General features: G+C 68.6%; 55 protein-coding genes and 1 pseudogene (2 of these 56 cut by a window edge). 31 read left to right on the top strand and 25 right to left on the bottom strand.

The window, feature by feature from the left end; genetic code table 11:
- Both BLV57_RS05225 and BLV57_RS05220 read right to left on the bottom strand, forming a co-directional pair.
- On the bottom strand, positions 1-761 hold the 5' portion of the coding sequence (locus BLV57_RS05225) for an alpha/beta hydrolase (protein WP_091287213.1). It extends 166 nt beyond the left edge of the window; 761 of the gene's 927 nt are visible here — the first part of the coding sequence; its start codon is at positions 759-761; its stop codon lies beyond the left edge, outside the window.
- Entirely contained in the window at positions 758-1,744 is a 987-nt protein-coding gene (locus tag BLV57_RS05220; RefSeq protein ID WP_091287211.1) for a methyltransferase, read from the bottom strand. Before BLV57_RS05220 ends, BLV57_RS05225 begins: the two co-directional genes overlap by 4 nt.
- A gap of 233 nt (positions 1,745-1,977) precedes the next feature.
- Here BLV57_RS05220 and BLV57_RS05215 point away from each other — a divergent pair, with 233 nt between their 5' ends.
- The 5 genes from BLV57_RS05215 to BLV57_RS05195 are packed head-to-tail and all read left to right on the top strand — an operon-like array spanning position 1,978 to position 7,887.
- Positions 1,978-3,738 carry a dipeptide ABC transporter ATP-binding protein gene (locus BLV57_RS05215; RefSeq protein ID WP_091287209.1) on the top strand — a complete coding sequence of 587 codons (1,761 nt, stop codon included), beginning with the start codon at positions 1,978-1,980 and terminating at the stop codon, positions 3,736-3,738.
- Positions 3,735-5,315, top strand: coding sequence for an ABC transporter substrate-binding protein (locus BLV57_RS05210; RefSeq protein ID WP_091287208.1), 1,581 nt, complete (start codon positions 3,735-3,737; stop codon positions 5,313-5,315). The genes BLV57_RS05215 and BLV57_RS05210 overlap by 4 nt, the downstream gene beginning before the upstream one ends.
- A complete protein-coding gene (locus tag BLV57_RS05205) occupies positions 5,312-6,256 on the top strand; it encodes an ABC transporter permease (RefSeq protein ID WP_091287206.1) in 945 nt (314 codons plus the stop codon). Before BLV57_RS05210 ends, BLV57_RS05205 begins: the two co-directional genes overlap by 4 nt.
- Positions 6,253-7,158: an ABC transporter permease gene (locus BLV57_RS05200; protein ID WP_091287203.1), complete on the top strand. Its 906-nt coding sequence runs from the start codon at positions 6,253-6,255 to the stop codon at positions 7,156-7,158. Before BLV57_RS05205 ends, BLV57_RS05200 begins: the two co-directional genes overlap by 4 nt.
- A gap of 48 nt (positions 7,159-7,206) precedes the next feature.
- On the top strand, positions 7,207-7,887 hold the full coding sequence (locus BLV57_RS05195) for an alpha/beta fold hydrolase (RefSeq protein ID WP_091287887.1): 681 nt from the start codon (positions 7,207-7,209) through the stop codon (positions 7,885-7,887).
- 63 nt (positions 7,888-7,950) lie between these two features.
- Here BLV57_RS05195 and BLV57_RS44375 read toward each other — a convergent pair whose 3' ends face one another.
- Together BLV57_RS44375 and BLV57_RS44370 are read right to left on the bottom strand one after the other, a co-directional pair.
- A complete protein-coding gene (locus tag BLV57_RS44375; RefSeq protein ID WP_425425946.1) occupies positions 7,951-8,454 on the bottom strand; it encodes an aldo/keto reductase in 504 nt (167 codons plus the stop codon).
- 79 nt (positions 8,455-8,533) lie between these two features.
- Positions 8,534-8,818, bottom strand: a pseudogene (locus BLV57_RS44370) (aldo/keto reductase); the annotation flags it as partial.
- Between the two features lie 144 nt (positions 8,819-8,962).
- On the opposite strand from BLV57_RS44370, the gene BLV57_RS05185 reads away from it, so the two are divergent.
- The gene (locus BLV57_RS05185) at positions 8,963-9,679 is read left to right on the top strand and encodes an SDR family NAD(P)-dependent oxidoreductase (protein ID WP_091287201.1); all 717 of its coding nucleotides are present in this window, start codon (positions 8,963-8,965) and stop codon (positions 9,677-9,679) included.
- Here BLV57_RS05185 and BLV57_RS05180 read toward each other — a convergent pair.
- Positions 9,596-10,975 (bottom strand): amidohydrolase, encoded by a 1,380-nt coding sequence (locus BLV57_RS05180; RefSeq protein ID WP_176968495.1) that lies wholly within the window; start codon positions 10,973-10,975, stop codon positions 9,596-9,598. The genes BLV57_RS05185 and BLV57_RS05180 overlap by 84 nt on opposite strands.
- Before the next feature lie 49 nt (positions 10,976-11,024).
- Here BLV57_RS05180 and BLV57_RS05175 point away from each other — a divergent pair, with 49 nt between their 5' ends.
- The 3 genes from BLV57_RS05175 to BLV57_RS05165 are packed head-to-tail and all read left to right on the top strand — an operon-like array spanning position 11,025 to position 14,019.
- A complete protein-coding gene (locus BLV57_RS05175; protein WP_091287195.1) occupies positions 11,025-12,128 on the top strand; it encodes a zinc-binding dehydrogenase in 1,104 nt (367 codons plus the stop codon).
- Between the two features lie 8 nt (positions 12,129-12,136).
- Positions 12,137-13,096, top strand: a complete 960-nt coding sequence (locus BLV57_RS05170) for an aldo/keto reductase (RefSeq protein WP_091287193.1) — start codon at positions 12,137-12,139, stop codon at positions 13,094-13,096.
- Positions 13,093-14,019 carry an alpha/beta hydrolase gene (locus BLV57_RS05165; protein WP_091287190.1) on the top strand — a complete coding sequence of 309 codons (927 nt, stop codon included), beginning with the start codon at positions 13,093-13,095 and terminating at the stop codon, positions 14,017-14,019. Before BLV57_RS05170 ends, BLV57_RS05165 begins: the two co-directional genes overlap by 4 nt.
- Here the strand turns inward: BLV57_RS05165 and BLV57_RS05160 are convergent.
- Positions 14,003-15,448 (bottom strand): GMC family oxidoreductase, encoded by a 1,446-nt coding sequence (locus BLV57_RS05160; RefSeq protein WP_091287187.1) that lies wholly within the window; start codon positions 15,446-15,448, stop codon positions 14,003-14,005. The genes BLV57_RS05165 and BLV57_RS05160 overlap by 17 nt on opposite strands.
- 138 nt (positions 15,449-15,586) lie before the next feature.
- On the opposite strand from BLV57_RS05160, the gene BLV57_RS05155 reads away from it, so the two are divergent.
- A complete protein-coding gene (locus BLV57_RS05155) occupies positions 15,587-17,020 on the top strand; it encodes an aldehyde dehydrogenase family protein (RefSeq protein ID WP_091287184.1) in 1,434 nt (477 codons plus the stop codon).
- A 482-nt stretch (positions 17,021-17,502) separates the two neighbouring features.
- Here the strand turns inward: BLV57_RS05155 and BLV57_RS05150 are convergent, their stop codons facing one another.
- The 3 genes from BLV57_RS05150 to BLV57_RS05140 all read right to left on the bottom strand — a co-directional run bounded on the left by BLV57_RS05150 (position 17,503) and on the right by BLV57_RS05140 (position 21,101).
- Positions 17,503-18,885: a choice-of-anchor A family protein gene (locus BLV57_RS05150; RefSeq protein ID WP_245757156.1), complete on the bottom strand. Its 1,383-nt coding sequence runs from the start codon at positions 18,883-18,885 to the stop codon at positions 17,503-17,505.
- 265 nt (positions 18,886-19,150) lie between these two features.
- A complete protein-coding gene (locus tag BLV57_RS05145; protein WP_218134603.1) occupies positions 19,151-20,134 on the bottom strand; it encodes a Gfo/Idh/MocA family protein in 984 nt (327 codons plus the stop codon).
- 19 nt (positions 20,135-20,153) lie between these two features.
- On the bottom strand, positions 20,154-21,101 hold the full coding sequence (locus tag BLV57_RS05140) for a hypothetical protein (RefSeq protein WP_091287173.1): 948 nt from the start codon (positions 21,099-21,101) through the stop codon (positions 20,154-20,156).
- 159 nt (positions 21,102-21,260) lie between these two features.
- On the opposite strand from BLV57_RS05140, the gene BLV57_RS05135 reads away from it, so the two are divergent.
- Together BLV57_RS05135 and BLV57_RS05130 are read left to right on the top strand one after the other, a co-directional pair.
- Entirely contained in the window at positions 21,261-22,562 is a 1,302-nt protein-coding gene (locus tag BLV57_RS05135; protein WP_091287170.1) for an amidohydrolase family protein, read from the top strand.
- A complete protein-coding gene (locus BLV57_RS05130) occupies positions 22,559-23,746 on the top strand; it encodes an MFS transporter (protein ID WP_091287167.1) in 1,188 nt (395 codons plus the stop codon). Before BLV57_RS05135 ends, BLV57_RS05130 begins: the two co-directional genes overlap by 4 nt.
- Here BLV57_RS05130 and BLV57_RS05125 read toward each other — a convergent pair.
- The 3 genes from BLV57_RS05125 to BLV57_RS05115 are packed head-to-tail and all read right to left on the bottom strand — an operon-like array spanning position 23,718 to position 25,842.
- Entirely contained in the window at positions 23,718-24,026 is a 309-nt protein-coding gene (locus BLV57_RS05125) for a protealysin inhibitor emfourin (protein WP_091287164.1), read from the bottom strand. The two genes, BLV57_RS05130 and BLV57_RS05125, sit on opposite strands and share 29 nt — an antisense overlap.
- Positions 24,027-24,053: 27 nt before the next feature.
- Positions 24,054-25,454: a M4 family metallopeptidase gene (locus BLV57_RS05120; protein WP_218134601.1), complete on the bottom strand. Its 1,401-nt coding sequence runs from the start codon at positions 25,452-25,454 to the stop codon at positions 24,054-24,056.
- Positions 25,455-25,512: 58 nt separating this feature from the next.
- Positions 25,513-25,842, bottom strand: a complete 330-nt coding sequence (locus BLV57_RS05115; protein WP_091287158.1) for a hypothetical protein — start codon at positions 25,840-25,842, stop codon at positions 25,513-25,515.
- A 185-nt stretch (positions 25,843-26,027) separates the two neighbouring features.
- Here BLV57_RS05115 and BLV57_RS05110 point away from each other — a divergent pair, with 185 nt between their 5' ends.
- A complete protein-coding gene (locus BLV57_RS05110) occupies positions 26,028-26,429 on the top strand; it encodes a nuclear transport factor 2 family protein (protein ID WP_218134599.1) in 402 nt (133 codons plus the stop codon).
- A 307-nt stretch (positions 26,430-26,736) separates the two neighbouring features.
- Here the strand turns inward: BLV57_RS05110 and BLV57_RS05105 are convergent, their stop codons facing one another.
- The 3 genes from BLV57_RS05105 to BLV57_RS05095 are packed head-to-tail and all read right to left on the bottom strand — an operon-like array spanning position 26,737 to position 28,796.
- Positions 26,737-27,921 (bottom strand): RNA polymerase sigma factor, encoded by a 1,185-nt coding sequence (locus BLV57_RS05105; RefSeq protein ID WP_245757155.1) that lies wholly within the window; start codon positions 27,919-27,921, stop codon positions 26,737-26,739.
- A complete protein-coding gene (locus tag BLV57_RS05100) occupies positions 27,918-28,280 on the bottom strand; it encodes a YciI family protein (protein WP_091287149.1) in 363 nt (120 codons plus the stop codon). Before BLV57_RS05100 ends, BLV57_RS05105 begins: the two co-directional genes overlap by 4 nt.
- Positions 28,281-28,289: 9 nt before the next feature.
- On the bottom strand, positions 28,290-28,796 hold the full coding sequence (locus BLV57_RS05095; RefSeq protein ID WP_091287146.1) for a mycothiol transferase: 507 nt from the start codon (positions 28,794-28,796) through the stop codon (positions 28,290-28,292).
- Positions 28,797-28,901: 105 nt separating this feature from the next.
- Between BLV57_RS05095 and BLV57_RS05090 the strand changes: the two genes are divergently transcribed.
- Positions 28,902-30,284 carry an FAD-dependent monooxygenase gene (locus BLV57_RS05090; protein WP_218134597.1) on the top strand — a complete coding sequence of 461 codons (1,383 nt, stop codon included), beginning with the start codon at positions 28,902-28,904 and terminating at the stop codon, positions 30,282-30,284.
- On the opposite strand, the gene BLV57_RS05085 is transcribed toward BLV57_RS05090, so the two are convergent.
- From BLV57_RS05085 to BLV57_RS05070, 4 genes are all read right to left on the bottom strand, one after another.
- Positions 30,236-31,684: an FAD-binding oxidoreductase gene (locus BLV57_RS05085; RefSeq protein WP_091287143.1), complete on the bottom strand. Its 1,449-nt coding sequence runs from the start codon at positions 31,682-31,684 to the stop codon at positions 30,236-30,238. The genes BLV57_RS05090 and BLV57_RS05085 overlap by 49 nt on opposite strands.
- Positions 31,685-31,773: 89 nt before the next feature.
- Positions 31,774-31,959 (bottom strand): tautomerase family protein, encoded by a 186-nt coding sequence (locus BLV57_RS05080; protein WP_091287885.1) that lies wholly within the window; start codon positions 31,957-31,959, stop codon positions 31,774-31,776.
- The gene (locus BLV57_RS05075) at positions 31,919-33,124 is read right to left on the bottom strand and encodes a Cmx/CmrA family chloramphenicol efflux MFS transporter (RefSeq protein WP_091287140.1); all 1,206 of its coding nucleotides are present in this window, start codon (positions 33,122-33,124) and stop codon (positions 31,919-31,921) included. Before BLV57_RS05075 ends, BLV57_RS05080 begins: the two co-directional genes overlap by 41 nt.
- 18 nt (positions 33,125-33,142) lie before the next feature.
- Positions 33,143-33,565: a GlcG/HbpS family heme-binding protein gene (locus tag BLV57_RS05070; protein ID WP_091287139.1), complete on the bottom strand. Its 423-nt coding sequence runs from the start codon at positions 33,563-33,565 to the stop codon at positions 33,143-33,145.
- Between the two features lie 217 nt (positions 33,566-33,782).
- Here BLV57_RS05070 and BLV57_RS05065 point away from each other — a divergent pair, with 217 nt between their 5' ends.
- The 8 genes from BLV57_RS05065 to BLV57_RS05030 all read left to right on the top strand — a co-directional run bounded on the left by BLV57_RS05065 (position 33,783) and on the right by BLV57_RS05030 (position 41,607).
- Positions 33,783-34,367, top strand: coding sequence for a TetR/AcrR family transcriptional regulator (locus BLV57_RS05065; RefSeq protein ID WP_091287136.1), 585 nt, complete (start codon positions 33,783-33,785; stop codon positions 34,365-34,367).
- Positions 34,368-34,623: 256 nt separating this feature from the next.
- Positions 34,624-35,409 (top strand): cupin domain-containing protein, encoded by a 786-nt coding sequence (locus BLV57_RS05060; protein WP_091287133.1) that lies wholly within the window; start codon positions 34,624-34,626, stop codon positions 35,407-35,409.
- Positions 35,410-35,414: 5 nt separating this feature from the next.
- Complete coding sequence (gene asnB, locus BLV57_RS05055) at positions 35,415-37,193, top strand: asparagine synthase (glutamine-hydrolyzing) (protein WP_091287131.1); 1,779 nt, start codon at positions 35,415-35,417, stop codon at positions 37,191-37,193.
- On the top strand, positions 37,193-38,227 hold the full coding sequence (locus BLV57_RS05050) for a PrpF domain-containing protein (RefSeq protein WP_091287128.1): 1,035 nt from the start codon (positions 37,193-37,195) through the stop codon (positions 38,225-38,227). Before asnB ends, BLV57_RS05050 begins: the two co-directional genes overlap by 1 nt.
- Positions 38,209-39,315, top strand: coding sequence for an acyl-CoA dehydrogenase family protein (locus BLV57_RS05045; protein ID WP_091287125.1), 1,107 nt, complete (start codon positions 38,209-38,211; stop codon positions 39,313-39,315). The genes BLV57_RS05050 and BLV57_RS05045 overlap by 19 nt, the downstream gene beginning before the upstream one ends.
- A complete protein-coding gene (locus BLV57_RS05040) occupies positions 39,303-40,673 on the top strand; it encodes a dihydroorotase (protein WP_091287122.1) in 1,371 nt (456 codons plus the stop codon). Before BLV57_RS05045 ends, BLV57_RS05040 begins: the two co-directional genes overlap by 13 nt.
- Entirely contained in the window at positions 40,673-41,140 is a 468-nt protein-coding gene (locus BLV57_RS05035) for a flavin reductase family protein (RefSeq protein ID WP_176968494.1), read from the top strand. Before BLV57_RS05040 ends, BLV57_RS05035 begins: the two co-directional genes overlap by 1 nt.
- A gap of 11 nt (positions 41,141-41,151) precedes the next feature.
- The gene (locus BLV57_RS05030; RefSeq protein ID WP_091287117.1) at positions 41,152-41,607 is read left to right on the top strand and encodes a luciferase domain-containing protein; all 456 of its coding nucleotides are present in this window, start codon (positions 41,152-41,154) and stop codon (positions 41,605-41,607) included.
- Here the strand turns inward: BLV57_RS05030 and BLV57_RS05025 are convergent.
- From BLV57_RS05025 to BLV57_RS05015, 3 genes are all read right to left on the bottom strand, one after another.
- The gene (locus tag BLV57_RS05025; RefSeq protein WP_143046985.1) at positions 41,598-42,032 is read right to left on the bottom strand and encodes a hypothetical protein; all 435 of its coding nucleotides are present in this window, start codon (positions 42,030-42,032) and stop codon (positions 41,598-41,600) included. The two genes, BLV57_RS05030 and BLV57_RS05025, sit on opposite strands and share 10 nt — an antisense overlap.
- Before the next feature lie 78 nt (positions 42,033-42,110).
- On the bottom strand, positions 42,111-42,347 hold the full coding sequence (locus BLV57_RS05020) for a hypothetical protein (protein WP_091287113.1): 237 nt from the start codon (positions 42,345-42,347) through the stop codon (positions 42,111-42,113).
- A gap of 92 nt (positions 42,348-42,439) precedes the next feature.
- Positions 42,440-43,006: a PadR family transcriptional regulator gene (locus tag BLV57_RS05015; RefSeq protein ID WP_091287111.1), complete on the bottom strand. Its 567-nt coding sequence runs from the start codon at positions 43,004-43,006 to the stop codon at positions 42,440-42,442.
- Between the two features lie 64 nt (positions 43,007-43,070).
- Here BLV57_RS05015 and BLV57_RS05010 point away from each other — a divergent pair, with 64 nt between their 5' ends.
- From BLV57_RS05010 to BLV57_RS05000, 3 genes are all read left to right on the top strand, one after another.
- Positions 43,071-43,475, top strand: a complete 405-nt coding sequence (locus tag BLV57_RS05010; RefSeq protein WP_091287108.1) for a nuclear transport factor 2 family protein — start codon at positions 43,071-43,073, stop codon at positions 43,473-43,475.
- Positions 43,472-44,233, top strand: a complete 762-nt coding sequence (locus BLV57_RS05005) for an SGNH/GDSL hydrolase family protein (protein ID WP_091287107.1) — start codon at positions 43,472-43,474, stop codon at positions 44,231-44,233. The genes BLV57_RS05010 and BLV57_RS05005 overlap by 4 nt, the downstream gene beginning before the upstream one ends.
- A gap of 135 nt (positions 44,234-44,368) precedes the next feature.
- Positions 44,369-44,899, top strand: a complete 531-nt coding sequence (locus BLV57_RS05000) for a snapalysin family zinc-dependent metalloprotease (RefSeq protein WP_091287104.1) — start codon at positions 44,369-44,371, stop codon at positions 44,897-44,899.
- 127 nt (positions 44,900-45,026) lie between these two features.
- Here BLV57_RS05000 and BLV57_RS43850 read toward each other — a convergent pair whose 3' ends face one another.
- Positions 45,027-45,878, bottom strand: coding sequence for an NAD(P)-dependent oxidoreductase (locus BLV57_RS43850; protein WP_091287102.1), 852 nt, complete (start codon positions 45,876-45,878; stop codon positions 45,027-45,029).
- Entirely contained in the window at positions 45,875-46,747 is an 873-nt protein-coding gene (locus BLV57_RS43845) for an NAD(P)-dependent oxidoreductase (protein WP_281244384.1), read from the bottom strand. The genes BLV57_RS43850 and BLV57_RS43845 overlap by 4 nt, the downstream gene beginning before the upstream one ends.
- A 75-nt stretch (positions 46,748-46,822) precedes the next feature.
- Here BLV57_RS43845 and BLV57_RS04985 point away from each other — a divergent pair, with 75 nt between their 5' ends.
- A complete protein-coding gene (locus BLV57_RS04985; protein ID WP_091287099.1) occupies positions 46,823-49,921 on the top strand; it encodes an AfsR/SARP family transcriptional regulator in 3,099 nt (1,032 codons plus the stop codon).
- Here BLV57_RS04985 and BLV57_RS04980 read toward each other — a convergent pair.
- The gene (locus BLV57_RS04980; protein ID WP_091287097.1) at positions 49,914-50,432 is read right to left on the bottom strand and encodes a lytic polysaccharide monooxygenase auxiliary activity family 9 protein; all 519 of its coding nucleotides are present in this window, start codon (positions 50,430-50,432) and stop codon (positions 49,914-49,916) included. The genes BLV57_RS04985 and BLV57_RS04980 overlap by 8 nt on opposite strands.
- Positions 50,433-50,921: 489 nt before the next feature.
- Between BLV57_RS04980 and BLV57_RS04975 the strand changes: the two genes are divergently transcribed.
- The 5 genes from BLV57_RS04975 to BLV57_RS04955 form a co-directional block, all read left to right on the top strand.
- Positions 50,922-52,676, top strand: coding sequence for a non-ribosomal peptide synthetase (locus tag BLV57_RS04975; RefSeq protein ID WP_091287095.1), 1,755 nt, complete (start codon positions 50,922-50,924; stop codon positions 52,674-52,676).
- A complete protein-coding gene (locus BLV57_RS04970; protein ID WP_091287093.1) occupies positions 52,673-53,410 on the top strand; it encodes a thioesterase II family protein in 738 nt (245 codons plus the stop codon). The genes BLV57_RS04975 and BLV57_RS04970 overlap by 4 nt, the downstream gene beginning before the upstream one ends.
- A complete protein-coding gene (locus BLV57_RS04965; RefSeq protein WP_091287092.1) occupies positions 53,398-54,579 on the top strand; it encodes a cytochrome P450 in 1,182 nt (393 codons plus the stop codon). The genes BLV57_RS04970 and BLV57_RS04965 overlap by 13 nt, the downstream gene beginning before the upstream one ends.
- Before the next feature lie 105 nt (positions 54,580-54,684).
- On the top strand, positions 54,685-55,416 hold the full coding sequence (locus BLV57_RS04960; RefSeq protein ID WP_218134596.1) for a heparin lyase I family protein: 732 nt from the start codon (positions 54,685-54,687) through the stop codon (positions 55,414-55,416).
- A gap of 35 nt (positions 55,417-55,451) precedes the next feature.
- A protein-coding gene (locus tag BLV57_RS04955; protein WP_091287089.1) for a hypothetical protein crosses the window boundary here: on the top strand, positions 55,452-55,780 show its 5' end (the start). 559 nt of this gene lie beyond the right edge of the window; only the first 329 of its 888 coding nucleotides appear in the window; the start codon lies at positions 55,452-55,454; its stop codon lies off the right edge, out of view.

Below are 55,780 nucleotides of genomic sequence, written 5' to 3'. Positions count from 1 at the left end.
TCGCGTAGGACGTCGTACTCGGCCGTGAGCACCAGCGCGGGCGGCAGCCGCGTCAGATCGGACGCCCGCAGCGGCAGCAGGTACGGATCGTCCAGCTGCGCCGGATCCGACACGTACTGCTCGAAGAAGAACCGCATCGCACCAGCCGTCATGCCGAACCCCTCGCCGAAGTCCACATAGGACGCGAAGCCGTCGTCCGGATGCCCGTATACCGGGCAGATCAGCACCTGCGCGGCCAGCGGCGGCCCACCACGATCGCGCGACATCATCGAGACCACTGTGGACAGATTCCCGCCCGCGCTCTCGCCGCCGATCGCGATCCGCCCGGCGTCCACCGCGTCCCCGGCGCCACCCGAGGCGAGCCATTCGACGACGGCGTAGCAGTCGTCCGGGGCCGCCGGGAACGGGTGCTCGGGCGCGAGCCGGTAGTCGACCGCGACGACCGCCACCCCGGCCACGTTGCACACCGCACGCGATGCGACCTCGTTCTCGTCGATCGAGCCGATGGTCCAGCCACCGCCGTGGATCCATACGAACGCGGGCACCGGTGCCGGCGAAGAGGGCAGGTACACCCGCACACGAACGCCGGAGGGCAGCACGTGGTCGGTCACCGAAGCGACCTGTTCGACCGTTTCCGGACGTCGCCACGAAGCGGCGAACGCGGCGCGCAACTCGGCCGCACTCGGCGGCGCGGCTGGAGCTTCGAGGCCCGCGCTGCGGGCGAGCAGCTCCTTGACGGCGGGATCGAGCGTCACGGTCACACCGCTTCCGCGACGAGCACGCGCGGGCTGCCCGGCAGCGCGAGCTTGTCGACGACGCGCCAGCCCGCCGCGGTCAGCCACTCGCGGACTTCGGACTCGGGGTAGACGACGGTGCCGTCGATGACCAGGTACTCCCCCGCGTGCAGTGCGTCGATCGGCCGCTGGTCCGCGTCGTCGTCGAGGAAGAAGTCGAGCAGCAGCAGGCGTCCGCCGGGCGCCGCGGCCGCGCGGGCGTTGCGCAGGATCTCCGCGTTCTGCTGCGCGTCGAAGCGGTGGACGACGTGGTTGACCATCACCAGGTCGAACTCGCCGTCCGGGCGCGCCACGGGTGTCTCGGCCCCGATGACGGTCGCGCGGTCCGTCAGACCGGCTTCCGCGACCGCGGTGGTGACCGACTCGGTGAAAGCGGGATCGAAGACGAACGTCGTGTGCAGTTCTTCGTTGACGCCCATGGCTTCGAGCGCGAACGCGCTGGAGAGCCCGCCGAGGTCCAGCAGCTTGCGGTGGGGGCCGTAGTCGAACGCGCCGGCCAGCATTTCGGCGTGCAGGCGGTTGTAGGTCATCACGCCCGCCATGAACGTGCCCCAGCGCGCCTCGTCCATCTCCAGCTTCCCGGGCTCACCCGAGTCCGCGGTGTGCCCGAACTGGGTCCAGTGCGGGTAGCTGATGGTGTCGAGGAAGGTCAGGAACGGCGCTAGATCGAGACCGCCGCCGCCGAGGTACTCCGCCGCGTCGGCTGCCAGCTCGTACCGTCCGTCCACACGCGACAGCAGGCCGAGTGATGACATGGCGTCACCAAGGATGCGGGTGATCTTCTCCGGCTTACCGGTCTTCTCCGAGAGTTCGGCCGCCGTCAGCGGCCCGTCGGCGAGCGCGGTGAACAGGCCGATCCGGCTTGCCGCGAAGAGTTGCTTGGCCGCCATGTACCCGATGGCGATGCCCACGATCCGCTCGGGACCGGCTGCTGTGGTCGACCCGCTCACGGGCGCCTCCTTAGCTCGTTTGCGCCGAGAGTCTACAGGTGTAGAGAAAAGAATCCAGTGCGAGTTTTCGCCTGCTGCCAGGCAAAACCCGTCGGATATCAACTTCCTACATTCGTAGAATATACCCATTGACAGGCCACGCCCCCAGTGTCAACATGCGTAGAACTACCCCCGCCGGAGGCTCGTTCCCCGGCAGTGCGGTCCGCGTCGGGCGGGCTCGGGAAAGGGGATTCATGACCCTGCTCGAATTACGGAAACTGACCGTCGGCGTGCTCGCCGACGACACCGAGCGCGAACTGGTGCGCGAACTTTCGTTCGACCTCGAGGCGGGCCGGACACTCTGCGTGGTCGGCGAATCCGGCAGCGGTAAAACGGTGACGGCCTTGTCGATCATCCGGTTGCTGGAATTCGTCGCGCCGGTGCGCACCAGTGGTGAGATCACCGTCGACGGCGTCGATCTGACGCGGCTTTCCGCCGACGAGATGCGCGCCTACCGCGGCCCGCGGATCGGAATGATCTTCCAGGAGGCACTGGATTCGCTCAACCCCGGCCAGCGGGTCGGCAAGCAACTGATCGAGGCCTACCGGAAACCCGGTTCCCTTCCGCGTCAAGCCGCGCGAAAAGGAACACCGCTGCATCGCGAGGCCGAAGCGAAAGCACGCGGACTGCTCAAAGAAGTCGGCCTCACCGACACCGACCGAGTGCTTTCGCTGTATCCGCATCAGATGTCGGGCGGCATGCAGCAGCGCGTGATGATCGCGCTCGCATTGATGGCGGACCCCAGCCTTTTGATCGCCGACGAGCCGACCACGGCGCTCGACGTGACAACGCAGGCCGAAATCCTCACCCTGTTCGACCGGGTCCGCCGCGACCACGGCACCGCGTGCGTCTTCATCACACACGACATGGGCGTCGCCGCGCAGGTGGCCGACCGGATCGCGGTGATGTACCGCGGCGAGCTGGTCGAACTTGGGTCCAAAGAGGACATCCTGTACACACCTAAGCATCCGTACACCAAGGCACTGCTCGACTGCGTGCCGAAGCTCGGCGTGAGCAGGCGCGACGGGTTCCCCACGATTTCGGAAGCACTGCTCGAAGCGGCGATGAACGGTGAATCGGCGGTCGCGACCGAAACCAGAACGCTCAGCCGGGCCAGCCAGGAGAACAACGGCGAGGGCACCGCGCTCGTCATCGACTCGGTGTCCAAAGTGTACGGACGCCGTGGCCGGTTCTCGCTCAGCCGCACGCCGGAGGTCCACGCCGTCAAGGACGTGACACTGGAGATCGCGCCCGGCGAATTCTTCGGCCTGGTCGGCGAATCCGGCTCGGGTAAGACCACGCTCGGCAGGTTGGTCAGCGCGCTCGAAGCCCCCACCGAGGGCACGATCACTTTCGGCGACCACCGCTGCACGGCGTCCGGCCTCGAGGGCGACGAACGCGCGTTCCGCCGCCGCGCGCAGCTCATCTTCCAGGACCCGCAAAGCTCACTCGATCCCCGGCACACCGCCGCCCGGATCATCGCCGAGCCGCTGCGGGAGCTCACCAGCCTGCGCGGTGCCGAGCTGGACCGCCGGGTCACCGACCTGATCGACGAGGTCGGCCTGCCCTCCGACACCGCCGGGAAACTGCCCTCGCAGCTCTCCGGCGGCCAGCGGCAGCGCGTCTCGATCGCCCGCGCGATCGCCGCCGAGCCGGACCTCATCGTCGCCGACGAACCCACCTCGGCGCTCGACGTCTCCGTGCAGGGCCAGGTGATGAACCTGCTGCTCGACCTGCGGCGGACCCGCGCGCTCAGCTTCCTGTTCATCACGCACAACCTCAGCCTGGTGCTCTCGGTCGCCGACCGGGTCGGCGTGATGTACCAGGGCGAACTCATCGAGGTCGGCGACCCGGACGAGATCCGGCTCCGGCCCCGGCACGACTACACCCGCCGCCTGCTCGCGGCGAACCCCGAACTGCCCGCCCACCCCCACACTGGAGTGCGGAACCCATGAGACGAACCCTGACCTCGGCCGTGTTCGGCGTGGCGACCGTACTACTGCTCAGCTCGTGTATGGGCGGGCAGACCGGTGGCAGCGCCGCCGACGGTCCCCCGAAGACGGGCGGCAACCTGAACGTCGCGGTGCCCACCGACCCGCAGTCGCTCGACATGGTCGCGAACCCCGGCCAGGTGACCGCGCACATCGGCAACATGATGTACGAGAAACTGTTCGAAGTGGACCGTGGGTTCACCGCCAGGCCCATGCTGGTCCAGGACTTCACCACCAGCCCGGACCGGCTCACCTACACCTTCAAGCTGCGTCAGGGCGTCACCTTCCACGACGGCAACCCGCTGACCGCGGAGGACGTGGTCGCGAGCCTGAAGCGGTGGCAGCAGGTGCACCGCACCGGCCAGCTGGTCACGCCGGACATCGAGGCGATCACACCCACCGACCCGGCGACGGTGACCATCAAGCTCAAGCGGCCGCGGTACCCGCTGATCAACGAGCTGGCAGGCGCGGGCACGGAGATCTACGAGGCGAAGAACCTCGCCGGTGTCGCGCCGACCGGGTTCGCCCAGGACAAGGCGATCGGCACCGGCCCGTACAAGCTGAAGAGCTGGGACATCGGCCGCGAGCTGGTGCTGGAGCGGTATTCCGGCTACAAGTCACGGTCCGAAGAGGACTGGGGCGGGCAGGCGGGCGCCAAGCACGCGTACCTGGACACCGTGACCTACAAGGTGGTGTCCGATCAGGACGCGCTCATCAACGGCCTGCAGACCGGGCAGTGGGACCACATCATGCCGACCAACGACCAGTACGAGACCCTGCGCGCCAACCCGGCCGTGGTCGTGCACAACCTGCCCGGCGGCAACGACAATGTGATCATCCCGAACTTCAACACCGGTTCGAAGTTCGCCGATCCCCGCGCTCGTGAAGCGCTGAACCTGCTGCTGGACAAGCCCGCGATCAACGCGGCCACCGGCGGCAGCAAGGACCTCACCGTCGAAACCGGCGCCTTCGCCTCGCCGGACAACAAGCAGTTCTATTCCACCGCGGGCGAAGAGGTCTACAAGAAGCACGATCCCGCGAAGGCCAAGCAGTTGCTCGCCGAGGCCGGGATCAACGCCGGCGCGACCATCCACATCGTCACCACCAACTCCTACCCCGAGTTCGGCAAATGGGCCGTGCTGATCCAGGACGGGCTGTCGAAGATCGGCATCAACACCAAGATCGACACCTTCGACTTCGCCACCATGCTGGGCACGCTCACCAAGGAACCGGCAGGCTGGGACATCACCACGCTGTTCTTCGATTCGGCGCTGACCTCGCCCGCGCAGATGCCCGCGCTCACCCTGGGCACGCTGAACGGGTCGTCCTCGCCCGAACTCGACGGGCTGATGACCGAGTTCAACGCGTCGACCACGCCGGAGCAGGCCAAGGCCGTGGTGGACAAGCTGCAGGCGTTCACCTGGAAGCAGCTCTCGGTGATCACACTCAGCCAGTCCAGGCTGTACGCGGCCTACTCCCCCAAGCTCAAGGGCTACGGCGACTTCTACCGCGTCTTCTGGAACACCTGGCTGGCGTCATGACCGGTCTGCTGCTGCGCAGGCTGCGCGATCTGCTGATCATCCTGGTGATCGTCGGCACGATGATGTTCTTCGTCATCCGGCTGATCCCCGGTGACCCGGCGCAGGCCATCCTCGGCCCGACGGCGCGTCCGTCCGATGTGGACGCGCTGCGGGAGAGCATGGGGCTCAACGGGTCGCTGTGGGAGCAGTACCTCAGCTGGGCCGGGAACGTGCTGCGCGGCGACTTCGGGACGTCGATCACCTACCACGCGCCGGTGCTCGGGGTGGTCGCCGACCATATCCTGCCGACGCTCACGCTGGCCGTGCTGTCCACTGTGATCAGTTTCTTCCTCTCGGTCGCGATCACCTCGTGGCAGGCGGTTTCGCCGCGCAACCCGATCGCGCGCACACTGGACCGGTTGTCCGCGCTCGGCATGGCGATGCCGGACTTCTGGATCTCGCTGATGCTCGTGCTGGTGTTCTCGGTGACGCTGCGCTGGTTCCCGTCCAGCGGCTACGCGAACCTGTTCACCGATCCGGCGGTGGCCGTGCCCGCGCTGGTGCTTCCGCTGACCGTGCTGGTGATCGGGCAGACCGCGTTGTTCGTGCTCACCCTGCGCGAAAGCCTGCTCGGCGAACTCCCGCTGGCCTATCTGCGCACCGCGCGGGTCAAGGGGCTCTCCGAGCGGCAGGTGATGACCAAGCACGTGCTGCCGAACGCGCTGATGCCGCTGATCACGCAGCTGGGCAGCAACTTCGCGATGCTGGTCGGCGGGATCGTGATCATCGAGTCCATCTTCGTCGTGCCCGGGCTCGGCCATCTGCTGATGGGCGCGGTGTCCACTCGGGACTTCCCGCTGATCCAGGGTGTGACGTTGTTCGTCGCGGTGCTGTTCGTGCTGGTCAACCTGCTGGTCGACCTGTCGTACGCCTTGCTCGACCCGAAGGTGCGTGTCTCATGAGCGTGGTACTGGCGGCGACGACGCGGCCGGCGCGGCAAGCACGGCCCGGAGGCAGGCTGTTCCGGCGTAACCGGCTGCTGGTCATCTCGAGCGTGGTGCTGGCCGTGATCGTGCTCGCCGTGCTCGTGTTGCCGTTCTTCCTGCCCAGCGTGAGCGCGACCGATCCGGTGAACCGGCTGCTGCCACCCTCGGCCGCGAATCCGCTCGGCACCGACTCGTTCGGCCGTGATGTGCTCTCCCGGCTCGTCTCCGGCGGCCGGGCCTCGCTCGGCCTGTCCGCGCTGATCACCTTGTGCGCGGCGGTCACCGGGTTGGTGATCGGCCTGATCAGCGGGTTCTTCCGGGCGGCCGACGCGGTCCTGATGCGGGTGATGGACGCCTGGATGTCGTTCCCGGCGATCATTCTCGCGATGGCGCTGGCGATCTCGCTCGGCGCGAGCATCTGGACCGAACTGATCGCGCTGACCGTGATCTTCACGCCGTTCACCGCCCGCGTCATCCGCAGCCGGGTACTCGGTATCGCGGGCCGGGCTTACATCGGCGCGGCGCGGGTTTCGGGGATGAGCAAGGGAAAGATCCTGCTCGTGCACGTGTTCCCGAACGTGCTGCCGCTCGCGCTGGTGCAGGTGGTGATCCTGTCGGCGGCCGCGATGCTGGTGGACGGCGCGATGAGCTTCCTCGGCCTCGGCATCGCTCCCCCGACCCCGACCTGGGGCAACATGATCGCCGAAGGCCGCTCGTATCTGGTGCAGGCGCCCTGGCTGGTGGTCGCGCCCGGCGTGACGATCATGGCCTGCGTGTTCCTGCTCAACCTCATCGGCTCGTCACTGCGCATCGCCGTCGACGCCCGCGCCCGCACGCTGAACGAGCTTCAGCGCCTTCGTACCCGCTCGGTCAGCTGAGAAAGGATTCCGTTGCTAGTCAAAACCTCTTTGGCCGTGCGCAGATTCATGCCCGAAACCGTCTCGGGACCACCGGTGCTGCTCGTGCACGGATTCGCCTCCGACGGGCACACGGACTGGATCACCACCGGCTGGCCGTCGGCCCTCACCGCGGCGGGCCGCGAGGTGGTGGTGCCCGACCTGCCCGGCCACGGCTCCAGCCCCGCGCCCACGGGCTCAGCGGGAGCCAAGGCGATGTGCGCCGAACTCGCCAGGCTCGTCAGCCGGTTGTCCGAAGTGGACATCGTCGGCTACTCGCTGGGTGCGCGGCTGTCCTGGGAACTGCCCGCCCAGGCACCCGTGCGACGGCTGGTGCTGGGCGGCGTGAGCCCGGTCGAGCCGTTCGGCGCCGTGGACGTCGCCGCGGCACTGGCCTTCGCCGACGGCGGGAAAACCCCGGCCGACCCGCTGACCGGCATGATCGCGCACATGATCACCGCGCCGGGACGGAACCCCGCCGCCCTCGCGCGGTGCATCGAGGACCTGCGTGCGGAGCCGTTCGCCCCGGCCGCCGGTGCGATCAGTGTGCCCACGCGGTTCGTCGCGGGCACGGGCGATCCGGTCAGCCAGGGCATCGAAACGCTCGTCGACCTGGTGCCGGGCGCCGATCTCGTCCGTGTCCCCGGTGACCACGGTGGAGCGCTGAGGAGCCCGGAGTTCAAGACCGCCGTACTCGACTTCCTCGCCTAACCCGGGGGTCGTGAGTGTTTAGGCCGGTTAGAACCGGCCGCAACACTCACGACCCCTTTGGGCTTAGAGCGAGCCGTCGGCAGCGACGGCGCGGTCCAGCCACAGCCCGTCGAGCGCGGCCCGCACCTCCGCGCCATGCGAGGCGGCCAGGCGCACAGCACCCAGGTTGTCCTCCAGCTGCTGAAGCCGGCTCACCCCGAAGAGCACGTTCGCCACCGGCGCGTAGGCGAGGCAGAACGCGATCGCCAGCTGCGACGGGCTGACCCCGAATGAAGAGGCCACCGTGGCCACTGCCCAAGCCGCGTCCTTGATCGCCGAACGGATGCCGCCCGGGTCCGCGCCGATCTTCCGCGATGGCGTCTTGCCGAGCAGCACCCCGCCCTCGAACACGTCCGACGCCTGCAAAGCCAGGCGCCCGGTCTCGAAATGCGCGCCGTAGAAGGGACCTTCCGCCATGGACCGCCGCACCACGCTGTACTTCAGCTGAGCGAAACTCGGAGCTGGAAGGCCTTCCCGCGACGCGAACTTCATCGTGTAGTCGAGGTCCGACGCGAGCCAGTTGTTCACCCCCCCAGACGTCGAAGCGGCCGAGGCGGATCTGTTCGGCCACCTCGGTGACGATGCGCGGGATGTCCGGGCGGCCGAAGTAGTCGCCGACCACCACCGCCTCGGCGCGGTCGACGCCGATGCGGGTGAACGACGTCTCGAGCTGCTGGGCGAAACCGGTGTTCGGGTAGTCCCAGAGCCACAGTTTCCCGCACAGCTGGTACTCGTTCCGCGCGATCCCGGCGGCACGGATCGCCTCGCCGAACAAGAGATCCGTGCGGGACTGCTCGGCGTGCGGGCCCATGTTGTAGTGGGCCACGTCGAAGAGCGTGACGCCCGCGTCGAGCGCGTGCCGGAGCAGGCGCACGGCGTCGTCGAAGTCCATGCGGTCCCAGGTGTTCCACGAGCCCAGGCTCAGCGCCGAGGTGGCGAAGCCCAACCCGTCCTGCTTCTCGTACACGGGATTTCCTTTCGCTGGCAACAGAAACCCTTTTTAGTCTACGATCGTAGAATGAACAAGAGACTCGTTGTGGTGACCGGTGGTGCCAGCGGCATCGGCCGTGGGGTCGCCGAAGCGTTCCATGCCGCGGGTGACCGGGTGGTCATCGCCGACGTCTCCGCCAGCGCGGCCCACGAGCTGGCGGCCGAGCTCGGCGCGGAGCACGTCGAACTCGACATCTCCGACCCCGGCTCGGTCGACGCCGCGCTGGCGCTCGTCACCGCGCGGTTCGGGCCGATCGACGTCCTGGTCAACAACGCCGGGCTCGCCGGCGGCGGCGGACCGCTGGTGGGACTGGACATCGGCGTCTTCGACCTGTGCACGCGGGTCAACTTCCGCGGCACGTTCCTGATGACGCGCGCGGTCGGCGCGCACATGCTCGCGGCGGGCACCCGGGGTTCCATCGTCAACATCACCTCCATCGGCGCCCGGCAGCCGACTCCTGGGCTCGGTCATTACGAGGCCACGAAGGCGGCCGTCGAAGCACTCACCCGCTCGGCGGCGCTCGAACTGGCGCCGCACGGGATCCGGGTCAACGCGGTCGCGCCAGGGCCGGTGCTCACGCCGATGACCGCGGGCTTCGCCTCGGACACCGCGGCCCGCGCGGCGTGGGAAGCGAGGATCCCGCTGGGCACCATCGCTTCCGTCGCCGACGTGGTGCCGTCAGTCCTGTTCCTCGCCTCCGCCGACGCCGGCCATCTCACCGGAGTCAGCCTGCAGGTCGACGGCGGGCAGCTGCTCACCTGAGTACACGACGCGGCCGCCGGACACGGTGAGTTCGACACCGACGTCCGGCAGGTCCGCGAACGCGACCTCGAGCGGATTCGCCGCCAGCACGCAGAAATCGGCTACCCGGCCCACGGTCAGCGATCCCTTCCACGTCGCACCGCCGTCCTGCTCGGCGGCAGCCGTCGTGTAGCACCGCAGCAGCCTGGTCATCAGCTCGGCGTCCATTTCGGACGCTTCCAGCATCTGAGCGGCCGCGGCGATGTGCACCCGCCAGTCCGGGGTGACGACCGGCGCGTCGCTGCTCAAGGTCAGCGGAACGCCCGAGGCCAGCATGTCCGCCAGCGGCCACGCGCGGGCGCCGACCTCGCCGCCGAGTGCCTCCGACAGCATTCCGCGCATGGCCACCGCGATCGCGGGCTGGACGGTCAGCCCGACACCGGCCGACGCCATCCGGGCCAGCTGATCCGCCGTCACCAGATCACCGTGCACGAGGTGATCGCCGCGCCGCAGCGAACCGAGCGTGGTCTCGATACTGCGATCCCCCGTGGCGTGCACCGCGACCACCATCCCGGCGTCATGCGCCAGCTCGATCATGGCGGCCAGATTGCCCGCGCGCCCCGGATCGTCGTCACCGTCCACAAGCAACGCTCCATGCGAACCGTCGGCATAGCAGTGAGACGTCCATGCGGACCGCATCGGCGGGATGCCATCGGCGAAGATCTTGACGCCGGACACGTTGAGCCACAACGGATCCGCGTCCGGGACCGGCGTGGCCAGCCCGTGCCCGAAGCCCGCCAGCGAACTGGCGCCGTCAAGCAGGCCGAACAGTCGAAGCGCGGTCACCCTCGCGCGCAAGAGCCCTTCCGACGCCAGCGCAGCATACTCCTCCAAAACCTCAGCCCCGAAGCATCCCGTCTCCCCCGGTCCCAACCCAGGCTCCGTGTAACTCGTGATGCCGAGTGACGCGCACACGTCACCCGCACGCAGGATCGCGGCACGCCGTTCGGCCGCACTCCGCACGGTTTTCTCTTCTCCGCCGGTGAATCCAGCAGCGCCGATAAGCATGTCCGGCCACCGGGCACCGAGCCAGGTCGCGTGCAGATGCGCGTCGTTGATGCCGGGCAGCACAGTTCTGCCCGCCAGGTCGACCACCTCGGTGTCCGGCCCGATCAGCTCCAGCGCGGCATCGCCGAGTGCGACGATCCGGCCGTCGCGCACCGCCATCGCCCGCGCGACGGTGTCCGCCGGATCGAAGGTGAGCACGGGACCGCCGCGAACCACGAGTGATGCGGGGTGAATACGGGGCGACGGCATGGTTCCTCCAGGATCTGGACTTTTTCTCCTACGACTGTAGACTAAAAAGATGGTCGATAGAACCGAAGCCGCAGTGCTCACCGAACACGGGTCCGCGCTCACCGTGCGGGAGCTTCCGCTGCCCGAAGCGCCGGAACCGGGCGCCGCGCTGGTCCGGATCACCTGCACCACACTGTGCGGCACCGACGTGCACCTCTGGTCGGGCCAGATGACCTTCCCGGGCATGCTCCCGATGGTGCTGGGCCACGAAATGGTAGGCGAGGTGGTGGCCGCCGGACCGGGAACCACGGACACGCTCGGCCGCGAGATCACCGAGGGCGACCGCATCGGCTGGTCCGAGTCGACGTGCGGAAAGTGTTACGGCTGCACGATCTTGCGCGAACCGGTCGCCTGCGAGAAGCGCGGCTACGGCTTCCTTCAGCGTTCCGATGTTTTTCCTTACGCCACCGGCGGGCTCGTCCGGTATTGCTACGTGACGCCAGGCGCGGCCAAGCTCCTGCTGCCCGACGACGTCAAGGACACCTGGGCCTCGATGTCCGGTTGTGCCGGAAAGACCGTGCTGCGCGCCGTTTCGCGGTCCGGCGGTATCCGTCCAGGTGGGACGGTCGTGGTCGAGGGCGCGGGCGCGCTCGGCGTGTTCGCCACCGCGGTCGCACGGATCTCCGGCGCCGGCGACGTGATCACCATCGGCGGCCCTGCGGACCGGCTGAAGACCGCGGAACGTTTCGGTGCGACAGCGACGATTCCGGTCGATGGCACCGCCGAGCAACGGATCGACCAGGTCAAGGAATTGACCGGTGGCCGCGGCGCCGACCATGTCTTCGACTTCGCCGGTGGCCCCACCATCGGCGAGGAAGCGGTCGCCTTCGCCGCCCAGCGCGGCACGGTCGCGATCGTCGGGTCCACCGGCCCCGCGCCCTCCCCCGTCGCGCTGGGCACGGTGATGGGCAAGGAACTCACGATCGTCGGCTCGCTCAACGGCGACATCGCCGACTACCACCGCTCGGTGGACTTCTTCCGCACGTTCGCAAACCGGATGCCTTGGGACGAGCTGTTCAGCGCGCCCGTAGGACTCTCCGAAGCCTCCAAGAGCGTCGAGTCGATGTCGCGGCTCGGCGAACTCAAAGCCGTCATCGATCCCCGCCTTCCCTAGGAGCCTCCATGACCGCCATCCCCCAGCGCCGCATCGGCCGCGACGGCCCGCTCACCGGCGTGCTCTCGCTCGGCTCATGGCACACCTACGACCGGATGGACTTCCGCGAGGCGGTGACGCTGGTGCGCACCGCGGTCGACGCGGGCATCTCGCTGTTCGACGTCGGCGTCTACGGCCTGCCCGGCAGCCCGCCGGTCTTCACCGACGTGCTGTTCTCGGCGATGGTCCGCGCGGCCGGGCTGAAGCGCGACGACTACCTGCTCTCGGCGAAGCTCTGGCTGGAGGGCTACCCGGAGCACGACCTGCGTGCTCAGCTGGACAACGCGTTGTTCCGCGCCGGGGTCGAGCACGCCGACCTGGTGGTGCTGGGCGACCTTCGCCGCGACGACACCGATCTGCACCAGCTCGTGCTGGACCTGGACGAACTCCGCCAGGCCGGGCTCATCCGGCAGTGGGGCGTGAACAACTGGTCCGCGAGCACCATCCGCGCGCTGCACGACTTCGCGGCGGCCGAGAACGTGCCAGGTCCCGCCATCGCGCAGCTGAAATACAGCGTGTCCCGACGGTCCATTCCGGACGGTGAGCCGTTCAAAAAGGTGTTCGGGGAACTGGGCGTCACGTTGCAGTCGTCGGACATCTTCGAGGGTGGTGTCCTGCTGGGGAAGAACAGCGGTGCGCGGCAGGTCGGCCGGGATCCCGGCGGCATCCGCGAGCGCATCGCCGCCTCCGCCCCGGATCTCGCCAAGATCGCGGGCGACCTGGGCGCGACGGCCGCGCAGCTGTGCCTGGCCTTCACCCTCACCCATCCGGCCAACACCACCACCCTGTTCGGCGCGACCAGCACCGCCCAGCTCGAGGACAACCTGGGCGCCGTCGACCTGGTCGAGCGCGTCGGCGCGCACCAGCTGCGCGAACTGGTCGAGCCGTTCTGGGCCGACCGCGAGAGCGTCGACCCGGAGGGACCGTGACGGCCTTCGACCCCGAACTCGCCGAGGCACTCGACGGCCTTCCGCCCGGGCCTCCGCTGAGCGCCGAGTCGCTCGCGGGCGTCCGGCGGATGCTGGCGGACTCGAACCTGAGTTGTGCCGAGGCGATCGGTGACCGGGACCTCGTCTGGGAAGACCGGACCGTGCCCGGCACCGGCGTGGTCGTCACCGTCGTCAAACCCCGGCAGGTCGGGCCGGGCGCGCCGGGGTTCTACAACATCCACGGCGGCGGGATGGTCATGGACGACCGGTTCGCCGACCTGCCCCGGATGGTCGCGCTGGTCGAGGAATTCGGCTTCGTCGCGGTTACCGTCGACTACCGGCTCGCGCCCGAGCATCCGCATCCGGCGCCGCTGGAGGACTGTTACGCGGGCCTGACCTGGATGGCGGCCAATGCCGCTGAACTGGGGTTCGATCCGGCGAAGCTGATCGTCGGCGGCGGGAGCGCGGGCGGCGGGCTCAGCGCGGGGATCGCCTTGCTGGCCAGGGATCGTGGCGGTCCGACACTGGCCGGGCAGCTGCTTTTGTGCCCGATGATCGACAGCGGCAACGACTCGGCGTCCACAGTGGAATTCGCCGAACGCGGTGTCTGGGGTCAGGCGGCCAACGCGTTCGGCTGGCAGTCGCTCCTCGATGGACAGACATCGCCGTACGCAGCCCCGGCAACCGCTCCCGACCTCACCGGGCTCCCGCCCGCCTTCATCGAGGTCGGCGCGGCCGAGATCTTCCGCGACGAGGACGTCGACTACGCGCGGCGGCTCTGGGCGGCGGGCGTGCCGACCGAACTGCACGTCTGGGCGGGCGCGTACCACGGGTTCGACCGGTTCGCCCCGGACAGCGAGGTGACCCGGGCGGCGCTCGCCACCCGGGCCTCCTGGCTGCGCCGCATCATCGGGAGAGCATGAACCTCGCGGCCTGCTCGCCGACCAGCACCGCGGGCGCGTTGGTGTTGCCCGTGGTCACCTGCGGCAGCACCGACGCGTCGGCGATCCGGAGCCCGGTCAGCCCGTGCACCGCCAGTGCCGGGTCGACGACGGAATCGTTGTCGGCACCCATCCGGCAGGTCCCGACCTGGTGGTGATAGGTGATGGCGGTCCGCCGGACGTACTCCCGGACGTCGACCCCGGGCCCCGGGTACAGCTCGCGGGCACCCCATTCCTCCGCCAGCGCGGGCGCGCGGCCGATCTCGCGGCACTGCTCCACCGACGCGACCAGACTTTCGAAATCGGCCGGGTCCTCCAGCGCGGCGAGGTCGATCAGCGGTTCGTCGAGCGGACTCGGTCCCGAAAGCCGCACACGGCCCCGGCTCCGCGGCGTCACCATGCCCGCCATCAGCGAGAAGCCGGTGTCCGGTCCGGTCATCCACGACTCGTACATCGGCACGCTGAAATGGATCGGCTGCGTGTCGGGTACCTCCAAGCCCGGACGGCTGCGCCAGAACAGGTGCGTCTGCGTCACCGACCGACCGGGCGCTGGCGGATCGACCCGGCGTCGGTCGGTCGCGAAGATGACCGGCGACAACAGGTGATCGTGCAGGTTCCGGCCTACCCCTGGCAGGTCCGCGACGACGTCGATGCCGTGCATCGCCAGTTCGCCGGCGGGGCCGATCCCGCTGCGGAGCAGGATCGCCGGTGAGGCCAGCGCGCCCGCGGCGAGGACGACCTCGTCGGCGAAGACCTTGCGCGGCTCGCCGTCGATCTCGGCGAGCACACCGGTCACCCTGGTGCCCTCGAACAGCAGCCGGTGCACCAGCGCTCCCGTGTGGACGGTCATCCGCTCGGCGGCGGGCGCCCCGTAGGCGAGCCAGGTGTTGAGCCGCTTGCCGTCGCGCATGGTGACGCGCTGCACGGAGACGCCGTCGAGCTCGTCACCGTTGTAGTCCGGGTTGAACGGCACGCCGATCTGCACGGCCGCGTCCACAATGGACTGCTGGATCGGGTGCAGCGGTTCGTTCACCACGATCTCGAGCAGGTCCTTCTCGATCCGCTCGAACACCGGGCGGACGTCGTCCCACCGCCAGCCGGACAGGCCCCAGCCGTCGTAGTCGGCGGGCGCGCCGCGCACCCAGATCATCGCGTTGAGCGCGTGCGACCCGCCGAGCACCTTCCCGCGCGGCAGGTGCAGCCGCCGGTTCGCCGCGTGCGGCTGCGGCACGGTGTAGTGGTCCCAGTCCTCCGGGCCGTGCCACAGCTCCCCGGCGCGCGACGGGTCGTGGATGGCCGGGTTGGTGTCCGGCCCGCCTGCTTCGAGCAGTGTCACCCACACCCCGGCGTCGGCCAGCCGCCTGGCGACCACCGAACCGGCCGAACCCGCTCCCACCACGATGACGTCCATGCCACCCACCCTCGCAAGGCCCGAACGCGTCCGGCGGATTCGGTTCGCTGGCCGACAATCGGCGTGCCCTGGCGGGCAAGACCACGGCGCGCGCCGGAACCGATACTCGATCACACCCCGGTCGATTAGGAGCTTGCCATGGCCACACGCCTGTTCATCGACGGACAGTGGACCGCCGCCGGAGGCGGGACGCTGCCGACGTACGATCCGGCCACCGGCCAGGTGATCGAGGAAGTCGGGACGGCGTCCGCCACCGACGTCGACGCCGCCGTCGCGGCAGCGCGGGCGGCGCTCAGCGACCCCGCGTGGGCGGGCCTGCTGCCGGTCGAGCGGGCCGCGCTGCTGTTCAGGCTCGCGGCGCTCGTCGACGCGCACCACGAGGAACTTGCCGCTCTCGAAACTCGCGATCAGGGACAGCCGATCGGCATCTCCCGCCAGGTCAGCGTCACCGGCGCGGCCGAGCACCTGCGGTACTTCGCGGGCTGGGTCACCAAGATCCAGGGCACCACGAACCCGGTGTCCTTTCCCGACACCCTGCACTACACGCGCCGCGAGCCGGTCGGGGTGAACGCGCTGATCACGCCGTGGAACTTCCCGCTGATGATCCTGGTGTGGAAGCTCGCGCCCGCGCTGGCCACCGGGAACACCGTGGTGATCAAGCCCAGCGAGGTCACCCCGCTGACCAGCATCCGGCTGGTGGAGCTGGTGCACGAGGCCGGCTTCCCAGCGGGCGTGGTCAACCTGGTGACCGGCGACGGCGCGGTCGGCGCGCTGCTGAGCGGTCACGCCGACGTCGACCACGTCTCCTACACCGGCTCGACCGCGGTCGGGAAGCTGATCACCGCCGCGAGCGCCGAGTCGAACCTCAAGCGCCTCACCCTCGAACTCGGCGGCAAGGCCCCCAGCATCATCGCCTCGGACGCCGACATCGACGCCGCCGTCGCGGGCAACCTCGCGGGCGCCACCCTCAACAGTGGACAGGTCTGCGCCGCGTACACCCGCTTCTTCGTGGACCGCGCCCGCGAGCAGGAGTTCGTCGCGAAACTGGCCGCCGGCCTCGAAGGACTCAAGCTCGGCCCCGGCATCGACGAGTCGTCGCAACTCGGGCCGCTCGTGTCGGCGAAGCACCGCGAGCGCGTGGACTTCCTCGTCTCGACCGGCCGAGAGCAAGGGGCCGAGCTGGTCACGGGCGGCCAGACCGTGGACAGCGACGGCTACTTCTACGCGCCGACGTTGTTCGCCGGGGTCGCCGACGACATGACGATCATGCGCGAGGAGATCTTCGGGCCGGTGCTGGCCGTGACCGCCTACGACGACCCCGACGAACTGCTCGCGCGGGCCAACGACACCGAGTACGGCCTCGCGGCGACCGTGTGGACCAGGGACATCGGCGTCGCGCACCGCTTCGCCAACGGCATCCGGGCTGGCGCGGTGTTCGTCAACATGCCGCCGATCCCCGACATGGCCGCGCCTTGGGGTGGCTACAAGGCTTCGGGCTGGGGCCGCGAGATGGGGCCGTGGGCGATCGACGCGTACACCGAGATCAAGTCCGTCTGGCTGCACCACGCATAACCCCACCCCGGGGTCTGGCCCGGGATAAAGCGGGCTTTATCCCAGATGCGGGGGCAGCCCCTCGGGCGAAGCCGCCCTTGATCGCACGAACGTGGCGTATGTAACGGTCAGCGTCACATATGCCACGTTCGTCACGCTTGGTCAAGCGGGTTGACTGAGTGGGAATCAGGCCGTTCAACGCCGCAAACCGCGCTCACCGGCCCTGTGACACCGGGATAAAGCCCGCTTTATCCCGTCCGGGGTCGCTCCGGCCCTAGCTTCGGCGGGGACCCTGGCCTTGGCTTGTATGAAGGGAGCCCTCATACAGAGGGCTGTGTATGAAGGGAGCCTTCATCGCGTATAGCTGCATGAAGGGAGCCTTCATACAGCGCTCTTGGGTGAGGGCTCCCTCACCCAAGCAAGCTTGGTGAGGGAGGCCCTCACTGGCGCAACGCTCACGAGGCCCGGTCCGAAGCCCGGGATAAAGCCCGCTTTATCCCGGCCTAGCCGCGGCGCCTTGCCTGGAGGGTGAGCGCGACCAGGGCGCCGCCGAGGAGGAGCAGGAGCAGGCCCGTGGTCAGCAGGCCGCGAAGCTCAGTGCCGGTCGAGGCGAGCGGGCCGTTGCCGCCGGGAGTGGTGGTCGCTCCCGGTGTGGGCACCGTGGTCACGCCCGGGCCTGGCGTCGTGCTCGAGCTGCTGCTGCTCGAGGTGCTGCTGCTCGGCGACGTGCTGCTGGAAGGCTCATTGCTTGACGTCGTGGTGCTGCTCGATGTGGTGGTGCTGCTCGACTTGGTGGTGCTGGTAGACGTTGTGGTGCTGCTCGATGAGCTGGTCTTGGTCGACGTGCTCGTGCTGCTGCTCGTGGTTGTGCTCGAGCTGGTGCTCGTCGTCGGTGAGCTGCTGGTCGTGGTCGGGCTCGTGGAACTCGACGACGACGTGGTGGAGGTCGACGTAGACGAAGACGGCGAAGTAGGCGTTGTGGGCTGCTCACCGCCGCATTCGGGCAGATCGCCGGTGAACGGGTACGCGTGGAACTCCTGCCCGCCGCCTCCGGTCTCCTCCGATGTGTGCACCAGCGTGCCCGTGGTGAAGAACCGGCCGTTCACCCCGGACACGGTCACCGTGGTCGTGCTGCCCGGTTCGCCGATCAGCACGCTCCCCTGGAACTGCGCGCCACCGGCGATCTTCACCTTGGTGGCGTCCGGGAAGTTCCACAGCAGGCGTTCCCGCAGCTTGTTCAGCGGGTCGGCGTCGCCGGGGTCACCGGTGTACGTGTTGATCGTCCTAGCTGCCCCGGTCAGGTTCACCAGTACAGTCGCCCCGGCGGGAATTCCCTCGAACTCGATGCCCTGCATGCCGCCGTTGGCCGCGGTCAGGTCGAAGTCCACAGTGAACACCTGCAGCGCGGACTTCCCGTCCCCACTGAACAGGGTCCGGTATCCGTCGTTACGCGCCTTGCCGGTGGCGACAGTGTCACGCGCGTAGCATTGGCTCGCGAGCCGAAGTTCGTCACGCAGCTTCAAGTAAGGTTTCGCAGCGTCCGGGTCCTTTTCGACCTTGCCGGTGACCGTCCCGGTCACGGTGCCCGCGTGCCGGACGACCCCGCCGTCGGCGAGCAGCCGCTGGTCCTTGGCGACGCTCACGTTCCCGCCGGTGGTGAGGAAATCCGCGCCGTCCGGCGGCGGGACCCGGGAGCCGACTCCGGCGATGCCGACGTTGTAGATCGCCGAAACGCCCTGACGTTTGGCCATGTCGAAATCACCGAGTACGACGACTCGGCCTTCGGCTTCCGCCGCCGCGCCGCGCACCTGGAAATCGCCGCCGACATAAACGTTGATGCCGTTGTCGCGGCCGGCATAGCCGCCATTGTTGACCGGCGGATACACATCCGGACAGGCTTCTCCGACGCACGGTCCCAAACCGCCCGGTAATGGCGCGGCGACCGCGCCAGCGGTCACGACCAGGGCCGCAACGCAGACCGCCGCGGCGGCTCCAGCAGAAATCGAGGCGAACCGCCGTGCGCGCATAACCCGATTCTTATGCCCATCGGCCGGGCGAACCCACTCGAAAACCGGAAATACCCCGACCGGGGGAAAAATGGGTCGTGAGTGGTACGGCCGGTTCTAACCGGCCAAAACACTCACGACCCCTTTAAGCCGTGGGTTCGCGGAGCGGGAGGCCCGCGGCTTGGTAAATGGCGTCGATCACGGTCATGTTGCCGATCGAGTCGTCCACTGTGGTCAGGACGGGCTCGCCGCGCAGGACGGCGGCCGCGAAGGCGTCGAGCTGGTAGTCGTAGCTCGCCCGGCGGTCGAAGTGCTCGACACGCTTGTGGTCACCCGCGCGCACGGTGAGCCGGTGCGCGAACTGCGGCGCGAGCGGGTTGAACACCCGCATCTCCCCCGACTCCCCGATCACCCTGGCGGAGATCCGCAGCACCGTCGACGACCACATCGAGCACCGCACGCCTGCCGTGTACCCCTCGTGGAAGCGCAATTCGGCGCTCATGGCCCGGTCGACCGCCGGACTCTGCAGTTTCGCCGAGGCGGACACCACCGTGGGTTCCGAGCCGCCGAGTGAACGGGCCATGTGGACGGCGTAGCAGCCGGCGTCCATCAGCGCGCCGCCCGCGAGGTCGAAGTTGTACCGGATGTCCGAAAACTTCGGCAGCGGGAAGCACAGCGCCGTCTCGATGCGGCGGATCGCGCCGAGCTCGCCGCCGCGCACCACCGCTACCGCCCGCCGGAACAGCGGGTGGTAGCGGTAGTGGAACGCCTCCATCACCACCAGGCCAGCCGAGCGGGCCGCCTCGGCGACCTGGCGTGCCTCGGAAGCGTTGGCGGTAAAGGGTTTTTCGCACAGCACGTGCTTGCCCGCCTTGAGCGCGGCGAGCGTCCAGCGGCCGTGCAGGCCGTTCGGCAGCGGGTTGTAGACCGCGTCGAGCGACGGGTCGGCGAGCATCGACTCGTAGTCGCCGTACGCCTTCGGGATGCCGTGCTTCGCGGCGTACTCGCGGGCTCGCGCCGGATCACGCGCGGCGATCGCGGCGACCTCCACTTCGGCCGACGCCCGGGCGGGGCGCAGTAGTGCGGCAGGCGCGATCCGCGCGGCGCCGAGAACGCCGATCCGAAGCAAGGTGACTCCTACCAGTTGACTACCAGTTGACTGTGGGGAACCAGATCATTCCAGTACGGCCGAGCACCCGCACATCCCAGTACAGCACCGTGAACGTCCCGGCCACGAGCAGCGCCGCGCCGGTCACCGCGGCGATCCGGGCCGGTTTCGCGCCCAGCCAGCGTTGCACCCGCCCGCCGGTGGCGTGCGCGAGCAGCAGGAACAGCACCGCCATGAGCACGATGTTGCCGATCGACTGCAGTGCGAACGCGCCCGCGCCGTAGAACACGTTGTGGCTTTCGGCGGCGTCGCGGAACATCATCCGGAACAGCGGGTACGGACGGCCGATCAGGAAGCCGCCGATCAGCGCGCCCATCAGCACGTGCGGGGTCGCCGGGAACCGGCGGGTCAGCCCGGCGAGCGGGTTGCGGACCACGCCGAGCGACACCAGGCCGAGCACGATGAACACCAGCCCGATGATGCCGAACGCGACCATCGACTGGATGCTGCGCGGCGAAAGCCCGGTCGTCTTCGCGGTCGAGAACTGCGGCATCCGGGTGCCGACCAAAGCGACGATCACGCCGTACACCACCGAGACGGTGAGCATGCCCGCCGCGATCCAGCCGAGCGGTTTCAGCGTGGTGAGAAAACGGGGGCGGCCTGACGTCTCGGTGCCCACAAGTGGCGCCACCGCGCCGAAAGCGGCGATGTTGCACGCGGTGAACGAACCGGCCAACCCGGAGACGAACGCGAAGACCGTGCCTGCCAACGCACCTTCGATCGGCGTGCCTTTGGCGTCATGGCCGAGTAGTCCATTCGCCACACTGTCGCCGATCACGGAGTCCACAAAGGGCGCCGACCAGACGATCGTCAGCGCCAATCCGGCCAGCATCGACAACACGGTGATCCGCGCCCGATGCTCCGGATAAGGCCCGCTGCCGAAATAAGCGGCGCCGGGATGAGCGGGAATTCGGTCCGTGACGGACATCGCGCCTCCAGTTTTACATGGTGGGGAACCAAATCCTGCCAGTTCGGCGGCGCCGGTCCGATCTTCCAATATGCCCAATTCACTGCCCGGATGGCGGGTCAGAACCACGCCCGTTTGCCCTACGCTGGTCGAGTCTTGACGGGGATCTCGGGGGTTCTTATGTGTCTTTCCCATGGAAACATCGCGCGCCGCAGTGTGCTGGCCGCCGGGCTGGCGCTGCCGCTCGCGGCGGTGACGGGCACCGCCGAAGCCGCGCCCGCCGGGCCGTTCGCCATCGTCGGCGCGCGGATCTTCGACGGCCGCCGGGTGATCGAGTGCGGCACGGTGGTGGTCGACGCCGGCCGCATCGTCGCGGTGCACGAAGGCGCGGTACATGAAGGCGCAGGGCCGCGCGGCCTGCCCGTGCACGACGGCCGCGGCAAGACCCTGCTTCCGGGGCTCATCGACGGCCACGTCCACCACACCGGCCCCGACCGCACCGACGCGCCGCGCTTCGGCGTCACCACCGAGCTCGACATGGTCAGCGACCCGGCGGCGCACGGTCCGATCCGCCGCCAGCGCCGCTCCTACGCGCCGACCCCGCTGTCGGACCTATGGACGGCGGGCTGGTGGGCGACCGTGCCCGGTGGCTGGGGCACGGACAGCGGCCTGGTGTTCCCGCTGATGGAGCCCGGCACCGATCCGGCCGAGTTCGTCGCGGCGCGCCAGGCCGAGGGGTCCGATCACCTCAAGCTCGCGTTGGAAGACGTGCACCTGATCACCGGCGCGCGCATCCCGGTCCTGTCCGAGACGCAGGTACGCGGGCTGATCGCCGCCGCGAAGCGCCACCGCATGCCCAGCGTCGCGCACGCGACCAGGCAGGACATGGCCCGCACCGCGCTGTCCGCCGGGATCACCGGCCTGGTCCACCTGTTCAGCGACGCCGAGATCGCCGACGACGTCGTGCGCCTCGCGGTCCGCGGCGGCGCCTTCGTCACGCCGACGTTGACGCTCTGGAGCGCGCTCGGCTCGCTCCAGAACCCGGCCACCAAGTCCGTGATCACCGATCCGCGCGTCGCGCCGTTCCTGTCGGCCAAACAGCGCGGATTCCTCGACGCCCCTTGGGGTTTCGAGCGGCCAGGGGTGCTGGAGACGGCATCGCGCAATGTCGCGAAGCTGCACGCGGCTGGCGTCCCGATCACCGCGGGCACCGACTCGGGCATCCCCGGGATCGCACACGGCGTCAGCCTGCTCGTCGAGCTGGAACTGCTCGTCCGCGCCGGGCTGGCCCCGGTCGAGGCGCTCGCCGCCGCGACGTCCACCCCGGCCTCGCACTACGGCTTCACCGACCGGGGCCGCATCGCTCGCGGCCTGCGCGCCGACCTGGTGCTGGTCGACGGCGACCCGACCCGTGACATCACCGCGCTGCGTGACGTCTCGGCCGTCTGGCGCAACGGCGCGCCGGTCACCCGCGCGGTATGACCGCGCGGACGCGCTACCGCGACGCGCTGGCCATCGGCGAGTTCCGCGCGGTGTTCGCCGCGCACGTGCTCTCGATGCTCGGCATGATCGTCGCGCAGTTCGCCACCTCGGTGCTGGTCTACCAAAGCACCGGCTCGCCCCTGCTCACCACGCTGGTGTTCGCGCTGGCGTTCACCCCGCATCTGTTCGCGGGCACGGTGTTCTCCGCGCTCGTCGACCGGATGCCGGTGCGGCGCCTGCTGGTGACCTGCAATCTGACGACGGCGACGCTCGCCGCGACGATGGCCATCCCGGGCATGCCGGTGTGGGCGCTGCTCGCGCTGGTGTTCGGGATCGGGCTGGTCGGGCCGATCTTCTCCGGCGCCCGCGCCGCCACCTTGCCGGAGATACTGCCCGGCCCGGCCTACATCCCGGGCCGGAGCCTCTTCCGGCTGGTGTCACAGGGTGCGCAGGTGGCCGGGCTCGCACTCGGCGGCTTGCTGCTCGCCGCGGTGACGGCGTCGACAGCGTTGCTCATGGAAGCCGGCGCCTTTGTGGTCTCGGCCGCGCTGCTGCGGTTCGCGACGAAGGAACGGCCACCGCGCGCGAAGGCCGGATCGCTGCTGCGTGATTCGCTCGGCGGGCTGCGGGCCGTGCTGGCCGTGCCCGCGTTGCGCCGGGTGCTGTTGCTCGGCTGGGTGATCCCGTCGCTCGCGCTCTTCCCCGAGGCGCTCGCGAACCCGTATGCCCACGAACAGGGCTTTTCGACCGTTCAGCTCGGGCTCATGATGGCCGTGCTTCCGCTGGGCAACATCCTGGCCGAGTTCATCGGCATGTGGGGACTCGACGTCGAACACCAGGTCAGCCGGATCGCCTCACTCGCGGCGCTCGTCTTCGTGCCGCTGCTCGGGTACGCCTTGCGGCCCGGCTTCATCGCCACGCTGGCGATCCTGTTCTGCTCGGGACTCGGCTTCGCGCACCACCTCGGCCTGGACCGGCTGCTGCTCGACGTGGCGCCCGAGCACCTCCGGTCTCGCGCGCTCGCACTGCAGACGGCCGGGCTGATGTTCTGGCAAGGCCTCGGATTCGCCGTCGCGGGCGCGCTCGCCCAGTTCATCCCGATCACGGCGCTGGTTCCGGCGACCGCGGCCATCGGACTGGCCGCGGTCGCCGGGCTCAGGCCCGGTTACGCCGCAGCTCGCTGAGCCGCTCGATCAGTGCTTGGACGGCCTCGTCCATGACCGGCTCGGTGAGCCGCAGGCTGTGCTCACCGTCGTCGTCTTCAACGGTGATCACATGGGTGATCTGATCGGCGCCCGCCGTCGGCGACACGCTCACGGGCCGGGGCTGCTCGCGTGCGACACGCACGAGGTTTTCCAGCTCGGAGGCCGTCGCCGGCGGCAGGTCGGCAGTGTCGATCGTCATCGGCCGTTGCAGAGCGGGGAACACGGCGAAGCCGCCGTCGGACTCGAAAGTGATCCGCATCGAGCACCTCCCTGTGTTCCCCTCACTCTAGGCCGTGGTTTCCGTCGCCCGCGGTTCCGCGGGCACGCTGCCGGTGAAGGCGTTGCCCGCCGCGTCGATCGAACCCGGCTCGGCAGCGGGCAGCACGGTCTTGGCGATCCCGGTGGTGCCCTGCTTGGACAGATACCAGGCGCCGTCGAGCCCGGCGAACGTCGACATCGCGCCCGAGCCGACGTTGCCGTCGACCGTGCCCGCGTACTTGGCGGGGCCGGTGTCGAAACTGAGCAGCACGGTCCCGTCCTGCTGATGCCACTTGCCCGACAGCGAACCGGTGAAGGTTCCGTTGCCGTTGAACGAAAGCGCGGTCTGCGCGTAGTTCGCGGTGGCACCCCAGCTGAAGTGGAGCACCCAGTTGCCGGAGATCTTCGGCAGCGAGAACGTGGCGTGCACGCCGACCTGCGCCCAGGCGTCGATGACGGCCTGTGCCTCGTTGGCGCCGTAGAGCATGCTCGCGTTCGCGGCCGTCAGGTTCGCGAAGTCGAGGAACTGCGCGGTCGACGACAGGCGCGGATCGCAGAGCGTGGTGTACCAGATCCGGCCCGCCTTGTCCCATGCGTTGTTCCCGAGCGCGATGGCGAGCAGGTAGAACGCCTTGTTCGGGATGCCGGAGTTGATGTGCACGCCACCGTTGTCGGAGGTGGTGTTGACGTACTTGCTCATGTGGTCCGGCTGCGGGTCCTTGCCGAGCTTCGGGTCGTTGTACGCGGTGCCCGGAGCCTTCATCGAGCGCAGCGCGACGCCGTTGATCCCGGCCGCGAGCAGGCCCTGCCCGATGAGCCAGTCGGCCTGCGCGGCGGTCTGCTTGAGCGCGTACTGCTTCACGAGCGAGCCGAACACGTCCGACATGGACTCGTTCAGCGCGCCCGGCTGGTCGTGGTAGACCAGGCCAGCCTGGTGGCCGGTGACGCCGTGGGTCAGCTCGTGGCCCATCACGTCGACCGCGATGGTGAACCGGTTGAAGATGACGCCGTCACCGTCACCGAACACCATCTGGCTGCCGTTCCAGAACGCGTTGTTGTACTTGGTTCCGAAGTGGACGGTGCCTTTGAGGTCCATGCCGATGTTGTCGATGGAATTGCGCTGATAAATGTCCCAGAAGAGCTTGAACGTCGCGCCGAGCCCGTCGTAGGCCTCGTCGACCGTGACGTCCCCGCTCGCGGCCTGGCCCTCCGCGCGGACGAGCTTGCCCGGCAGCGTCTGCTTGTTCTCGGCCGAGTACAGGAAACGCTGCAGGTGCGGCGTCAGCGATTGGCTCGCCGGGGTGGTGCGGGGACGGGTGAAGTGCTCGGTCATCCGCTCGGCACGCACACTGTGGTCGACGGACAACGCGCGCAGGGCCGCGCTGCGGGTTTCGGCGTCGGGCGCGCGTTCGGCGATCTGCTCGAGCATATGCGGCGGAATGATGCAGTGAAGCGAATGGCGGTGCATGGCTTACGCCTTTCTCGTATTACGCTTTGTTACCCGCGGCGTCGACCGAACCGGCCATTTCGGGGGTGGCGGCGGTGGCGCCCACCACGCCCTGCTTGAGCATGTACCAGGTTCCGGCGAGCCCGCCGAACGTCGACATCGCCCCCGAAGCGACACTCGCGTCGACCGTCCCGCCGTACTTGGCCGGACCGGTGTCGAAGCTGAGCAGCAGCGTCCCGTCCTGCTGGCGCCACTTCCCCGCCAGCGAACCCGTGAACGTCCCGTTGCTCTTCAGGCTGAGCGGTGCCTGCCCGAAGTTGTTCGCGTTCCCCCAGCTGTAGTGCAATGTCCAATCACCGACCGCACTCATTGGCCTTCCCTCTCGTGGGGCTTTCGTGGTAAGGGCAAGAGCGGCGGCCGCGGCCGCAGATACCAGCGGTGACCAAGTTTCGTGGTCACGATTCCGGCAGCGAATCAACGACCGCGCCGGGGCGTCCACACAGGACTGCCCGATAGTCCGTTGCCCGCGATCTTGACCGTATGCGACGATTAAGAGTGGAAAACCTACAGAAACTGTTCGAGCGCTACGTCTACTGCGGCATGACCCGCGACGCCGCCGCCTTGGCCGACATGTTCACCCCCGACGGCGTGCTCGAAGCGCCGCTCGTGCCCGAAGGCCACCCGTTCCCCCGCAGGCTCGCCGGGCGCGACGCGATCCGCACCGGCTTGGCCGAGTACTACGCGCGGCCCGCCGGGCCCGATCGCAAGGTCGACGTGAGCAAGTCGAGCTACACGCTGCACGTCACGTCCGACCCCGATGTGTTCATCACGGAGATCGACACGGCCTACGACGTGGACGGGGCGACCGTGTTCATGTCGCTCGCCCAGATCTTCCGGCTGCGCGACGGCAAGATCGCGCTGATGAGGGACTACTTCGCACCCGAGCACGCCGACTGAGTCGTGGGTGGGGTCGTGAGTGGTATCGCCGGTTAGAACCGGCCATACCACTCACGACCCAGGTCAAGCCGAACATGGCCTGTTCTGGGCCGGCCGGTGTGGACTTTCTCAGCCGAGTTCGATGTGAGGTGAGGGGCCGCTGGGTGCGTAATAAGCACTCGGGGGTTCCCTCGCTGCGCGATCGGGCCCGGGCGCGCCGCGTGGTGTGCGCGAGTGAACGAGGGGTTCCCTGCTGCGTTGGGGGATCGGGGTCGTGAGCGTTGCGGGCGGTTAGAACCGCCCGCAACGCTCACGACCCCTTCACGCTCTAGGCCAGGCGAGCGCGCCGCCCCTCCAGGAACGCGCGCTCGGTGTCATTGGTCGCCAAGGCGATCGCGTCGTCATACGCGACCACAGCCTCAGCCGACCGCCCCAGCCGCGACAGCAGGTCGGCGCGCGTCGCAGGCAGCAGGTGATAGCCCGGCAACTCCAGATCCTCGATCGCGGCCAGCGCGAGCGCAGGCCCGTGCACCTCAGCGACCGCGACAGCCCGGTTCAACGCCACGATCGGCGACGGGCTGAACCGCAGCAGCTGGTCGTAGAGCGCCAGCACCTGCGTCCAGTCGGTCGCGGCCCCGTCCGTGTGCACGGCGTTGATCGCGGCCTGCAGCTGATACGGCCCCGGCTGACCGCGGCGCAGGCACCGGCGCACCAGTTCATGCCCTTCCGCGATCAACTCCCGGTTCCACAGTGACCGGTCCTGCTCCGCGAGCACCACCAGCTCCCCCGACGGCCCCACCCGCGCGGGCCGACGGGCCTCGGTGAGCAGGAGCAGCCCCAGCAGCCCGATCACCTCGGGCTCGTCGGGCATCAGGTCGGCGAGCACCCGCGTCAGGCGCACAGCCTCGACGCACAAATCCGTCCGCACCAACGAACCCGACGTCGACGTGTACCCCTCATTGAAGACCAGATACAGCACGGTCAGCACCGAGGCGAGCCGATCGGGAAGCTCGGCCGACGAGGGCACCCGGTACGGGATGCCCGCGTCGCGGATCTTCTTCTTCGCGCGCACGATGCGCTGGGAGATGGTCGCTTCCGGCACCAGGTAGGCCCGCGCGATCTCGGGGACCTCCAGCCCGCCGAGCAGGCGCAGCGTCAGCGCGGTCCGCGCGAGCGGGGACAGCGCCGGGTGGCAACAGGTGAAGATCATGCGGAGCTGGTCGTCGCGGACCGGCCCGACGTCTGCCTCCTCGTCAGGCTGGTGCAGCAGCAACGCCTGCGCGTGGCGGGCCTCGCGGGTCGACTCCCGGCGCAGGCGGTCGATGGCCCGGTTGCGCGCGGTGGTCACGATCCACGCGCCGGGGTTGGGCGGCAGCTCGTCCCATTTCTGGACGGCGACCGCGAACGCGTCCTGCACGGCCTCTTCGGCGAGCCCGATGTCGCCGAGCAGCCGGGTCAGGGTGGCCACGCAGCGGCCGTACTCCGCCCGGTAGACGTCGTCAAGATCCGTCAATGCCTGCGCGACCCGTCGCTGTCGATCGGGCGGACCTCGATCGCCTGGCCGCACGCGAGCGCGCATTTGCCCGCCCAGGCCAGCGCCTCGTCGAGATCCTCGACCTGGATCACCCAGAACCCGCCGAGCTGCTCCTTCGTCTCGGCGAACGGGCCGTCGGTGATGGTGGTCGTGCCGTCGGCGGGGCGGACGACCGTCGAGGCGTCCGAGTTCTCCAGTCCGCCGACGAACACCCACGCACCGGCGGTCTTCATCTCCTCGGTGACCTTGCCTGTCCTGGCCATCATGGCCTGGACCTCGTCCTCCGGACCGAACGGAACGCTCTCGTCGATCTGGACGGCGAGCAGGTACTGCCTCATCGCGAACTCCTAGTTGTGGGGAAGCAGACCTTTGACGAACGCAGCCTGGCCCGCGTGCTGGAGGCCGTCCGAGATCACGCTCACCAGCCGCACGCCCAGCGTCACCGCCGGATCCCACGACTCGTCGACCACCCGGTCCAGATCGGCGCCCGACAATCCGGCCAGGTACTTCAGCGTGCGCTCGTGGACCACGTCGAGGTAGCCGAGCAGCAGCGAGCCCTCCGCGCGGACCTGGCCGACCTCTTCGTAGGTGTGGCCGTAGCCCGTCGCGCTGTCGTCGAAGGGCAGTGCGAACCGCGAACTCCAGCCCTCGGCCGTCCACAGCTGCTCGTACCCGCCCGCGTCGGCCAGGTGATCGTCCTGGACCCGGGTCAGGTGCCAGACCAGCCACGCGATCGAGTTGGCCGAGCCGTCCACCCGCCAGGTCAGCTGATCTACGCCGAGGTCCGCGACGGCGCCGTGCGCCACCTCGCGGATCCGGCCGAAACCGTCAGAAAGCACTTCCGCGACATTCACCAGGTTGCTCCTTTCGTGTCGCTCGCTCCACGCTAGCCAACGGGTGCATACCCCGGCGGCATTTCGGGCACTCCTCGGAGGACGGATCTTGAGGAGGGGTCGGACGTGGCGCAGGTGCTCATCGTCGGTGGCGGTCCGGTCGGGATGCTCCTGGCCGCGGAGCTGGGTTTACAAGGCATCGAGACCACCGTGGTCGAAAAGCTCACCGAAACGCACGATGAGCCCCGCGCGGGCACCCTGCACGCCAGGACCGTGCAGTCGATGCTGCGACGCGGCTACCTCCCGCAGCCCGAACACGCGTACGACGAGATACTCGAAGTCCCGTTCCACTTCGCGGGCCGGTCGATCCTCACACTGGAGGCGCCCGCGATCGAAGGCCCGCCGATGGTCGGCCAGTCGCAGGCCGACATCGAACGCTTCTTCGAGGCACGCGCCCGCGCGAACGGCGCCGAGATCCTGCGCGGCCACCAGGTGATCAGCCTCGACGGCGGCACGGTCACCACCGACCAGGGCACGACCATCACGGCCGACTACATCGTCGGAGCGGACGGCGCGCGCAGCACCGTGCGCAAGCTGGCGGGCATCGAAAGCACCTGCACGCCCGCCACGTTCGCCGGGATTCTCGGCCTCGCCACGCTCGAAGATCCCGCACGCTGCCCCGGCGGCTGGACGCACGGGCGGACCGGCTGGACGCTGATCAACGTCAATCCGATGGGGCCCAGCCGCATCCTCACCCACGAGTTCACCGAGCCACTGCCGGAACGCGGCGCCGAAGTCACCCTCGATGACCTCCAGCAGGCCACCTCGAGGATCGTCGGCCACGACGTCCCGATGGAACAGCCGACGTTCCTCGGCCGGTTCAGCGACTTCACCCGGCTCGCCGACACCTACCGCAAGGGGAACGTCTTCCTCGCCGGCGACGCCGCCCATGTGCACGCGCCACTCGGCGGACAAGGCCTCAACCTGGGCTTACAGGACGCGTTCAACCTCGGCTGGAAGCTCGCGATGGTCCTCAAGGGCGCGCCGGAGCACCTGCTCGACACCTACCACGCCGAGCGGCACCCGGTCGCCGCGAAGGTCATCGCCAACACCCGCGCCCAGGCCGCGCTGATGCGCCCCGGCCCCGAGTTCGACCCGCTGCGCGAACTCGTCGCCGACCTGCTGAGCTTCGACGAGCCGAACTCGTACCTCAGCGACCAGATCACCGCGCAGAACGTCCGCTACGCGCCGAGCGGGCTCGTCGGCAGCTTCCTGCCCAACTTCCCGATCGGCGCCACCACGGTCAGCGAGTTGCTGCACGCGGGCCGTCCCGTGCTGCTGTGCACTGGCGAGGCGTGCGACGCGGCCGCCGGCTGGAAGGACCGCGTCGACGTCGTCACGCACGACCTCGGCAGGCCCGCCGTGCTGGTCCGCCCGGACGGTTACGTGGCGTGGGCCGGTCAGGATCCGGAGTCCGCGCTCGAGCAGTGGTTCGGCCCGGCCGCCTGAATCGACTGGGCGTGCCGGAACACGTTCAGCGGATCCCAGCGCGCCTTCACCGCCTGCAGTCTCGGGTAGTTGTCCTTGTAGTACAAGGTATGCCACGGGACGCCGGACGTGTTCCAGTCCGAAGAGGACAGATCGGCATCCGGGTAGTTGATGTAGCAGCCATCGGTGCACGAGTCCGGCACCGGCACGCCGCCGGTCGACGCGTACATCGAGCGGTAGAAGTCCCGCACCCAGCCAATGTTCGCGGCGTCTCCATCCTCAGTGGACCAGAACGACTGGTACAGCAGCTTGAAGATACTGTCCCGCTGCGCCACCGCGGTCGCGTCGGATGCCACCGAACCGATGGCCCCGCCGTAGGAGAACGCGACCAGCATCGCGTTCGGGTTCGTCACGTCCGGCCTGGTCAGCTCCCGATACGCGAGCGAGATCTGCTTGGGCGGCAACGGTGCCCGCACATACGCGGACTTGTGCTCACCTCGCAAAGTCGGGTCGTTGAGCACAGGTGAGCTGGTGCCGAGATACCGCGTCGCCTGCAACCACGGCAAGCGCCGGGGCGGCTCGAACACGTCGCCGAGCAACCGATGCAGGTAGTCGTCCAGCACTCGAGCGGCGTCGGGCTCGTCGGCATCGATCTGCGTGACCAGGCCGACGCTCCCATTGCAGACATGATTGAGCGTCAACAGGCTCGACAAGCCGGATCGGCTTTCGGCGTGCCAGCGGCCATAACCGTCCAGCAGCCTGGCGAAACCAGCTTCGTCCAACCGCGACCACGGCACCGAGAGCGAGCTGAGCAGCACCTCCGACGGTGGCCGCGCCAACGGCCGGAAGAAGAACCGCGTGACCACCCCGAAGTTCCCGCCGCCTCCCCCGGTGTGCGCCCACCACAGGTCCGAGCCGCGCGTGGCCACCACCGCCCGAGCCGTCCCGCCGTCGTCGACGACCACCACCTCGACCGCGTGCAGGCGATCGACCGTCAACCCCTGCGCACGCGACAGCAACCCATAGCCACCACCCGTGAAATGCCCGCCCGCGCCCACCGAGTAGCAGATCCCGCCGGGCACGGTCACGCCCCAGCCGCGATACAACTCCTCGTAGACGTCCGCGAGCCGCGCACCCGCCTCGACCACGTACGCGTCGCGCGCGGTGTCGAAATAGACCCCGGTCATGGCCGACAGGTCGACCACGACTTCGACGTCCGGGTGGAACACGAAGTCCTCGAAGCAATGCCCGCCACTGCGCACCGAGAGCCGCTCACCACGCGAAACGGCCAGCTGAACCGCCGCGACCACGTCTTCGGTCCCGCGCACGAGCTCGACGCGGGCGGGCTTGGCGCCGTAGCGCTGATTGAGCCCGGTCGTCAGGCCGTCATACCGCGAGTCCCCAGGTTCGACGCTGATCATGGAACACCTCCTCGAAAAGAAGTGGATCGTGAGTGCCGCGGCCGGTTAGAACCGGTCAGAACACTCACGACCCACGATCGGCTCGCCCGCTAGAGGTCGGCGGCGAGCTTGCCCCCGATTCCCCAATGGTCCTTCTCGACGTCGCTGATGAGCACGGTCACCGCCTCCGGCGGGCACTTCGCCAGCCGGGACACGGTCTCCGTCAGCTCGGAGACCAGCTGACGGCGTTCGGGCTCACCCGCGCCTTTCCACCAGTTCACGTTCACGACGGGCATCGATCGTCACCTCCTCGTCTTTGCCTGCGCGGTCCACGCCGACGGCCACCAGCGCGACGGCCAGCGACGCGACCGCCAGCCCGGCGCCGATCCAGCTCGGCGAAAGCAGCCCGGCGCCCGCGCTGATGCCGAGTCCACCCAGCCACGGGCCGAGCGCGTTGCCGATGTTGAACGCCGAGATGTTGCTCGTGCTCGCCAGCGTCGGCGCGCCTTCGGTTTCGTTCATCACCCGGGTCTGCAGCGCGGGGTTGATCAGGAAACTGCCCACACCGAACAGGAACAACGTCGCGATCATGGCGGGCTTGTTGTGCGCCGCCAGCGAGAACGCGCCGAGCATCACGGCCAGCACGAGCAGGCCGACGCACAGGGTCCCCATCAGCGACCGGTCGGCGAGCCGTCCACCGAAGACACTGCCGAGGAACGTTCCGACACCGAACAACGCCAGCAACGGCGGCACCATCCCGGCCGAGAAGCCGGTGACGTCGGTGAGCAGCGGCGAAATGTAGGTGTACGCGGTGTACAGCGCGGCCTGGCTCAACATCGTGGTGGCCAGCGCGAGCCACACCTTCTTGTTGCGGAACGCCGCCAGCTCCTGCCGGACGCCGATGTGGCCTGCGCGCGGCTGGTGCGGGACCAGCGCGATCACGCCGATCAGGTCGATGACACCGAGGATCGCCACCGCGAGGAACGTCGCGCGCCAGCCGAAGTGCTGGCCGACGAAGGTGCCCAGCGGCACGCCCGCGATGGTCGCGATGGTGAGCCCGCCGAACATCACCGAGATGGCGCGGGCGCGTTTGGCCGGTTCCACCAGGTTCGCCGCGACCACCGCGCCGATACCGAAGAACGACCCGTGCGCGACGGCGGTGACCACCCGCGCGGCCATCAGCACCCCGTACGAGGGCGCGGCCGCGGCGATCACCTCACCGACGATGAACACCCCGAGCAGTCCGATCAGCGCGGCTTTACGCGGAATCCGCGTGGTCGCGGCCGTGATCAGCGGCGCGCCGACGACCACGCCGAGCGCGAACAGCGAGATCAGCATGCCGGTCTGCGGCAGGGAGACCCCGAACGCCGCCGACAACTCCGGCAGCAGCCCGGCGATCATGAACTCGGTCGTGCCGAGGCTGAACACCGTCAGCCCCAGCACGAACAATGCGATGGGCATCGAATTCTCTCTCCCGTGTCAGGAGACCGCCGTCAGGCCCGCTTCGGCGATCTTCACGTCGTCCGTCCAGTGGGCGCCGGAGACCCCGACCGCGCCGACCACCTCGCCGTCGACCACGACCGGCAGCCCGCCGCCCATGCTGACCAGGCGTGCGACGCCGGTGGGCGCGCCGGCCGCGAGCACCTCGTCGGACTTGAGGATCTCGGACCACTTCTCGGTCGGCATCGCCGACGACGCCGCGGTGTACGCCTTGTCCTGCGACACCTGCACGGCGTTGAGTTTCGCGCCGTCCTGGCGCAGGAACGCCTTGAGATTCCCGCTCTCGTCCACCACCGAGATGGCGAACCGCTTGTCGGAGCCCAGCGCCGCCTCATGGGCCGTGTGGACGATCTTCCAGGCCAGCTCGTCGGAGATCGACGACCGGCGCTGCACCTTGCTCATGCGCGCACCTCCTGTTCGGGGGCCGCGCGGCTCACTCCCGGCCGGAGCGCATCACCGCGTCGGCCTGTCCTCACCGTAGCAAATCTGGAACGATCGGTAAACATAACCGGACAAAGAGATCGCATCAGTGCAGGTAACCCGCCGGTTGCTAGGTCGTCAGGTACACGACTGCGGGGCTTATCTTGACCGCTCGTTACACCAGAGTTAGCCTGGAGACATGTCCCGCGTCCGCGAGTTCGACACCGATGAGGTCATCCAGAAGGCCATGGAGGTCTTCTGGACGCACGGTTACGAGGGGACGTCGATCCAGGACCTCGCCGAGGCCACCGGGCTCGGCCGCGGCTCGCTCTACGCCGCGTTCGGCAGCAAGCACGGGCTGTACGAACTCGCGCTCCAGCGCTACGTCCTGCAGACCACGGACGCCACGCGCCGCGCGCTCATGCGGCGCGAGCCGATCCGCAAGGTGATGCGGGATCTACTACTGGGCAGGCTCAACAGCTCCCTCGAGGTGCCGGGGCGCCCAGGCTGCCTACTAGTCATGGCGATCACCGAGCGGGTGCCGCATGACGAAGCGACGAACCGCATCGTCCGCGACGCCATCGGCGCGTTGCAGGACTCGTTCAGCGCGACGCTGTACATGGCACGGAGCATGGGTGAATTGCCGGTCGAGACCGACGTTCCGACCTTGGCGAACTTTCTGGTCACCATGATTCAAGGATTGCGCATCATGAGCGCGGTCAGCACCGACCTCTCGACGCTCGAGCAGGTCATCGATGTGGCATTGGTCGCAATTCCCGAATAGAAGTTGCGCGTTTAATCAAATCCGGGTCGCGAGTGTTGCCAACGGTTTCGGCCGTCGGCGCCATCCGCGACTTTTTTCGTGTCTGGCAAAGAACTTCGGTGCGATCGGCCGACATAAGTATCACTCATACGGACCAGCGCCCTCGCTTTGCACTTCTTCGCGTCACTCAGTACGGTGAAATTCGAGGGCAACAAATCACCCATTAGAGGTATTGCTACTCGATCATCAAATGAACCCGAAACCGATGGGATCCGGGATGCTTACCGAACAAATCCAAGGGACGATCATCCGTACCGCGGATTTCGTCTTTTCGCCTTTCGACTGGGGCCGGGTGGCCGAACCCGTCGGCCCGATGATGGGCGCGCACAAGGTCACCCTGCTGGTGGTCGAAGTCGCACCGGGGAAGACGTGGCGGCTCGGCTGGGCGCTGGAGGAAGAGAACGTCGCGGTGATCTTCGACGGCTCCGGCCACGGTGACGTCACCGCGCACCGCACCGAGGTCGGCCGCGGCAGCGCGCTGCACTCCCCCACCGGCAAGACGCTCGAACTCGAAGCCGGGCCGGACGGGCTCACCGCCTACGTCTGGCGGACCAAGCTCGAAGGTGGCGAGCCGACCGGCAGCAATCCCAGGCTGGACAACGAATTATGGAACGACGAGACCCGGCTGCACGGGTTCGCCGGCACCGGCGAGGTCGAAGCCGACGAGCGCACCGCGGTGATGAACTTCCTGTTCTGGCCGGGAACCGGCAGCGCGCGGCTGTGCCTCCATTGTGGAATCCAGGACCCTGGCCAGACCTTCAACGTCCATCAGCATCCGGACAGCGAAGAGGCGTTCATCGCCTTCGAGGGCCACGGGCAGATGTACCTGATCGACCGCTGGCACGACGTCGGCCCCGGCGATGTGCTGTTCGCCGCGCCCGGTGTCCCGCATGGCACCAGGAATCCCGAGGACGGCACGGCCCGGTTCGCCACCTGCGGCGGCCCGACGCCGTTCGACCCCGTCCTCTATGCCCGCGCCAACGTCTCAGCGGAGGTGAAGTAGTCACCATGTGCCGGATATACGGACACCTGGGCGGCAACCTCGCCCACCATCATCTGCGAGCGGTGTCCGCGCTGCAGCGCCACGGCGGGCCGGACGCCCGCTTCAGCGCCGCCGGCGACGACTGGGCACTCGGCAACAACCGGCTGGCGATCATCGACCTCGACGGCGGCGAGCAGCCGTTCAAGCTCGGCCGCGACATCCAGGTCGTCTTCAACGGGGAGCTCTACAACCACAAGGAGCTGCGGCAGCGGCTGCACGCACTGGGGTACGTCTTCCACGATCACTGCGACGGCAACGTGCTGCCCGCGCTCTACCACCACTACGGGCTCGATTTCGTCGAACATCTCGACGGCATGTACGCGGTCGCGATCATCGACCTGCGCGCCGAGCCCAAGCTCGTGCTGGCCACCGACGAGGCCGGGATGAAGCCGCTCTACTACCACTGGGACCGCCGCCATCGGCAGCTCTACTTCTCCTCCGAGCTACCCGCGCTGCTGAGCGTGCCGGGCCCGAGCTGGGAAGAGTCGATCGGCGGGCTCGACGCCTACCTGACCACCAAGACGCCGTTCGGCGAGCAGACCATGTTCGACCAGGTCCAGGTGCTCCCCCGCGCCGCCACGGCGGTGTACACCCGGGACGGCGGGCTCAAGATCGACCGGCGCGCCAAGCGCGATTTCCCTGTGGTGCCAACGGATCTGGAGACCGCGGGCCAGCGCGCCCAGTACACCTTGCGCACCGAGACGCACCGGCTCGCGCTGGCCGACGTGCCGATCTCGACGATCACCAGCGGCGGGCTGGACTCCAGCCTGGTCACCGCGCTGCTCGCCGAGAAGGTGCCGCACGTCCACGCGTTCAACATCGCCTACACCGGCGACTGGCCGTTCGACGAGAAGCGCTACGCCCGCGAGGTCGCGCGGCTCAGCGGCGCGCGGTACCACCAGATCGAGGCCGATCCGGCCGAGTTCCCGAAGCTGATGGACGAGGTCGTCTGGCATCTCGGCCAGCCCAACGCCGACCCGATCACGCTGAGCACCTACCTGCTCTTCCAGGGTGTCAGCGAAGCCGGGTTCAAGGTCACGCTCTCCGGTGACGCCGCAGACGAGATCTTCGGCGGCTACGGACGGATCAAGAAAGCGCTCACAGACGGCGACGGCTGGGACCGGAACTACGTCGACGCACTCGCCGCGATCCCGTCGGCGACCAGGAACGCGCTGTACACAGAGGACTATCGGGATTACCTGCGCGACAACGGATCCGAGTTCGACCGGATCGTCGGGCAGCTGCGGGCCGGGTCGAGCGACCGGCTCGCGGCGATCACCGAGTTCGAAGTGGACCAACGGCTCCCGGCGTATCACCTGCGCCGCGTCGACCACCTGAGCATGGCGCACTCGGTCGAGGTGCGGCTGCCGTTCTGCCAGACCTCGGTCACCGATCTCGCGCGTAGCCTGCCGACGGACCTGCGGGTGCGCGGCGACGAGGTCAAGCGCACGCTCTACGCCGCCGCGCGCGGCCTGGTGCCGGACTCCGTGCTCAACCGGCCGAAGCAGCCGTTCACCCTGCCGATCACGGCGATGCTCGCCGACGGGCAGCCGCTGCTCGGCTACGCACGCGACATGCTCGCGAGCGGCCACGACGGCAGGCTCGACCCGCAAGCCGTCGAAGGGCTGATTAAGACCCAGGCTGCGAACCCGAACGACGAGTCCGCGCTCGCCATCTGGTCACTGCTGATCCATCGGATCTGGACGCGGCAGATCACCTGCCAGGGGGAAAGGAGGGCGGCCTGATGCTCGCCCACATCGCGCACGCGCAAGGTGCGCCGAGCTCCACGCTGGTGCTCACCGCGGAACGACTGCCCGAAAACGAGAACGACCTCGGTCGCGCGCTCACCGACGCGCTGAGGTGGCTCGGCGAGCAGGGCCTCGAAGGCATCACCAAGATCGCGTTGATCGGCCAGGCCGAGCACCCGCTGTTCGACCTGGACTACCGCTTCGTGCAGGTGCTGCCGGGTGACCCGCCGCGGTTCGACTTCCGGGGCAGCTGCGGGCATTCCGTGCTGTCGTCCGTGGTCGTCGCCAGCCGTCTGGGCTGGATCGGCAAGCTCGCGCCGGAACACCGGGTTCGGGTCCGCGTGCTCAACACCGACGACCACGTGGTGTGCGAGGTCGACGAATGCGTGCGGGACAAGACCACGTTCACCGCGCACTTCCTCAATCACCCGTCGGTCGCGCTCGAGGAGCTGCTGCCGTTCGGCGAGACCACCACGGACCTGCCGTACTCCGGCGGCACGATCCGGGTCAGCGCCGTCTCGGTCGGCAACCCGTACCTGTTCGTCTCCGGGCATGACCTCGGCGTCGACACCAAGGACGAACTCTTCGCCGACAACCCGGAGCTGTTCGACACGATGACCGCGATCCGGCGGTCGGCAGCCGCGCAGTACGGCTGGCCGGTCGACGGCGCGTTCCCCAAGGTCGCCGCGGTCATCCCGGACGGGGAGGACAAGCTCGCCGTCCGCGCGGTCTCGGTGCCGTCGTGGCATCCGACGCTGGCGCTGACCGGCGCCGTCTGCCTCGGCGCGGCCAGGCAAATCCGCGGCACCATCCCGTATCAGCTGGCCGGTGAGCACTGCGAAGGCCCGCTGGAGATCCGTACGAAGGGTGGGGTGACCACGTCCGCCGCCGCGGTCTCCGGCCATGACCGCGACAGCAGGCTGTCGTGGGTCAGCGTGCCGCACAAGGCGGTCGCGTTCACCGGTGAGGTGACCATCGATTCGCTCCGGCCCCACGTCCGTAAGGAGGACACATGCCTGCTCTCGACCTGACCATCGGCGAAGACGAACTGATCGAGATACTCCGCGAGCACGCCGCGTCCGCCGATCTCGCCGGAAAGCCCTCGCCCGAAGTGCTGCGAGCGGTCCGCGGGTCGTCGTTACCCGCGCTGAGCGTGCCCAAGGAATATGGCGGCGCGGGCGGTGACGGGCTGGCCGTCAACCGGGCGATCGCGCGGATCGCGTACCACGATCCGTCGACTGCGATCATCTTGTTCCAGCACATGGCCGTGTGCAGCCGGATCGCCGAGTGGGGCAGCCCGGCGCAGCGCGAAGACCTGTTGCCGAAACTGGCGACCGGCGAGTGGCTGGCTGCGTCCGCGTGGAGCGAATCCGGCGCGGGCGCGGCGAAGAAGAACCTGGCCACCATCGCCGACGAGCGTGAGGACGGCTGGTCGATCAGCGGCGGCAAGGCGTTCACCACCGGCGCCGGGCTCACCGACGTCTACCTGGTGCTCGCGCAGACGACCCAGGTCGAGGACGACTCGGCGTACGGGTCGAGCGGGCAGAGCTTCTTCCTGATCCCGGCGACGAACCCGGGCATCGAGCCGGATCTGAGCCTCGACCTGGTCGGCATGCGTGCCTCGGCGACGGGGTTCGTGGAGCTCAAGGACTGCCAGGTGGGCGTCGACGCACTGCTCGGGCCGCGGGACACGGCGAGCACGATCATCGCGGGCGTGCGACGCACCGGCGCCTCGCTCGGCGCGGTCTCCGTCGGCATCGCCGAGGCCGCCTGGGATCTCGGATTCCAAGCGGCGCAACGGAAATCGTTGCTGGACCTGCAAGCGGTGCGGCACCGGCTGGTCGATCTGCGGTCGCAGGTCGAGTCGGCGCGGGCGCTGGTCGAGCAGGCCGGGCGCCGGGAAGCAGCCGAGCCTGGCGACGTGACCCTGCACAGCAAGATCCACGCGTCGCAGGCGTGTGAAGACGTCGTCGCCGGGGTGGCGCGGATGCTCGGCAGCGCCGGGTACGTGGTGACGAACCCGATCAACCGGATGGCGCGCGACGCCCGCGCGGTCGCGCTGATGGGACCGACGAACGACCTGAGCCGGGAGTTGGTGAGCATGCCATGGGCAGCGTGACCTACGACCTCGTCGTCAGGGGCGGCAGGCTGGCCGACTCCGGCGACGTGCGGGACATTGCCGTGCGCGACGGAGTGATCGATGACCTGCTGCCCGCTCGTAGTGGCGCGGTGGGCCGCGAGGAGATCGACGCTTCCGGCCGGTACGTGCTGCCGGGGCTGATCGACTCCCACGTGCATTTCCGGACACCAGGGCTGACGCAGAAGGAAGAGTGGGCGTTCGCGTCCCGCGCGGCCGTGGCCGGCGGGATCACCACGGTGATCGACATGCCGAACACCAAGCCGGCGACCTTCACCCCGGCCGACGCGCGCGACAAGGACGCGGCCGTGCGCGGCACGAGCCTGGTCGACTACCGGTTCCACGCGGGCGTCGACCCCGATCAGGTGGACCGGCTGCTCGACTTCTCGCCTGCCGAGGCGACGTCGGCGAAAGCGTTCCTGACCGGGCATCACACCGCGCCGCACGTGCTGCGCGACCCGGCGCGTCTGGACCGTTTGTTCCAGATCGCGAAGGAGAAGCGCCTGCGCCTGCTGTTCCACGCGGAAGACGACGACGTGTTCGCCCTGCTGGATCAGTGGCAGGGTTCGCCGCCGGAGTACCGCGACTACGAGCGGTTCCGGCCGCGCACCGGCGGGATCGTCGCGGTGGCGAAGCTGATCGCACTGGTCAGGCGGCATGGCACGGCGATACATGTGCTGCACGTGTCCAGCCGCGAGGAGGCGGACCTGCTGACCGCGGCGGGCGCGGCCGGGCTGCCGGTCACCTGGGAGGTGACCGGGCACCATCTGTCGTTCACCACCGACGACACGCGCCGCTACGGCTCCCGGATCCGGCTGAGCCCGGCGATCCGCGAGCAGGCCGATCAGGATCGGCTGTGGGAAGCGGTGATCAACGGCGAAGTGTCCACTGTGGGCAGTGACCACGCGCCGCATCCGTTCGGCGACAAGGTCCAGCCGCCGCCGGACGCGCCGCCCGGGCTGCCTGGTGTGCAGGAACTGCTGCCGGGACTGTTCACCGGGCTGCGCCGCCGTCTCCCGACGGCTTCGGACACCTCGTTGCTCCGGATCGTCACGCGGCTGCTCGCTTCGGAGCCCGCGCGGCTGTTCGGGCTCGACCACCGCAAGGGGCGGATCGCGCCAGGGCTCGACGCGGACCTGGTGCTGTTCGACCCGGCCGTGAACTGGTCGCTCACCGACGTCCAGGCGAAGTGCGGCTGGTCGGCGTACGCGGGCTGGCTGTTCACCGGACGCGTCGAGCGGACCGTGCGGCGCGGCGAGACCGTCTACGCGGGCGACGGGACTTTCGGCTCCCCTCGCGGCGAATGGCTGACGCCCGCACTGGTGCGGGGAGGTGCCTGATGGAGGAGTTCAAGGAGGCCATGGCGGCGCTCGCGGGCGGAGTCTGCGTCGTGACGGCCGTCGACTCGGAAGGCGCGCCGCGCGGGTTCGCGGCCACCTCGGTCACGTCGGTCTCGATGCGGCCGCCGATGCTGCTGGTGTGCCAGTCGAAGTCGTCGGGCTCGTACCCGGTGTTCGCGAACTGCGAGCACCTGACGGTCAACGTCTTGGCGGCCGACCAGCACGAATTGGCCGGGCTGTTCTCGACACCGGGCGCCGACCGGTTCACCGGCACCGGGTTCGTTCCGGGCCCTGAGGGCACGCCGGTGCATCCCGACGCGCTCGCGAGCGTGGAATGCCGGCTGCGCGAGACCGTCGACGCCGGGGACCACAGCGTGCTGATGGCCGAGGTGCTGTCCGTGCGCACCTGTCCCGGCGAGCCCCTGATCTACCACGACCGCCGCTACCAGCGGCTTTCCCAAGACTGAAGGAGCTTGCGATGTTCGAACTGCCCGTCCGTCCCGGTCCGGAGCCGCGTACCCGCGGCCCGATCCCGCACGGCCAGCTCAACCAGATCTCGCCGACCACCATGCAGGAGGAGCTGTGGCAGCGGATGCGGTCGCTGCCGGGCGTCTACCTCGCGCCCACGCATGTGCCGTATCCCGAGGCGCGGGCCATCCACCTGGCCCCGGAGTTCGGCACCGGCCCCGAGGACGCGTTCATCAAGCGGAGCCGCGAATTCGCGCACCTGCATCCGCAGCAGGACGGCAGTCTCCACATGACACTGCCGCAGCTGGTGAAGAAGGAGGTCACTGAAGCGGGCTGGGGAATCCCGCATCCGATCCAGAACACGCAGCTGGTCTACGGGCCGCGCGACCGTGAGGAAATGGAAACGGTGTGGAAGATCCTGCTCGAGTCCTACGCGTACGCGCGGGGAAAGAGCACTCAGGTGTGAACCACTTTGAGCGCCGACGCCTCCTGCACACCGGCCTTGAGCAGCTTGCCGATGGCGGTGGCGACGGAACCACCGGCGAAACAATAGTCCGGGGTGGGTTTGATACCGCAATAGGTGCCCGGTGAGCCGAAAGTGACCGCCCAGGGCACCGCCTGCGCCGCGCAGGTGATGGTGGTGCTGCCCGCGGCACTCGCCATGTGCGGCACCACTTGGAGCGCGGTCATCGAAACGGTGGCCGCGCCGCCGGGCGCGGCGCAGGTGGCGGTGCCCGTGACTCGCAGAATCCCGTCCGGCCAGCCGAATACGCCGGCGGTCTCGTCGATGGTCAGGCTCGCGGCGGCTGCCGCGGGTCCGGCCGTCGAAACGAGAGCGGCCATGGTGATCGCCGCGGTCAAGGCAATTCTTGGCTTTCCGCTAATGGGCATCCCAAAACCATAGAACGGTTTACGGAAGCCTTTCTGGGCCACGTGGAGCAATTCCACGCGTCCCCGGTCTTCGCCGGTTCACGCGGCTTCGAGCAATGCTCGGCCCGATTCGGTGAGCCGGACGGGTCCTGATGATATGGCCGAGATCAGCCCGGCCTGCACCAGCCGCGGGCCGACGAACTGGTCGCAGCAGCCGATTCCGTCGATCACGAGCGAACCGCCCGCGCAGCCCGAGATCTCGCACCGGCCTGCCGCGACGGCGCGGAGAACGGAGCGGTCGCGGTGGCTGATCGCGGTGATGATCGTGGCGTTCATGGTGGTTCTCCCTCCGGTGTTCCCTTGTACTGTCGTCGACTCGAATACGCCTCAATCGACACCGGAGTTCGAGAAATTCCGTTCCTGATCGGTCAAGAAGACCGGTTTTTCGCCCGATCTCGCAGCACCGTGGCCGCGCGGACACACCACGTGTGGTGTTCCTGCTCGAACTGACGGCCGCGCAGGCAGGTCAGGTACGGACCGAGCGGCTCGCCGCGCCGCAGGAACGTCTCCTCGTCGAGGTCACCGCGCAGCTGCCGCAGCAGCCGGTCCAGGAACTCGATCTTCGCGGCGGCGGCCGCGGCGCGGTCGTCCAGCTGCGCGATCACCGGCGCGGCGTCGATGTGGTCGACCGCCTGGACCTTCACCAGCAGGTCGTCCCGGATGAACGACGGCTTGCAGTCTGCGGTGGCGAAGCGCGCGAGTTCGACCTTGCCCGCTTCGGTGACGGTGAAGAGCCGCTTGTTGGGCCTGGCCTCCTGGACCACCTGGCGGCCGCTGATCAGGCCGTCCTTCTCAAGCTTTGTCAGCTCCAAGTAGAGCTGCTGCGGCTGGGCGTACCAGAAGTTGGCGACGCCCACGTCGAACGCCTTGGCCAGCTGGTAGCCGCTGTACTCGCCGGACAGCAACGCGGCGAGCACCGCATGCCGCAGTGCCATGTCCGGTCTCCTTCGCCGTCGTCACGCTGGACGCGGTCCATCATAGTCATGTATATGAGTACTCATGATTTTGAGTACGACAACCCAGCGCTTCCGCGACGCGGTGCTGAGCGGCGACCACGCGGCCATCGAACCGCTGTTCACGCCGGACGCGCGGATGTTCAGCCCGGTGAAGTTCACCCCGTTCGAGGGCCGCCCGATGATCCTCGGCCTGCTCGGCGTGCTGCTGCGCACGTTCGAGGGCTTCCACTACGTCGGCGAGTTCGGCGGCGGTGACTCGGACGTGCTGGAGTTCCGCGCCACCGTCAAGGGCACGCAGATCCACGGCATCGACCTGTTCCGCTTCGACGACCAGGGGCTGATCAACGAGTTCACGGTCATGGTCCGCCCGCTTTCGGCGGTCACCGCGCTCAGTGACGCGGTACTCGCGGGCCTGGTCGCCGACGGCCTGGTCCCGGCACCCCAATGACCCTTTACCAGCGCTACGTCGCGCTCGGGGACAGCCAGACCGAGGGCGTCGGCGATGGCGACGACATCACCGGCCTGCGCGGCTGGGCCGACCGGCTCGCGGAGCGTCTCGGTGACGGCAACCCGTCGTTCCAGTACGCCAACCTCGCCGTCCGCGGCCGTCTCTCCGGCGAGGTCCGAGCCGAACAGCTCGAGCGCGCTCTCGCGCTGCGACCCGACATCGCCACGGTCGTCGCGGGCGTCAACGACCTGCTGCGCCCTCGTTTCGACGCGGGCGAGGTGGCCGGTCACCTGGAGTCGATGTTCGCCACGCTCACCGCGTCCGGCGCCCGCGTCGCCACGGTCACGTTCCCGGACATCACCAGGATCATCCCGCTCGCCCGCCCGGTCCGCGCCCGCATCACCGGCCTCAACGACCGCATCCGCGTCGCGGCCGCCCGGCATGGCGTCGCCGTCGCCGAGATCGCGTTGCATTCGGCCGTCGCCGACCGCCGTTTCTGGGCGGAGGACCGGCTGCACTGCAGCCCGCTCGGCCACGCACTGATCGCGGACGCGGTCGCGCACGCCCTTTCCCTTCCCGGCAGCGACGATTCCTGGACGCAGCCCCCTGCGGCTCTTCCGGTTCCCCCGCGCACCTTGGCGAGCGAACTCGGCTGGGCCGCCACATTCCTGGGCCCCTGGCTCGGAAGGCGCCTGCGTGGACAGTCCTCAGGCGACGAGCGCACGGCCAAACGACCCGAGCTCAGTCCCATTAGCTGACACGCATGGTTTAGTCAAGGTTGGTAAATCACCACCCCGGGAACAGTACGAAAGTTGGATGCCTCTCCTTCGCCAGGAATTTAGATTCGCTGCCAACGCAGGCGAATCCCCAGTCCTGGCAAGGAGAATCCCCAGATGTCCAAGAAGACCTTCGTCACCGGCGCCGTAGCGCTCGCCGCGGCCATCCTCCCGCTCACCGCGGGCATGGCAACGGCGGCGCCCGCGGTCACCACCGTCTACTACGACGCATCCGGCGCGCCCAGCTTCGCCTCGGCCATCTCCTCCGGCGCAGCCAACTGGAACAGCTCGGTGTCCAACGTGCAGCTCCGCCCGAGCTCGTCGGGCGCCTCCCTGCGTTACGTGGAAGGCAACGACCCGCAGGGGTCCTACGCGGACACCGACGGCCACGGCACCGGCACGATCTTCATCGACTACACCCAGGCCAAGCAGTACGACATCGTCCGCATCACCGCGCACGAGACCGGCCACGCGCTCGGCCTCCCCGACCACTACGAGGGCCCGTGCTCGGAGCTCATGTCCGGCGGCGGCCCCGGCACCTCGTGCCACAACGCCAAGCCGAACTCGACCGAGGCTTCCCGCGTCCAGTCCTTGTGGGCCAACGGCTTGGTCTCGAACGGCGTGGGCACCCAGCGCATCTACGGTTAAGGGCTCGTGCGCGTTGCGGGCGCTTCTAACCGCCCGCAACGCGCACGACCCTTTCCATGTACCCGCCCGGGGGGTCGTGAGTGGCGTTGCCGGTTAGAACCGGCAACGCCACTCACGACCTTTTCGCTCAGGCGCCCTTCTTGATGACCTCGATCAGGCTGGTCCAGCCGGCGCGGCCGTTGCCCGCCGCGATCGCCCCGTCGTAGTGCGCCTTCACCGCGCCGGGCAGGCCGACGTCGATGCCCGCGTCCCGGCTCGCGCCGACGATGTGGTCGGCCGTCGCGCCCATCATGATCACGTTCGCCTGGTCGCCCGGGTACTCCCCCGCGTCGATCCCCGCCGCCGCGTCCGCCAGGTAGTACTCCATCATCTGGAAGTTCTCGACCGCGTAAGGCACGAAGTCCGACGCCGCCACACCGGCCGACCCGACCAGCGCCGAGGCATGCAGGAACGCCGACAGCGAAGTCAGGAAGATGTCCAGCTGCGCCTGGTAGAACAGCTGCGCCAGAGCCGGATCCTCACCCCGGTAGTCAGGCCGCCCCAGCACCGCCAGCACAGCCGAAACCCCGTCGAAAACCTCACGCGGTCCGCTGTAGAACACATAGGACTGATCAGTCCCCACCAACGGCGACGGCACCATGATCCCGCCGACCACCAGCGAACCGCCGCGCTCGGCGACCCACGCCGCGGCCTCACGAGACCGGGACGGCGTGTCCGAACTCAGGTTCACCAGCACACGCCCGCTCAGATCCGCGGAGCCGAGAATGTCATACATGGCTTGATAATCCGTGAGGCTGAGCACGATCACATCGGCACGCAAAGCCTCCTCGACCGTCGAAGCACGCACCGCGCCCTCCGCCACGAGAGCGTCCGCACGGGACGCCGTCCGGTTCCAGACGGTCGTGGAATACCCGTGCGCCAAGAAAGTCCGAGCCATCGCCTGGCCCATCGGGCCCAGACCGAGTACCGCTACGTTCACTTTTGCTCCCCAAGAAGTTCGATGACACCGGTGATCGCCTCGGCCCCATGGCCATCGGCGAGCCGCTGGTTCAAGAGCGGCTCCAAGGGAGCCAGCAGCGCGGGGCTGACTCCCTGCTCGACCGCCGCTTCCAGCAGGTGCGGGTAGCCCGCCGCCTGCATGGCCAGATTGGACACGACGTCGATCGAGTAATCGCGCTTGTCGATCTGCGACGCCGCTTCCGCGACGAACCCGCCCATCGCCGTCAGCCAGCCGCTCAGCATCGGCGCGAACTCCGTCGCGGGCACGCCCGCCGAGCCGACCAGCGCGAAGGCGTGCAGGATGCCCATGAACTGGCCGTACATCGCGCTCAGCAAGGCGATGTCCTGCAGTGACGCCATCCCGGGGTCCGCACCGAGGAACCGGCTGTCGGCGAGCGTGTCGAGCACCGGCCGGTAGGCGTCGAACACCGCTTCCGAGCCGCTGTACAGCACGAACGCGCCGGGACCGCCGATCATCGGCGGGACGGCCATGATGCCGCCGTCGAGGTAGTCGATCTCCCTTTCGAGAGCCCACGCGGCCAGCGAGCGCGCGTGGCCCGGGGTGCCGCTGGTGACGTTGACCAGCGCCTTCCCGCGCAAGGCGGCCGCGGACGGGCCGAGTGCGTCGTAGACGGAACGGTGGTCGAGCAGGCAGGCGAGCACGACCGGGCTCGCCTCGATGGCTGCGGAGACGGTCGACGCTCGGACCGCGCCCTGCGGGACCGGGCGCTTGGAGCGGTTCCAGACCGTCACCGGGTGACCGGCGGCGAGCAGGGCGGACGCCAACGCGGCGCCCATCGCGCCCAGGCCCAGGACTGTGACCTGGGTTTTCGTGGTTTCTTCCTTCACAGGGACCACCTTGGCGAAGCCCGCGCATGGTTCACGCACGGAAAACTGTCGGTGGGTCGCGCTAGGTTCGATCTTGTGCGTTTCGGAGTGTTGGGGCCGCTGGCCGTGTGGACCACCGAAGGCACCCCGGTGCGGGTGCCCGAGGCGAAGGTGCGCGCCCTCCTCGCGGTCCTGCTCCTGCACGAGGGCGCGCCGGTTTCCGCCGACCGGCTGGCCGAGGACCTGTGGGGCGAGCGCCCGCCCGGCAACCCGGCCAACACCCTGCAGACCAAGGTCTCCCAGCTGCGCCGCACGCTGGAGGCCGCCGAGCCTGGCGCGCGCGAGCTCGTCGTGCACCAGCCGCCGGGCTACCTGCTGCGCGCGGAGTCCGCCGATGTCGTCCGGTTCCGGCAGCTCATGGCCGAGGCGCGGGATCAGGAGCCGCGCCGCCGGGTCGCGCTGCTGGCCGACGCGCTCGCGCTGTGGCGTGGTCCGGCGCTGGCCGATTTCGCGGACGAGCCGTTCGCCCTGCAGGCCATCCAGCGGCTGGAAGAGGAACGGCTGGCCGCGCTGGAAGATCTCGCCGAGGCGAAGCTCGAACTCGGCGAGCCGGTCGGTGGTGAACTGAGCGATCTCGTCCGCAGGCATCCGCTCAGAGAACGCCTGCGCGCGCTCCACGTGCGCGCGTTGTACCGGGCCGGACGTCAAAGTGAGGCGCTCGAAAGCCTCGCCGAACTCAAGCGCCAGCTCGCCGAGGAACTCGGCTTGGATCCCGGGCCGGAGATCGTCGCACTGCACCAAGCGATCCTCGAGCAAGACCCGGCGCTCACGCCGTCCCCTCGCAGCACCCTGCCCGCTCCGCTGAGCGAGCTGGTCGGCCGCGCCGCCGCGGTCGAGGACCTTCGCGCGCTGCTCGCCGAAGCCAGGCTGGTCACCCTCACCGGGCCAGGCGGGGTCGGGAAGACCAGGCTCGCGCTCGAACTCGCGCGAGCGGCCGAGGCCCGCTTCACCGACGGCGCCCGGCTCATCGAGCTGGCCGGGCTCGACAGGCATGTCACCGACGCAGTGGCGGACGCGCTCGGCATCCGGGAGGCGCCGGCGTCCGGCTCGCTGCGAGATCAGCTGACGGAAGCCGTGCGGGACAAGAACGTCCTTCTCGTCTTCGACAACTGCGAGCAGGTCGTCGAGGAGGTCGCGGACCTCACCGGTCGGCTGCTGGCCGCGGCGCCTCGGCTGCGCGTCCTGGCCACCAGCCAGGAGGCACTCAGGCTGGCGGGCGAAGCCGTGTGGGTGGTTCCGCCGCTCGACGAGGCCAGTGCCGTGAGGTTGTTCACCGATCGGGCTGGCCCTGGGTTCGCTTTCGATGAACAGACCGTCGCCGCGATCTGCCGACGGCTGGACGGCCTGCCCCTCGCGCTCGAACTCGCCGCCACGCGGGTCCGGACGCTTGGCGCGGCCGAATTGCTCGCCCGGCTCGACGATCGGTTCCGGCTGCTCGCCGCCGGAAATCGCGGCACCCCGCCTCGCCACCAGACGCTGCGCGCGATGATCGACTGGAGCTGGGAGCTGCTGGGCGAACCCGAGCGGGCGCTATTGCGACGATTGGCCATTCACCCGGAAAGCGCGGGCCTCGAAGCCGTCGAGACCGTCTGTGGCGGCGAAATCGACGTACTGGCACGGCTCGTGGACCGGTCGCTGGTCGTGGTCACCGAAGGGCCGCGTTATCGGCTCCTCGAATCAGTCGGCGCGTACAGCATCGAGCGGCTGCATGAATCCGGGGAATTCGACGAAGTCCTCAGTGGACACCGCCGCTTCTACCTCGAACTCGCCGAACGAGCCCGGCTGCGAGGTCACGAGCAGCGCCAGTGGCTGGATCGCCTCGACGTCGAATCGGCCAACTTCCGCTCCGCGCTCGAGAATGCCGACGCCGCCGACGCACTCAGGCTGGCTGACGCGCTCGCCTGGTACTGGTATCTGCGCGGCAAGCTCAGCGAAGGCCACCGCTCTCTCACCGCCGCGCTCGCGGCGCCCGGTGAAGCCCCGCCCGCGTTGAAAGCCCGCGTCTCCGCTTGGCAAGCCGGGTTCGCGATCCTGCTCGGTGATGGCGGCGATCTCAACGACCAAGCACGCCGAGCACTCGCGTTGTTCGACGAAATCAATGACCCCGCCGGGCAAGCGCGGGCGGAATGGTTCCTCAGCGCCGGACTTCTCGGCTCCGGCGATCTCGCCGCCCACGAGGAACTTCTCGACCAGGCGCTGAGCCGGTTCCGTGCGCTCGGGGACGACTGGGGCGTCGCCGCGGCGCTCAGCACGCGGGCCGCGCAGGCACGCCCGCGCGGGGATCTCGCGTCGGCCGAACGGGACGGCGAGCAGAGTCTCGCGGCGTTTCGCAGACTCGGCGATCGCTGGGGTCAGCTCAAAGCGGCCGACGTGCTCAGCTCTCTCGCCGAGATCGAGGGCGACTACGAACGGGCGGCCCGTCTGCACCGAGAAGGCCTGCGCAGCGCCGAAGAACTGGGGCTGCGCATCGAGATGTCGTACGAGCTGTCAGGACTCGGCCGCATCGCGCTGCTCACCGGCGACTATGACCGAGCCGAGAAACTGCATCGCCGCGCGATGCACATCGCCACCGAGCACGCGCACAAGCGTGGCATCCAATTCGCCGAAGTCGGGCTCGGGCTCACCGCGCGCAGGCAGGGCGAACTCGACCGCGCGGAAGCCCATCTCCGTGCGTGGCTCGACTGGTGCCGCGAGATCGACGGCGACCTCGGTGTCGCGTTGATCATGGCGGAACTCGGGTTCATCGCCGAACTGCGCGGCCTCCCCGGCGCCGCGATGTCGTTGCAGCTGGAAGGTTTCGCCGCCGCACGCGCGACCGGCGATCTCCGCGCGCAGGCGTTGGCGTTGGAGGGAATGGCGGGCGCGCAGGCGCTCGCCGGCGAACACGCACAGGCCGCACGCCTGCTCGGCGCGGCTCATGCGGCACGTGAGTCCGTCGGGGCGCCGTTGCCCGCGGCGGAACACGGTGACATCGACCGGATCGCCGCCACCGCAAGGGAAAACCTCGGCGAGAACGAGTACGGCTCGCAATTCGAGCTGGGCCGGAAGCTGGCTCCCGACCAAGCACGTGCGGAACTCGCACGGCCCAGCGAAACCTTCGAGGGCTCCGCCGGGTCCGTGCGGGCGGTCAGCTGATGTTCAGGTCGACGCAGGCGTAGAACGCGTTGGCCGTGTCAGCGATGTTCCAGATGGCGAGCAGCTTCTGCTTACCCTTGACGCCACCCATGTTCACCTTGTGCGAAACGGTTTTCGGCGGAACCTGGTTGTTGTCGTTGACCAGGCCGACGCGCTTGCCGCCGACGTAGTACTCCCAGGTGCTCGTGCGGTGCGCGGCGGTCAGCTTCCACGTGAAGGTGACCGACTGGCCGACGCTCGTGACCTTCCAGCCCTTGTTGTTGTCGTCGAGCTCGGCGAAGCGCGCGTTGCCACCACTGCAACTGCGCAGGCCCTTGGGGCCTTCGACGCTCTGCGGTTCGTACTTGATCTCACCGCACTTCGGTGTTCCGGCAGCACATTGGGCCTGCCTGCTCGGCGGTGAAGAGATGTAGCCGTGCGCGAAGGCGGGCGCCGACGGTACGGCCACCATGAGCAATGGAACGATGCCGGCACCGAAGGCAGCGGCGGTGAGTTTGCGTTTGAGACTCATATCAGCTCCATTCCACATCCTTCAGCTGTGGTTCCCAGTGGGCGGATCTGAGACGGGCACCGGAGACCACTTCATCTGGATCCAACCGATGTGGTCTAGACCATACCGGCGAGTGACACTCTCGTCAAGAGTTAACGACCGGCGATCATGGTTCGTCATATTATTTCGAAATGAGCAGGCGAACTCGGCGCTACTGCCAAAAGACCACATTTCCGGCCGGAAATCACGCCTGACAGCGAGACATAAATCGACATTTAACGATTAGTCCGTCCGTTGACAGTACTCCTCACCCAAGTGGAGTAGTTACCTTGAACGGGTGAGCGATGATCAGCGCTCACAGGAAATTCTCGCCAGCCCGTTGCCTGTCAGCGGGAATGCACGTAGTTTGACGCCGTTCAACGCTCGATCAAGGCGCTGCTCGCATTTTGGGGGCGAAAGCAGCGCCTTCAGTCATTTGTCGGCAAACCCCAGGTGAGAACAGGAAACGGAATGACTCACGCCGCCCTGCCCACAAGCCAGGACGACCCCGGAGTGTCCAGACTCTTCGGCGCGGTGGACCACTGGTCCAGCCGGACACCCACCGCGCCGGCCTTCGCCGCACCCGACGGGTCGCTCGATTTTCACGGTCTCGCGCTGCGAACGCGATCGATCGTCACGGCGCTGGCACGAGCCGGCGTCGGCAAGGAAACTGTTGTCGCGGTGACAACCGGCCGGTCCCGGCTGGCCGCGTCGTCGCTGCTCGCGGTCTGGTGGCTGGGTGCCACCGCCGTCCCGATCGACGACCGGAACCCGGCCGAGCGCATCGCCTACCTACTCGAAGACGCCCGCGCCGAGGTGCTGCTGGCGCACGGCGTTCCCCCATTCGCCGCCTCGTCCCAGCTGCCGGTAATCGACCCGGAAACCGCGGCGAAACCCGTTTCGGGAAATCCCGTTCTCGCTGAGCGGGACAGTTGCGCCTACGTCATCTACACCTCCGGCACCAGCGGCAAGCCCAAGGGCGTGGAAATCAGCTACGCGGGCCTGGGCGTATTTCTCGACGCGCTGTGCACGATTGGTCTCACCCCCGGAGGAATGGGACTGAATCCGCTTTCTCCTGCTTTCGACGGGTGGCTTTGGTGCACTTTTCTGCACTTGTTGCACGGTCAGGGCACGGCGATCGCAGACATGCACGCCGACGACGGCGAGGCTGTCGACCTCGCCGCCCGGATCACCGCGATCGGCCCGCGCACGGTGTCACTGACGCCGTCGTTGATAGCACCCTGTATTGACGCTCTGACCAGCGTGGAAGTAGTCGTCATCGCCGGGGAAAGATGCCCGAAAGCACTCGCCGACCGGCTTTCCGAACGCCATCGTGTGCTCAATGTCTACGGGCCTACCGAAACGACGATCGCGGCCACGTGGTCCGATACCGCGCGTGGCGATGATGTCTCGACCATCGGAACTCCACTGCCCGGCTACTCCGTCCGTGTGCTCGACGACAACGGGAAACCGGTGCCCGCCAACACAATCGGTGAGCTGTACATCGGCGGTGACGGCGTCGCGCTGGGCTACCGGAATCTTCCGGACTTGACCGCGGAGCGATTCGTCCGGATCGGCGGCGAGCGTTTCTATCGCACCGGCGATCTCGTGGTGGCCAGAGAGGATGGTCAGCTCGAGTTCGCCGGACGCTGCGACGAACAGGTGAAGGTGCGGGGGTTCCGCATCGAACTCGCCGAGATCGAACAGGTCGCCGCCGAGCTACCGGCCGTCACCGCGGCCGCCGCGTTCGTGCTCGAATCGGGCGAGACCGTCGGGCTGGCCGTCACGGTCGCGGACGGCCATGACCTGACCAAGGGCAACGCGCTCATCCGCGAGCACTGCCGCGCGCGGCTCCCGGAGCACATGGTCCCGTCGGTGGTCGACTTCGTGCCCGCACTCCCGTTGACCACCAACGGCAAGGTCGATCGCGCCGAACTCGCCCGTGCGGCCGCCGCCGCGCGGCAGTTCACCGGCCGCGCGCCGGGCACTCCGCGCGAAACCGAGGTCTGCGCGGTCTGGAGCGAGCTACTCGATCACTCGATCACCGACGTCGACGCGGACTTCTTCGAGCTGGGCGGCCACTCGCTGCTCGCCGCACGGATCGTCGCGGCGTTGCGGCAGTCGACCGGGCTCAAGCTGTCGATCCCGGTGTTGCTGGCGAACCCGACCCCGGCGCTGCTGGCCGAGGAACTCGACCGCCGCGCCACCGCGGAGGTGGCCTCGTGAACCCCGAATCCTGGCTCGTCACCTGGCATCCGAAGGCGTCGGACCGGCCGACGCTGCTGTGCCTCCCCCACGCGGGCGCGGGCTGCGGGCGCTACCGGCCATGGCAGGACAAGCTCGGCGACGCCGTCTCGGTGGTCGGCGTGCAGCTGCCCGGTCGCGAACACCGGTGGTCCCAGCCGCATCCCTCCTCAATGGACGAGGCCGCCGCCCAGGTGGTCGACGAGATTCTCGCGCTGACGGCTCCCGACCAGCCGCTGGTGGTGTTCGGGGAGAGCTTCGGCGGGCTGTTCGGCTACGAACTGACCCGACGGCTGGGCCTCAAGGACCGCGCACCGTCCGCTTTGGTCATCGCGGCCTGCGAGCCACCGCATCTGTGGGCGGTCACCGAGCATCTGCGCCGCGACGACAACGCGCTCAACCGGCTGCTCGACGCGGGCCAGGTCGGCATGGAGGACCTCGACGAGGAAAGCCGCGAGTTCGTGCTGGACATCCTGCGCCGCGACGCGCGGCTGGTGTCCACTTTCGTCACGCCCGACGAGGTCGCGGTGCCGTCGCCGATCCACGCGTGGGGCGGCGAGACCGACGAGATCGTCACGTCACGGCATCTGGACGAGTGGAGCCGCTACACGACCGCCGAGTTCACCAGGCGCCAGTTCCCCGGCGGTCATCTGTTCAGCACCGAACAGGTTCCGCTGACATTGCCGCTGCTGGGGAGCCTGCTGTGCTCGATCTGACCGACGATCTGTCCTTCGCGGACACGGGCTTCCTCACCCATCTGGCCTGGTTGCGCGAAAACGACCCGGTCCACTGGCACCCGCACCCCGACGGCGGCGGCTTCTGGGCGGTCACCCGCTACGACGACGCGCTCAGCGTGTACCACGCCTCGGAGGTGTTCAGCTCCCGGTTCGGGATGCGGATCGGCACGAACCCCGACGCCGTGGCCGCGGTGACCCAGCGGATGCTGATCGTCTCGGACGCGCCGGACCACACGCAGCTCAAGAAGGTGCTGTCCAAGGCCTTCGCGCCGAGCGAGATCCCGCACGCCGAGGCGCTCACGCGCGGGATCGTCCACACGCTGCTCGACGAGGCCGTCGCCGCGGGCGAGGTCGACCTGGTCGAGGTCGCGAGGCGGCTGCCGACGCGGGTGGTGTGCGCGCTGATGGGCGTGCCCCGCGAGGAGTGGGACTGGCTCGGCGGCACGATGAACGCCGCCTTCGAAGGGGAGGACGAGGAGGCCAGGCTCTGCGCGCACGCGGAGATCTTCTTGTACTTCACCGAGTTGGTCTCGGAGCGCCGGGCGAACCCCGGCGACGACTTCGTCAGCCGCATCGCGCACGATCAGCGCTCGGCGCCCGGCGGGAAGCGGCCGCTCACCGACGAGGAGATCGTCGTCAACTGCAACGGCGTGCTGGCGGGCGGCAACGAGACCACCCGGTATTCCGCGGCGGGCGCGGTGCTCGCGTTCCTCGAGCACCCGGACCAGTGGACGCGACTACGGCAGAGCGGCCCCGCGCTGCTGCCGTCGGCCGTCGAGGAGGTCATGCGCTGGACCACGCCCGGCGTCCACGTGCTCCGCACGGCGATGGCCGCGACCCGCATCGGCGGCACGGACATCGGCGAGGGCGACCGCGTCACCGTCTGGAACGTTTCGGCCAACCGTGACGAGAAGGCGTTCCCCGACGCGGACCGGTTCGACCTCGGCCGGACACCGAACCGCCATCTCGCGTTCGGTGGCGGCAGGCATCAGTGCCTCGGCACCCGCCTGGCGCGGATGGAGGTCTCGATCTTCCTCGAGGAACTCGTCGCGCGGGTCGGCGCGATCGAGCTGATCGGCGAGCCGAAGTTCACGGCGTCGAACTTCACCTGGGGTGTGCGCGAGCTACCGGTGCGTCTCATCCGATGACTGCGGAAGTTGCCACCGCGACAACCTGACTCTGGCCAGGTTGTCCGGTGGACAACTTTCCAACTACCGGTTTTAGATCGGATGTCTAGCCGCTACCTTGAGTGAATGGCACTGCGCATGGCGGTCACGATCGTGGTCACGGCCGCGGCACTGACGGCGGTTCCCGGCTCGGCGAGCGCGCTGCCCGCCGGCGTCTACTTCCAGAACGAAGGCACGCTGTCCGGCTGGAGTTCCTCGTACGCGCAGAAGGACGGCGTGATCAGGAACGTGACGAGCCCGGCGTACAAGGGCTCGAACGCGATCGAAGCGAAGCAGACGTACATCAACGAGACCGGCGGCTACCACTCGGAGACCCTCAAGAGCGGCGCCCAGTCCGTCGGCGAGGACAAGTTCTACGGCCAGGCGATCTACCTGCCGCCGAACTGGCAGTGGCACAACCAGAACGTCACCTTCCAGCAGTGGTCGCCGGAGGATCCGGAAGGCCCGTGGCTGCTGATGTACGTGCAGAACGATCAGCTCAAGTACGGCGGTTCCGGTGGGATCAGCGGAACCATCGGGTCCATCTCCGGCCTGCGCGGGACCTGGATCCGCATCGTCACCCATTTCAAGCTGGCGAAGGACTCCGGGGCGTTCGAGGTCTGGGTCAACGGCGCCAGGAAGGTCAGCAGAACCCAGACGGTGCTGCCCAAGACCTCCAAGACCATGCGCTGGTCATCGGGGATCTACTGCACCGGCTGGCGTGACGGTCAACCCGCCGGGCAGAGCGTGCTGTCGATCTTCCACGACCACGCACGCATCGCGGCCACCTACGCGCTGGCGGAACCCGCCAACTGGTAGCCGCGCCCTGCCCACTGAGACGAAGTGGGGCAGTCATGCGAAGAATTCCGGCGCTGGCATGCGTTCTCGCGCTCGCCTTCACGGTGCCGAGCACGGCGGACGCGGCCGCCGCTCCCCCGGCGACCTGGAAAGAGCACTGGTTCGAGCACGTCCAGACGCTCAAGCTCGTCGGCTACAACGACACGGTCGCGCTGTACTTCGACAACGATGTCCCAGCCTCCACAAAGGACTGGGTGCTGCCGTATCTGACCCGGATGTGGAAGTACGCGCAGCAGACCTACGGCAACTCGGGCAACCTGATGACGTCGGATCGGCTGTACTCGATCCACCACGAGGCCAAGTACTACGGCGGCCATCCGTCCAC

The sequence above is a fragment of the Amycolatopsis xylanica genome (assembly GCF_900107045.1).
GTDB lineage: Bacteria > Actinomycetota > Actinomycetes > Mycobacteriales > Pseudonocardiaceae > Amycolatopsis > Amycolatopsis xylanica.
Note: the sequence above shows the minus strand (reverse complement) of the source record. Positions and strands in the feature narration are given on the sequence as shown.

What these genes read in the sequence shown, in the direction of transcription:
- BLV57_RS04975 (WP_091287095.1), top strand. Translation starts at nt 50,922, where the DNA reads ATGACTCACGCCGCCCTGCCCACAAGCCAGGACGACCCCGGAGTGTCC.
- BLV57_RS05205 (WP_091287206.1), top strand. Translation starts at nt 5,312, where the DNA reads ATGACCGGTCTGCTGCTGCGCAGGCTGCGCGATCTGCTGATCATCCTG.
- BLV57_RS05210 (WP_091287208.1), top strand. Translation starts at nt 3,735, where the DNA reads ATGAGACGAACCCTGACCTCGGCCGTGTTCGGCGTGGCGACCGTACTA.
- BLV57_RS05060 (WP_091287133.1), top strand. Translation starts at nt 34,624, where the DNA reads ATGCTTACCGAACAAATCCAAGGGACGATCATCCGTACCGCGGATTTC.
- BLV57_RS05050 (WP_091287128.1), top strand. Translation starts at nt 37,193, where the DNA reads ATGCTCGCCCACATCGCGCACGCGCAAGGTGCGCCGAGCTCCACGCTG.
- BLV57_RS05015 (WP_091287111.1), bottom strand. Translation starts at nt 43,006, where the DNA reads ATGGCACTGCGGCATGCGGTGCTCGCCGCGTTGCTGTCCGGCGAGTAC.
- BLV57_RS05035 (WP_176968494.1), top strand. Translation starts at nt 40,673, where the DNA reads ATGGAGGAGTTCAAGGAGGCCATGGCGGCGCTCGCGGGCGGAGTCTGC.
- BLV57_RS05065 (WP_091287136.1), top strand. Translation starts at nt 33,783, where the DNA reads ATGTCCCGCGTCCGCGAGTTCGACACCGATGAGGTCATCCAGAAGGCC.
- BLV57_RS05100 (WP_091287149.1), bottom strand. Translation starts at nt 28,280, where the DNA reads ATGAGGCAGTACCTGCTCGCCGTCCAGATCGACGAGAGCGTTCCGTTC.
- BLV57_RS05070 (WP_091287139.1), bottom strand. Translation starts at nt 33,565, where the DNA reads ATGAGCAAGGTGCAGCGCCGGTCGTCGATCTCCGACGAGCTGGCCTGG.
- BLV57_RS05200 (WP_091287203.1), top strand. Translation starts at nt 6,253, where the DNA reads ATGAGCGTGGTACTGGCGGCGACGACGCGGCCGGCGCGGCAAGCACGG.
- BLV57_RS05030 (WP_091287117.1), top strand. Translation starts at nt 41,152, where the DNA reads ATGTTCGAACTGCCCGTCCGTCCCGGTCCGGAGCCGCGTACCCGCGGC.
- BLV57_RS05155 (WP_091287184.1), top strand. Translation starts at nt 15,587, where the DNA reads ATGGCCACACGCCTGTTCATCGACGGACAGTGGACCGCCGCCGGAGGC.
- BLV57_RS05175 (WP_091287195.1), top strand. Translation starts at nt 11,025, where the DNA reads ATGGTCGATAGAACCGAAGCCGCAGTGCTCACCGAACACGGGTCCGCG.
- BLV57_RS05010 (WP_091287108.1), top strand. Translation starts at nt 43,071, where the DNA reads ATGATTTTGAGTACGACAACCCAGCGCTTCCGCGACGCGGTGCTGAGC.
- BLV57_RS05040 (WP_091287122.1), top strand. Translation starts at nt 39,303, where the DNA reads ATGGGCAGCGTGACCTACGACCTCGTCGTCAGGGGCGGCAGGCTGGCC.
- BLV57_RS05140 (WP_091287173.1), bottom strand. Translation starts at nt 21,101, where the DNA reads ATGTCCGTCACGGACCGAATTCCCGCTCATCCCGGCGCCGCTTATTTC.
- BLV57_RS05130 (WP_091287167.1), top strand. Translation starts at nt 22,559, where the DNA reads ATGACCGCGCGGACGCGCTACCGCGACGCGCTGGCCATCGGCGAGTTC.
- asnB (WP_091287131.1), top strand. Translation starts at nt 35,415, where the DNA reads ATGTGCCGGATATACGGACACCTGGGCGGCAACCTCGCCCACCATCAT.
- BLV57_RS05135 (WP_091287170.1), top strand. Translation starts at nt 21,261, where the DNA reads ATGTGTCTTTCCCATGGAAACATCGCGCGCCGCAGTGTGCTGGCCGCC.
- BLV57_RS05080 (WP_091287885.1), bottom strand. Translation starts at nt 31,959, where the DNA reads ATGCCCGTCGTGAACGTGAACTGGTGGAAAGGCGCGGGTGAGCCCGAA.
- BLV57_RS05020 (WP_091287113.1), bottom strand. Translation starts at nt 42,347, where the DNA reads ATGAACGCCACGATCATCACCGCGATCAGCCACCGCGACCGCTCCGTT.
- BLV57_RS05160 (WP_091287187.1), bottom strand. Translation starts at nt 15,448, where the DNA reads ATGGACGTCATCGTGGTGGGAGCGGGTTCGGCCGGTTCGGTGGTCGCC.
- BLV57_RS04960 (WP_218134596.1), top strand. Translation starts at nt 54,685, where the DNA reads ATGGCACTGCGCATGGCGGTCACGATCGTGGTCACGGCCGCGGCACTG.
- BLV57_RS05180 (WP_176968495.1), bottom strand. Translation starts at nt 10,975, where the DNA reads ATGCCGTCGCCCCGTATTCACCCCGCATCACTCGTGGTTCGCGGCGGT.
- BLV57_RS05025 (WP_143046985.1), bottom strand. Translation starts at nt 42,032, where the DNA reads ATGCCCATTAGCGGAAAGCCAAGAATTGCCTTGACCGCGGCGATCACC.
- BLV57_RS05000 (WP_091287104.1), top strand. Translation starts at nt 44,369, where the DNA reads ATGTCCAAGAAGACCTTCGTCACCGGCGCCGTAGCGCTCGCCGCGGCC.
- BLV57_RS05195 (WP_091287887.1), top strand. Translation starts at nt 7,207, where the DNA reads ATGCCCGAAACCGTCTCGGGACCACCGGTGCTGCTCGTGCACGGATTC.
- BLV57_RS05085 (WP_091287143.1), bottom strand. Translation starts at nt 31,684, where the DNA reads ATGATCAGCGTCGAACCTGGGGACTCGCGGTATGACGGCCTGACGACC.
- BLV57_RS05120 (WP_218134601.1), bottom strand. Translation starts at nt 25,454, where the DNA reads ATGCTCGAGCAGATCGCCGAACGCGCGCCCGACGCCGAAACCCGCAGC.
- BLV57_RS05170 (WP_091287193.1), top strand. Translation starts at nt 12,137, where the DNA reads ATGACCGCCATCCCCCAGCGCCGCATCGGCCGCGACGGCCCGCTCACC.
- BLV57_RS04980 (WP_091287097.1), bottom strand. Translation starts at nt 50,432, where the DNA reads ATGAGTCTCAAACGCAAACTCACCGCCGCTGCCTTCGGTGCCGGCATC.
- BLV57_RS05005 (WP_091287107.1), top strand. Translation starts at nt 43,472, where the DNA reads ATGACCCTTTACCAGCGCTACGTCGCGCTCGGGGACAGCCAGACCGAG.
- BLV57_RS05115 (WP_091287158.1), bottom strand. Translation starts at nt 25,842, where the DNA reads ATGAGTGCGGTCGGTGATTGGACATTGCACTACAGCTGGGGGAACGCG.
- BLV57_RS05215 (WP_091287209.1), top strand. Translation starts at nt 1,978, where the DNA reads ATGACCCTGCTCGAATTACGGAAACTGACCGTCGGCGTGCTCGCCGAC.
- BLV57_RS05045 (WP_091287125.1), top strand. Translation starts at nt 38,209, where the DNA reads ATGCCTGCTCTCGACCTGACCATCGGCGAAGACGAACTGATCGAGATA.
- BLV57_RS05125 (WP_091287164.1), bottom strand. Translation starts at nt 24,026, where the DNA reads ATGCGGATCACTTTCGAGTCCGACGGCGGCTTCGCCGTGTTCCCCGCT.
- BLV57_RS05075 (WP_091287140.1), bottom strand. Translation starts at nt 33,124, where the DNA reads ATGCCCATCGCATTGTTCGTGCTGGGGCTGACGGTGTTCAGCCTCGGC.